Here is a 57,671-nt window from a genome sequence, read left to right as displayed (position 1 = left end):
ACCGATGAGCGAAGTGTCTGTGGTAGACATTATTCTCGCCGTGGATGAACCGATTGATGCAACCCAATGCGGAGGCAAGGAAAACTGTCACAATGATCAGCGCTGTATGACTCACGATTTGTGGGCCAGCCTTAATGTCAGAATACGCGATTACCTGGCGCTGGTCACGCTGGAGCAACTCGTGGCCAATCCTAAAGTAAAAGATATTGCGGTATTGCAGGATATGAGGGCGTGCAAGCAGTCCGAAGAAACAGTTCTGGCTTGATCAACGGATTCCAGAACCCGGACGCATTGGGATGCCGCTCGCTCCAGAGAGGTGAAAGAGGTGATGGACGTTTATTTCGATCATAATGCCACTACTGCGGTCGACGATGCCGTGCTGGATGCAATGTCGCCGTATTTTCGGGCAAAATTCGGCAACCCCTCCAGTCGCCATGCCCGTGGCGTGGAAGCCCGCCGAGCAGTTAATCAGGCACGCGAACAAGTAGCGGATTCGATCGGCGTGCAGCCTGCCCAAGTGATTTTTACCAGCGGCGGATCAGAAGCCAATAACCTGTTCATTCAAGGTGCGGCGGGCTACCTGAAACCCGCACGAATCATTGTCAGCGCGGTTGAACATCCATGCGTGATGCGGGCAGCTCGGGAGTTGACGCGAAGCGCAAATGCGAAATGGAACCTGCACCGGTTGGCTGTCGATAATCTGGGACGGGTGAGTCTGACTGATTTTGACAATGCCGTAAAGGAGCAGCAACCTGGCCTGGTGTCGGTGATGCTGGCGAACAATGAAACCGGTGTAATTCAGGATGTGGCGGCGATTTCGGAGAAAGCCAGGGCATGCGGCGCGTGGATGCACACTGACGCGGTACAGGCGTTTGGCAAAATTCCAGTGAATTTCGCGTCGCTCAACGTACATGCCATGACGTTATCCGCCCATAAGATTTATGGCCCCAAAGGGGCGGCGGCACTGGTTATCGACAAACGGGTATTGCTTAAGCCACTTATTTACGGGGGAGGGCACGAAAATGGATTGCGTTCAGGTACCGAGAATGTTCCTGCCATTGTCGGCTTTGGCGTAGCCTGCGGATTGGTTAAATCGAGGATAGCAGAGAGCGCCTCCCGCATTGCGGCCATGCGGACACAATTGGAACAGGGGTTGGCTGAAATGGGTGCCGTTATTTTTGGGTTGAGCGCATCACGTTTGCCTAACACGTGCTATTTTGCATTACCGGGTATTGAAGGCGATACGCTGGTTGTTCGTCTCGACAGGGCGGGTTTCGCGGTAGCCAGTGGTGCCGCCTGCTCCAGTGTAAATCCTGGCCAAAGTCATGTGCTTGAAGCAATGGGAGTGGAATCCATGCTGGCGCGTTGCGCGGTGCGAGTAAGTCTGGGCAGCGACAACACCCCGGCTCAGGTGGAAAATTTCCTTAAAGCACTGAGCGGCGTGGCGGATGAATTGAAACGGATGAGCATGGTTACGCTTTAAGTGTCAGATGAGTATGGCGAGTCGTTTTCCTGGTTTCACATTTGATTCGATAATCTCCATGCTATAGGCATGCTTTAAAGTATCCTTCTGGTGAACGGCCTAAACCTTGATAATTCATTAGGCGGCTCTGCGAGCCTATCCGGGTGAGCGGACTCTCCCCAACCGGCAAAACCCTCTCGCACCTGCCTCGCCGTCATCTCGCATCCTAACGGATTATCAGGGTTGAGAATAGTGGGGTATTTCCGCGAGTACGTTGCAAGTCTTTCAAAAGAATGAAACTGAATCCAAAGTGCCTGTTGTTTTAGGGTCTGCTTTCTATTTTGTTTGGGCGGAAGATCTGGCTTATGTATAGAATCACCTGAGAAGAATCGATTTCTCCAATTTTTATAGCAATATATCTCTAAAGGGGTAATAAGTTGGCACAACCCAATTTTCAGTATGAGAAACGCCAAAGGGATTTAATCAAGAAGAAGAAGCAGGACGAAAAAAGGCGGCGTAAACTGGATAAGAGTAAGGGGCAGCCCGGCAATACTCCGGACCAGGCTCTGGATGGGTCGAATACGGAAGATCCTGAAAAAACTTAACGCGGGTGGTTCATAATTGACGTGTGTCCTTGCTGGCCTGCGCAATTTATGAAATATCCGGGACTAAGGAATCATTGAACCATTCACGAGATACAACGCCATGACCGACAGTCATCTACGTGTATCAGTTGTTCCTGAGGACGGTCTTGTCCGGTTGACCCATATTATTTATCTGCTGCACGGTTTTAGCGTTCTGATGGGCATTCTCGGGCCAGCGCTTATCATTACGACTTTTCTCACCGGCTGGCCTTCCATAATCGCGGTAATTATCAACTATGCAAAGCGTAATGACGTGCGCGGAACTTATCTCGATTCGCATTTTGGCTGGCAAATACGCACCTTCTGGTATACGTTGCTTTGGGTGGTAGCCGCAGCATTGCTGTTCATCACAGTGATTGGTATCGTCCTCGCATATATTGTGGCCGTAGGCGCTGGTGTCTGGGTACTTTACCGCATAGTCCGCGGCTGGATTGCACTCAATGACGGTAGACCCATGCCGGTCTGAACCAGAATCCCTTCTCTACTCGTTTCTGCTCACTTCCATTTTCCACCCCAAATCCGCTCCATTTAACTACCGGATTTAGGTTAATTTAATATCTTGTACTTCGCATCCCTGAGCAATGCGTCCTCCCCGGACGGATTAATCAGAGTTCTTATGTGTGTCGCCGTACAGTCCAAGGCCGTTCTGCTTATTAATATGCCATGATCTCGCACTTTTTTTAATGGTGGAGACAAGCCTCTGGAGGCATCGATGCGCAGGCCGTGACCAAGAGCAAGAGCGCCGAAGGAGAAACGGAAACTTAGATTTGCACGTCAGGAGGTAGGCATGAGTACAGACAAGAGTAAAAGCGATGGAGGGAAGTACAGCAAGCGGGGCTTTGCCTCCATGGACAAGAACAAACAACGGGAAATCGCCAGCAAGGGCGGAAAAGCTGCTCATGAAAAAGGGAGCGCACATCGATTCACCTCTGAAGAAGCTAGCCGGGCCGGCCAAAAAGGTGGGGCCGCGCATGGGAAAAATGCGGCGGCAGGCGAGGGCCGTCAGGCCAGGCCACAAAAATAGTCGAGGCGTGAAAAAAAGAGTCATGCACCGTCCCCTTCGATTTTTCGCCGATGGAAAGGGGCTTGTATGAGGGACTTCTCACATGGAAATTAGGATCTGCAGCATGGGTCCGCTGAATCGAGAGAACCATCATGCCGCTGATCCAAGGTCCTAAGCAGAATAGGATACTTGCGGAGCTGCCTTCTGCAAGTTACACGCGCTTGTTACCATTTCTTGAATTGGTGCGGTTGCCGGCAGGTTACATAATCCATGAGCCTGGGTTCCCTATCAGGCAGTTATATTTTCCCACGACTTGTCTTGTCGCACGCCGGTATGAGATGGAGAATGGCCTGTCTACGCAGATAGGGACTACCGGCAATCAGGGTTTGACCGGTATCTCTTTTCTCCTGGGGGCAGAAACCAATCCGGTGCGTGAAGTAGTGCAAAGTACAGGGAGTGCTTATCGCATCAATGCGAGCTTCCTTAAAAAGGAATTCGAATCGAGTGGAGACTTCCAGAATCTTCTCTTGCGTTTTGCGCAGGCACTAATTTTTGCAGATCAAGGCTTCTAACCGGCATCCGTCGGCCGGACTTAAATGGAATCGCTGTAAAAATCGAATGTAGAAGCGTGGGCAAGGTCTCTGCGGCTCATTGTCGGAATTCGGTATTCCGCCCTGTAGTGTGGGGTTTCGTACAGACCCCATTCTCATAGAACCCGATAATAAATACAGTTGCATGGCGAAAGTCCTTGATCTTAAGGGCTATGCAGTTGAATTAAGAAAAGAAAGAAATTATTGCGGGCCTTGCGTGAAATGATACGTATTTAGACGCAGTTTGCCCAGATGCTTCATAAATTGAGGCGCGTCTTCACTGGTCTCTTGTTTTGCATGGAAATTTAGTTCAGTCGAGTATATGAATAACCACGTACTCTTCACAAATCTCCTTGTAAAACAAAATCATGCGCAATCATCACGCGAATTTATGAAAATCGGGGTACATACTTGGAGATCTATCATGAAAATAGCAAATATCCTGATTCTGGGTTTAGGGCTCGCCGGCTTAAGCGCGGGAATGAATAGCGCGACGGGTCAGAGCGATAATGAAACGCGCCAGGGGAGCGCCCAAGCGCGGGATGCGATCACAAATGCCCAAACAGTCCGTGAAACGTCCATGGCGCGACCCGAACAGAAAAAAAGCGAACATGACCGCTCCAATATCTTTGCTGCTTCGAACTCAGCAGCTTCCTCGCCCGCTTTTGATAATCAACCTGATAAAGGAAAGATACTGGGGTTCGATTTTTATCGTGACCCCCTGAATGCCAAGAAGCCGATGCAAACATTTGAAGAGATCATGAAAGCCGATGTTGCTGATCGAGCGAAGGTCATGAAAACGCAGCATGAATTGCTTCTCCGGCGTTACGATTTGACCCCCCGGCTTGATCGGGAAGCTAAAATGTCACGCGGCAAGCCGCTCGCGGTGGGTCCGACAGCGCGATTGGCTGGAGGGATGAGCTGGCAAAAATTGGCTAGCATGTCTCCATCGGAAATACGTAGCCAGAACGTGTTTCCTTATCCCGCTTTGCCTCATCCCAAACAAACGCCGGGCGGGCAGGTTTTCCCTCAGGTTCAGGTCAATATGTTTCCGCGGCTGGAACGGTTTGACATCGAATTCGATTTACCCGAGGCCTTCCTGCCGGAATTTCCGCCAGCGATTTTTCTTCAGAACCGGCCTGAGCTGGGCGATGTCTCGCGGGGAGAAGTGGTTTCGATCAATAATTACTATCGACTGTTCAAGGATCTTCTGACACCCGTACAGCTTGATGGCCTGCGGATGCTGCTTACCCCGTTCCCGCAGGAGGAGTTTAACCCGACTGACGACCGCAAAAGCGCACAACCCAGCTTGGGAGTTACCTGTTTCGATTGCCATGTGAATGGCCACACCACCGGGCAATTTCATCTCACCCCCGATGTCAGGCCGCAGGAACGGCGTTTCCGGCTGGATACCGTCAGCTTGCGGGGCCTGTTTAATCAGCAGATTCATGGATCGAAACGGAGCCTGCGGTCGGTGGAGGATTTCACCGAATTCGAGTTTCGCACCGCTTACTTCAATGGTGACGCAATTCATTCGATGAAAAAGGGCCTTACGATTTTTGATCGCATTCACGTTAGCCATATGGCGCAGCTTCAGAACATGCTGGATTTTCCGCCCGCACCCAAGCTGGATAGCCAGGGACGGCTCGATCCAGCTAAAGCAAACGAGAAAGAGCTTCGTGGTGAAAAACTCTTTTACGGGAAAGGCCAGTGCGCCAGCTGCCATAAACCGCCCGCCTTCCTCGACCATCAGATGCACGACCTGAAACTTGAACGCTTTGTCAATGAGCCAGGCGACGGGCCGATGAAGACCTTTACCTTGCGTGGCATCAAAGACAGCCCCCCTTATCTGCATGACGGACGTTTGTTAACGCTCGAAGACACGGTTGAATTCTTCAATTTGGTGTTACAACTCAAACTTACGGACGAGGAAAAATCGGATCTTGTGGCTTACATGCGGCAGTTGTGAGAATGATTCTGCCCCGGATGGACGCTAATAGTCGGGTGGTCTGTTCGACCGCCGACTTGGGATTAGCGAGTGGGCGCGTTTAACGAAAAGATAAGCGGTCAATTGCCGGGGGCGACTCCTATCCGACGAGTGTAGCGCGCCCAACGTCTACCTCGCTCACATCCGGGCATGATTAATACGTTGAATGGCTTGATGGGTTCGCTACGCTTCCCCATGTCCTACCGAATCTCGCCAGATTCCGTTCCCATCATTTCCCCGAAGCGAACGGCTCGGCCGGGCGTCCATAGCGGATTAAACACTATTCTGTTTTTGGGGAATAACATTACCACCGTTGAGCCGAGGAGAAATCGGCCCATTTCATCGCCTTTTTCGAACATCCGGGCCTGTACATCATATCGCCAGTCACGAAGTTGGCCGGCACGCCGGGGATTCACGACACCATGCCACACTGTGGATATACTTCCCACGATTGTTGCACCCACCAATACCAGTACAAACGGTCCGCGTTCCGATTCAAATACGCACACGACACGTTCGTTACGTGCAAACAGGCTGGGTACGCCCCGAACCGTACCCGGATTTACCGAGAATAGAGTGCCAGGAATATAGATCATGCGAGTCAATCGGCCACTGCATGGCATATGCACCCGATGATAATCCTTCGGACTTAAATACAAGGTTGCGAAGTTGCCGTCATGAAATTTTTCAGCCAACTCACTATCGCCGCCCATTAGCGCAGTAGCCGAGTAATTACGTCCCTTAGCCTGAATTATTTGATTGTCGCGGATGATTCCTAACTGGCTGATGGCACCATCGACCGGACAAATATATCTTGTCTGAGCTATGGGGCGCTTTTCTGTCAGTAGCGCACGGGTAAAAAAATCATTGAAGGTTCGGTAACTATGGATATCAGGATTAATCGCTTCGCTCATATCTACCGCGTAATGCTGAATGAATCGCTGAATGGCAAACGTGGTAAGTCCACCGGCATTGGCTTTGGCAAACTTGCCCGCCAATTCGGTGAGCGCCTGCTTTGGCAGCAGATATTGAGGAAATACTGATAAAGCAGTAAACACTTGGAGTACCTATGGAGGCAAAAAATAGTGGAGGATTATAATGGTTTGAGTTAATTTAGTCTCGGCATGATCGTTCAAGATGGGCGCTTACCGTTTATCGAATATGAAACTGATCGATCCGCAAGCAAGCTACTTGTGATCTGACAGCTCCAAGTTAGGGGTATTCACATTTACAAGTGCTACACTTGAACTATAAATTGTTGTCGCATCCTTTTTATGACACAGGCTGACGACAAAAAATCCGGGTCCGATACAACAGTCCCGAATAATTCTCCATTTACGGAAAAGGTTGAGGCTAGGGACCTAATGTTGATTGCAACAGCGGCTATGGGCAGGAATGCCGGGTTCGCACACCATTTGATAAGCTGGTCGACCCGGATGCGATCCATAAACTGATAAAGTCGATAATGTTGAAGGGTAAGTGAGTATTAACCGGGTATGGGTATGGCATCCGGCTTTTGCGCCCTGTTGCTTACCTCTTGCCGCGTCTGTTCTTCCTGTTGCTGGAGTTCCCACATCTGGGCATAGGCACCGTTTGCCGCGAGCAGTTCCCGGTGAGTGCCACGCTCGATAATACTGCCTTTGCTCATAACCAGGATCTGATCCGCATCAGCAATAGTGGATAGACGGTGGGCAATGGTCAGCGTGGTGCGATTGACGGCAACACGCTTCAATTCCGCCTGTATGGCCTTTTCCGAGTTTGAGTCCAGTGCCGAGGTGGCCTCGTCAAAGATCAATATCGCAGGTTTTTTCAGAATCGCGCGAGCGATCGCAACACGTTGCTTTTCCCCTCCGGATAACTTTAATCCGCGTTCGCCCACGGTGGTTTCGTACTTATCCGGCAGGCTCTCGATGAAATCATGAATATGTGCTGACCGGGCAGCTTCGAATACCTCCTCGCGGCTTGCCTCAGGGCGTCCGTAGGCGATGTTGTAATAGATGCTGTCGTTGAACAGGACAGTGTCCTGCGGGACGATACCCACGGCCTTGCGCAGGCTTCGCTGTGTCACGTGACTGATATCCTGACCATTTATCAGAATCCGGCCGGCGGTGATATCGTAAAAGCGGAACAGCAGCCGGGCCAGTGTTGATTTACCCGAACCGCTGTGTCCGACCACGGCTATGTTGCGGCCCGCGGGGATATCGAAACTTACGTCGAACAGAATCTGGCGATTGGCCTCATAGTAGAAATCCACCCGCTCGAAGCGAACCGCCGCATTTCCCGGGGTGAGGCCGGTTGCGCCCGGCTTGTCTTTGATCTCCTCACTCTCCGCCAGTAAATTGAACATTTTTTCCATGTCCGCCAGTGAATGCTTGATTTCACGGTAGACAAATCCGAGAAAATGCAGCGGCATGGATAGTTGCAGCATGAAAGCATTGATCAGTACCAGGTCGCCCAGGGTCATGCTGCCTTTGATTACCCCATCGGCTGCCAGCCACAACAGCAAGGTGACGCCTACCGCGATAATGGCGCTTTGCGCGGAATTGAGTGCGGCGAGCGAAGTCTGGTTACGCACCGCCGCGGCTTCCCATTTCTGCATGTGCTCGTCGTAGCGCCGCGCTTCCCAGGACTCATTGCTGAAATACTTGACCGTTTCGTAGTTCAGCAAACTATCAATCGCTTGGGTATTGGCTTTCGAATCCATATCGTTCATGGTCCGGCGGAAAATCATACGCCATTCCGTAACAATCAGCGTGAGCGCAATGTAGGCGACGAGCGTCACAAAGGTGATCACCGAGAACCAGATGTCATATCTGGAAAGGAGAATGGCTGCCACCAAACCGATTTCGAGCAATGTCGGCAGGATATTGAACAGCATGAAATTGAGCAGAAAGGAAATGCCGCGTGTTCCGCGCTCGATGTCGCGCGATACGCCGCCGGTTTGCCGCTGCAGGTGGAAGCGCAGGGACAATGCGTGCAGGTGGCCAAACACCTTGATTGCCACCCGCCGGATCGCGCGCTGTGTCACCTTGGCAAATATCGCATCGCGCAACTCGCCGAACAGCGTACTGCACAGGCGCAGGACACCGTAACCGGCCAGCAGCAGAACCGGCAAGACCAACAGCGTTTGCGGGCCATCGAGCGCATCGACAATTTCTTTAAGAACCAGTGGCACGGCGACATTGGCAAGCTTGGCCATCAGGAGGAGTATCAACGCCACAACTACCCGGCCTTTAAATTCCCACAGATAGGGCAGCAAGGAACGAATGGTTTGCCAATCGTTACGATTAGCCGATGGCTTTTCCAAGCGAGTGGGACGCATTACTCAGCCAGCTCTGCCGGATTCAACCTAAACCCGGCAGTTGGACGGGATGGAGTGCGTAGCTTTTCCGGCACAGAGCAGGTCGCAGCATACCTTGTAATGAATCCACCACAAAGATAAAGGTCAAGTAGCATAAAAAGTCTTTGTGAATCATCCCACTGAACTGGAAAATGAGCGGTCGACGCCTGGACTAGGATTCAAGGATAAGCCGCTGCAGGGGCGCCTGTGGTGCCATATTTCGCCGCTTACCTGGCTAATAGGGCAACTATTGGCCTTCAAGATACTCTAAATCTGTTATCACCCGGTCTTTTTGATTCTTTCAAATCGGGGAGGCGCCAGGAAGAATTCAAATGGCTCATGGAACACAGTATATCGTGATTTCGTATCAGCATCGGCTGGCTATGTGAGATTCAGAGGTCGCTTGCATTTACATCCGAGTACATAAAGAATAGACAAAGTCGTCATCAGAATACGTTTTCAGGTTTCCCAACTTCCAGGAGAGATATCAAAAATGGAAATCACCTGCTATCGCGATAATGAAGTAGGACATGATTCCCGCTATCTGCCCGCAGCCACTTACAATCTTGCGATTACGCTGCTTGCCCGTTGCCCCAACGGACATTTATTCGTTCCTATTCGTTCCATGCAGTACTTGGCTATTCTGGATGCGGAGGAATTCGTTTTTCTGGATGGTGAGCGTAGATGCTGGGTCGACATTGCATGGCGCAACTTTCGATCCCGGGCGCGAACTTCCCTTGATCAACCAGTGGAGTACGATGCGGTTTATTATCGTTCTGACCCGGCGGATATCATGTCACGCTTGCAGACAGAATTTCCCCGTGCATTGCAAGCCCTGGCCGGCAAGGAGAAGCTCGATGGCCCGGCGAAGGTGATCAAGTTTCCTGCATCCAGGGTTTAATCGCCGTTTCCCGGATCAGGATCGCCCTCGAAGTGTCCTGATTGGATCAGAAAAGTAATGCAGCAGGTGACGATAGCGAAAAACCTATTTCCGTCGCAACTTAGCCGATGGAGGCATATTGCCCGTTTCCCAGCGGCTAATCGTCGTCCTTTAGCTCCGCATCCCAGCCTTTACTCTTCGCATTGTTGACCGCCTGGGCATAGATGTGCGCATGCCGCTGCCGCAGATCATCGGGTAACCGGCTGGGCAGGTGGGCGTAGGGCTCCCATGCGGCATAAACTTTCTCGTAAAGATTTTGTATTTGCGCCGCATCCCATCCGGCACATTTTTCCGAGTCTGGCAGAATGCCGAACACCCAGGCATCGAATATCATGCGTCCGATATGAGTCAATCCCCCATCCTGGTCCTGGTCAACGCCCACATAATGTTGTTTCATCATCGCGTCAGTCCTGCATAAAGTACCGGCAGCTTCTCCGGCAATCGTTCCACATGATCGACGACCATATAGTTTTTCGCCCCAAAAATACGTGACACATATTGGTCGGCGCGAGGATCCAGACTCATGCAATAAGTGACGATGCCCGAGCGGCCGGCCTCTTCCACGGCTTTCCTGGTGTCATAACGCAAATATTGCGGGTCGCGTACATCCACATCCGCCGGTTCACCATCCGTGATCACCAGCAATAGTTTCTTGGATGATTTTTGCAGTTTGAGATAATGGGCGGCGTGACGGATCGCCGCGCCCATGCGAGTGGAAAGTTGTCCGGTCATGCCCGCCAGTCTTGCCTTAGGCACTTCATTATAAGCCTGTTCGAAATCCTTATAGCGATAATACTCGATGTTATGCCGTCCATCCGAACAAAAGCCATGAATGGCAAAAGGGTCTCCGATTTTTGCAATCGCGTCCGATAGCAGCACGGTGGCCTGACGAGTAAGTTCGAGCACGGTATAATCCTGCCCCGCCACCTTTTCATTGGTGGACTCTGACAGGTCCAGCAATACCAGTACCGAGATGTCGCGAACTTTTCTGACGGAGCGCATCATGATGCGCGGATCGGGATGCAGTCCCATGCGGATGTCCAGCACCGAACCAATGGCGGCATTGATATCAATCTCATCGCCATCTTCCAGCTTACGGATACGGCGCACTCCCTGTGGCTGCATGGCATCGAGTAAAAATTTCATGCGTGAAATTTCGCGCTTGTATCGTGCCGCAATGTCGTCAATGAGTCGCGTGTCGCCCGATTTAGCGCGCTTTTCCTGTACCGTTGCCCAGGCGGGGCGCTCAAGCTGAATCTGATAGTCCCATTCGGAATAATGGTAAGGCTGGGAAATCGGTTCCCTGCCTTCCGATTCGTTGTAAGAAATGCCATTGTCTTCATAGGGGAAGAATTCCGTGCCCATCACCCAGATTTCCTGGGCGTCATCCCCCGCGCTTTCCACTTCCACTTCATTGGCAAATTCCATGACGCTAACATATTTCCGGATTTGCCTCGGCTCTTCGTAGCCGGCTGTGAGCGATTTCTCGAAATCGAATTCCTCGAATTCCCAGAAATAGCGGTTGTCATCGAGATAAGGTGCGGTCAACAGATCCGTGCGTGGATGGAAGGCGATGCCCTTGTCTTTAATCCCGTGGGCAAGCTGCACACCAATTTCCCAGGACGTCCGGCTGGTATCGAGTCTGTCCTGCGCCTGAGCAAAGAGCATGCGGCCTTCAGCTATCCAGGCATCGTTATCTTGATAGCCAGGATCGAGTAATGCCCGAGCCAAGCGATTCAGATAATCGCCAATACTTGTATTCATTTCCGGTGTGGCCTGATGCAACATCGACCAGATCTGGCGCAGACCAGGAAAGCGCCTAATCGAAAGTGCTTCGACACGCGCATCTTCGATCACCGAAATGAGTGCCATCTGCAAGGGATTCAGCGCTTCCGCTGAGATAGGTTTTTTGGTTTCCACCAAATGCGCGGCTGCGTGAGCAGCCGCGGCGCGATAAACTTCGCTGGCAGCGACATCCCCAAACGCGTCGTAAGCATCCGGCAGGTGTATCAAATAATTTTCGATAAAAGGTTTATAGCCTTCGCGTGTTTCGAAGTCACCGGAAGTGGGCTTCATGAAAAAATCCCGCGCCCACAGGGCACGTAAATACATGTTGATACGGCGCTGCACATCGACAAACAGGGTGCCCTTGCGCTCTTTCTGCATCACAGCCAGTGATTCCTTGGAATCGAGGCTGAAATATCTGATCTGCTCTTCGTAATTGGTGCGGTGCGCGTGAGCACCCCACAATGCCCAGCGGCGCAGACCGCCCAAAGTCAGTTGTTGGAACAATACATCCAGGTTGTCGAGCATGGGACGCACACCGCGCGGTGCCTGGGCGATCAAGGTATTGAGGAATTGAAGATAGCTCTGGAACAGATGGGCATCGCCCAAACGTTTGGCTGCTGTCGGTGCGGTGGCAAGCATGAGTTCTATCACCGCGCCGGAAGTTTTGGAGGCCAGCATCAGGGCTGAGGTTGCCAGATCCGATACCACGTCCTCACCTATCTCTTTTGCTACCTGCGGGGCTTCATCGATCCAGGTATCCACCACTCCCCGCCCACGCCCCAAACCTCGCAGCGCTGCAGCGCCTTTCAGATAATTATCCAGCCCGCGCGGGGAAAAAATCTTGACCGCATCGGGCCAAGCGCTATGCAACAAGGCCGTGGACCCGGGTTCCAGGTTCTCCAGCAGTTCTTTATAGTCGTCGAGATGAATGCTCATACACGTCTCATTCCCTATTTGCTATCCGAATTCTGGGTGAACGTGTTTAAACGATCGCTGAAGAAGACCCTTCTGATATAAGTTCTGAGGTTCATTCGGATGTTCCTTGCAGCCTGTTCTCAAAAGAAGGTTGCGACAGCCGCATCCAGCGCATCGCGCATGTCGGGATCGTCGGTGATCGGACGCACCAAGGCGACCCGGCAAGCAGCATGCGCGTTTACTCCTTTGACAATAAGGCTGCCTGCATAAATCAGCATGCGGGTGGAAATGCCTTCATCCAGACCATGCCCCTTGAGGTTACGTGCACGTTCAGCGATCGAGACCAGTTTTTCCGCAATGTCTTTCGTCACACCGGTTTCATGCGTGACGATTTCGGTTTCAATCGCATGCTCGGGATAATTGAAATCCAGGCCACCGAAACGCTGCTTGGTGGATTGTTTCAAATCCTTCATTAGACTCTGGTAGCCGGGGTTGTAGGAAATCACGATCTGAAAGTCGGGATGGGCATGTACGAGCTCACCCTTCTTCTCGAGCGGCAATACGCGGCGATTATCGGTCAGCGGATGAATCACCACAGTGGTGTCCTGGCGAGCTTCCACGACTTCGTCAAGATAACAGATGGCGCCATAGCGGGCAGCAATAGCCAGCGGTCCATCCTGCCAGCGTGTGCCGTGCGCATCGAGCAGGAATCGGCCCACCAGATCGGAAGCCGTCATGTCCTCATTACATGCTACGGTAATCAATGGCTTTCCGAGTTTCCATGCCATGTATTCGACGAAACGGGTCTTGCCGCAACCGGTAGGACCTTTGAGCATCATGGGCATGCGCACGGAATAGGCAGCCTCAAATAACTCGACTTCGTCGGCGACAGGACGGTAGTAGGGCTCTTTGGTGATATGGTATTGTTCGATGGTATTGGACATGTTTTCACATTCTCCGGCAATGCGCACAAATGAACCCACCGCGCAAATGAGGCAGCGAGTGCTTGACTTTTTAGACGAACAAAAGCCCCCGCACCTTCCGGCGACGGGGGCTGTAGATTTCCCGCCGCCGTTTAAACGGTCTTGCCGCGGTAGATCACCATAGAGGTACCTTGGGACTGGGCAAAGTTGTCATAGCCCACCAGGCGCACATGGTTGTTGGGATTGGCTTTATGACAAGCATCGGCCTCCGCCAGAATGCGGTCGACATCGGTCTCGCCAAACATCGGCAGCTTCCACATATACCAGTAATTATCCATCAGATACTCGGGCTCGGTGTGCTCGACGGCAGGATTCCACCCCTTTTTCACGATGTATTCGACTTGCTTGCGAATATTTGCTTCATCCATCGCAGGCAGATACGAGAAGGTTTCAAATTTGCGGCTGGAAGGATCGTTCAGACGGCTTTTGTAATCTATCATCTCAGACATTATTAACTCCTGTGTTATTCGATTTGAATCACGGCGCACATTTAGTGCGCACGTGAATGTGCGCTTTACTTGTGAGCGACGTCCAGTTTGTCCACGGTATCGAATTCGAATTTGATTTCTTTCCACGTTTCCATGGCGATCTTCAGTTCGGGGCTGGAAGCCGCAGCTTTGGTCAGAATAGCTTTGGCTTCCTTCTCGATCGGCACACCCTGGTTACGGGCTTCGACGCAGGCTTCCAGCGCCACGCGGTTGGCAGCCGCGCCGGCGGCGTTGCCCCATGGGTGGCCCAGGGTGCCGCCGCCAAACTGCAGGCAGGCATCATCGCCAAAGATAGCGACCAGTGCAGGCATGTGCCAAACGTGGATACCGCCGGAAGCAACCGGGAACACGCCAGGCATGGAACCCCAGTCCTGATCAAACATGATGCCACGAGCGCGATCTTCCTTGATGAAACTGTCGCGCATCAGGTCGATCCAGCCCAGCGTGGCGGCACGGTCTCCTTCCAGCTTGCCAACCACCGTACCGGAATGGAGATGATCGCCACCGGATAGACGCAGAATCTTGGCAAGTACGCGGAAATGAATACCGTGGTGCGGGTTACGATCGATCACGGCATGCATGGCGCGGTGGATGTGCAGCAGGATGCCGTTGTTGCGGCACCAGTTGGCCAGGCCCGTGTTTGCGCAGAAGCCGCCAGTGATATAGTCGTGCATGATGATGGGCGCGCCAATTTCCTTTGCATACTCGGCACGCTTGTACATTTCTTCCGGGGTGGGCGCGGTTACGTTCAGATAGTGACCTTTGCGTTCACCGGTTTCACGTTCAGCCTTGTGGATGGCTTCCATGACAAAGTCGAAACGCTGACGCCAGCGCATGAAAGGCTGGCTGTTAACATTTTCGTCATCCTTCGTCAGATCCAGGCCGCCGCGCAGACACTCATACACAGCCCGGCCGTAGTTCTTGGCGGACAAGCCCAGCTTGGGTTTGATGGTGCAGCCCAGCAAAGCGCGGCCATATTTGTTGAGCATGTCCCGCTCAACCTGGATGCCGTGGGGGGGGCCACCGCAGGTTTTCACGTAAGCGATGGGAAAGCGGACATCTTCCAGTCGGAGGCCACGGATGGCCTTGAAGCCGAACACGTTGCCAACCAGGGAAGTGAACACGTTGACCACGGAGCCTTCTTCGAACAGGTCGATTGGATATGCAACGAAAGCATAGAAACAGGTATCATCACCGGGTACGTCTTCAATGCGGTAAGCACGGCCCTTGTAGTAATCCAAATCGGTCAGAAGATCGGTCCAGACCGTGGTCCAGGTGCCTGTGGAGGATTCTGCGGCGACTGCTGCAGCGGCTTCTTCACGGTCGACCCCGGGCTGGGGGGTAATCTTGAAACATGCCAGAATGTCGGTATCCAGCGGCGTGTAATCCGGCATCCAGTAGGTTTGCCGGTACTCTTTCACGCCGGCGTTGTATGTTTTCCCTGCCATAGTATTTTCTCCAGTTGAATTCCACTCATTTCCATTGGAACGAGGGAGCGTTACAGACATTACCACTTGCATAAGTGCTTGAAATTCTGGCGCTCACTATATCGATAATCAACCATAAGAACAAATTAATAATTTTAATGATTATGATAAGATAAAGCTTATTATTTGTAATATATCCACTCATGCTACATCTCACCCTCAGGCAACTAAAAGTTTTCGAATCGGTCGCCCACAATCTAAGTTTTTCGCGTGCCGCGGAAGATCTCTTCCTCACCCAGCCGGCGGTTTCGATGCAAATCAAGCAATTAGAGGACAATGTCGGTCTGCCCCTATTTGAACAACTGGGTAAGAAAATTTATCTGACTGATGCCGGGCGCGAGCTGTATCACTATAGTCGCGCAATTTCGCAGCAACTGGCCGATATGGAACTTGCGCTGGACGAATTGAAAGGTCTCGAACGAGGCAAGCTCCATATCTCGGTGGTGAGCACCGCCAAATATTTTGCCCCACACCTGCTGGCCAGGTTTTGCCAGCGTTACAGCGGCATTACCGTAAACCTCAATGTTTCCAATCGGGAAACGGTGCTGAAGCAATTGTCCGACAATGTGATCGATCTCGCCATTATGGGTCAACCGCCGGATGGCCTGGATATCACCACTGACTCATTCATGGAAAATCCCCTCGTCATCATTGCTCCACCGAATCATCCTCTATGTAATGTTCGCCGCATTCCGGTAAAAAGATTGGAGCAGGAAACGTTCCTGGTGCGCGAACCCGGCTCCGGTACACGGGGAGCAATGGAGCGCTTTTTTATGAAGCATCATATTTCCATTAATCGGGGCATGGAAACTGATACCAGCGAGGCGATCAAACAGGCGGTGCAAGCGGGAATGGGACTTGGGATCATGTCATTGCACATCGTCGAGCTGGAACTCGAAACCAAGCGGCTGAAGATTCTGGATGTGCAGGGCTTTCCTATCATGCGCCACTGGTACGTGGTGCACCTGAAAAATAAACGCCTTTCAAGCGTGGCGCAGGCATTCAGAAAATTCTTGTTGAAGGAAGCGCCCGAGTTGATGCCGGATATAACAGGCGTGGCAAAATGGATGCCGGACGGGGAAAAAAGCTAAAAAATGGCGCGTGATTATTCTTAAGTTGGCGACCAACCTCCACCCAAAGCCCTGTAGAGCTGAATAATGGATACCAGATGCAGACGGTGTGTTGCCGCGAGGGCGTATTCGGCATTGAACAGATTACGCTTGGCAAGGAGCACATCCACATAGCTCGTGACGCCTCCGCGATAGCGGAGATCGGCCACATGCAATGCCGAGCCCAGCGCCTCGACCTGCTCGTGCTGCGCCTTGCGCTGATCATTGACTTTACGAACCGCCACCAGCGCATCTTCCACTTCCTTGAATGCCACCAGGATGGTTTGTTTGTATTGCGCCAATACCTGTCTCGCCTGGGCTTCCGCGGCCCGCTGTTCGAAACCCAGGCCTTGCGCATTCAGCAATGGGCCGGCCAGCCCGAGCCCGCCCACTCCAAACTCGCTTCCCGAGAGCAGCAGATTGGATAAAGCCGGACTGGCTACCCCCAGAAAGCCCGTAATCGTGAGCTTGGGAAACCGCGCCGCTTTGGCCATGCCGATTCTGGCGGTGGCCGCCGCCAAGGTTTGCTCAGCCTGGAGAATATCGGGGCGCCGTTGCAATAATTCGGAAGGCAGGCCGGCTGGCACTTCCGGCGGCATCAGTTGTTCTGTCAGCGAGGGGCCTCGCGCAATCGGCATGGGATTTTTTCCAAGCAATACACTCAGCTCATTTTCCTTCTGAACCTTTTGCCGTTCAAGTTCCGCCACTCTGGTAGCGGCGTTGGCACGTTCCGCTTCAAACTGATCCAGATCGAGACGGGAAATTACTCCGCCTTGCAGTTGCGCCCGGGCAATGGCAACCGATTCTTCCCATGATGACAGGGCACGCCGGGCAATATTCTGCTGCATATCGAATTGCAAAAGGTCGAAATAGGACTGCGCCACCGAACTTACCAGTGTAAGCACGATTGCCCGGCGATTCTCCTCGCGCGCCATCAGGTCGGCACGGGCAGCCTCATTGGAACGGCGCAGCCTGCCCCAGATATCCAGTTCCCAGTTCAGGGTCGTCTGTCCGAAATAATTGAAGGGTGTCGGAAAGCCGGGGATAAGGAAGCCGCCAAGCGTGCCCATCGCCGGTGCATTGGCGTTGATATCCATTTTGGGGAGAAAATCCATGCGTGCTATCCCCAGGCGGGCCTGGAGTTCCTCGACGCTCGCGATCGCTTGTTTGAGATCCTTATTTTCCAGCAGAGCCTGGTTGATGAGCCGTTGCAGTTCCTCATCCCGAAGAAGCTCCCACCAAGGCAGATTGGCGATGGATTGCCCTTCCGTTTCTGTCATGCGAAACTTCTCGGCGGTGTCGATAGCGGGCCGGAAATAGTCCGGTCCCATGGCGCACGCTGTCAGAAGCAGGCCCGGGATAAGCAATAATATCCGTCCCCACGAGTGACTATTTTTCTTCCGTAAAGGCGAGATTATCATTTGTTTAGTTTGTATGATGATTGCGCTGCACTTCCTGTTGTCACTGCACTTATACGAGTGAGGAGGGAGTCGGGAAAAGATTAGCTTGGGACCTCATCGAATTTGCTCCCTCGTATCGCAGAACTTCCAATCTTTTCCGCCGAGACCTATCATCTGGCACCCCTATCCTGGCGACCATCCTCCACCCAAAGCCTTATAGAGCTGAACGACGGACACCAGATGCAAGCGGCGCGTAGCCGTAAGGGCAAATTCGGCATCGAAGAGAGTGCGTTTGACAAGGAGTACATCCACATAGCTCGTAATGCCCCCCCGGTAGCGTGCATCGGATACGCGTAAAGCTGAGCGCAGCGCTTCGATCTGAACTTGCTGCGCCTTGCGCTGATCATTGACTTTACGAACTGCCACCAGCGCGTCTTCCACTTCCTTGAATGCCACCAGGATGGTTTGCTCATATTGCGCCAACACCTGTCTTGCCTGAGCTTCCACGGCCCGCTGTTCGAAACCCAGGCTTTGCGCATTCAGCAGTGGGCCGGCCAAGCCGAGCCCGCCCACTCCAAACTCGCTTCCCGAGAGCAGCAGATTGGATAAAGCCGGACTGGCTACCCCCAGAATGCCCGTAATCGTGAGCTTGGGAAACCGCGCCGCTTTGGCCATGCCGATTCTGGCGGTGGCCGCCGCCAGGGTTTGTTCAGCCTGGAGAATATCGGGGCGTCGTTGCAACAGCTCGGAAGGCAGGCCGGCGGGCACTTCCGGCGGCGTCAACTGATCTGTCAGCTTGCGTCTCCGCTGAATCGCCATGGGGTTTTTTCCAAGCAATACGCTCAGTTCATTCTCTTTCTGGACCATTTGCCGGCCAAGTTCCGCCACTCTGGTCTCCGCATTGGCATGCTCCGCCTCGAACTGATTCAGATCGAGACGGGAAATCAGCCCGCCTCGCAGTTGCGCGCGGGCAATGGCAACCGAGTCCGCCCAGGAGGATAGCGCGCGCTGGGCAATATCGAGCTGCATATCAAATTGCAAAAGGTCGAAATAAGACTGCGCCACCGAACTTACCAGTGTAAGCACGATTGCCCGGCGATTCTCCTCACGCGCCAGCAGATCGGCACGGGCTGCTTCACTGGAACGGCGCAGCCTGCCCCAGATATCCAGTTCCCAGTTCAGGGTCGTCTGTCCGAAATAATTGAAGGGCGTGGGAAATCCGGGAAGAAGGAAGCCGCCGAGGGTGCCCATCGCCGGTGCATTGGCGTTGATATCCATTTTAGGGAGGAAATCCATGCGTGCTATTCCCAGGCGGGCCTGGAGTTCCTCGACGCTCGCGACCGCCCGCTTGAGATCCTTATTTTCCAGTAGAGCCTGGTTGATGAGCCGTTGCAGTTCCTCATCCCGAAGAAGCTCCCACCAGGGCAGATTGGCGATGGATTGCCCTTCCGTTTCTGTCATGCGAAACTTCTCGGCGGTGTCGATAGGGGGCCGGAAATAGTCCGGTCCCATAGCGCAGGAGGCCAGGAACAAGCTGGAGAATAATAGAATACCGACTCTGTTAATGTATTGCGTCATGCCGTTCCTGTTGGGTCCACATTTATTATTCTTCTTTGGCTGAGGAGGAATCATCAGTTGCAGTTCGCTGAGTTTCAGCCGTCGCATGCTTACCTCGGTGCGTGATTTTCCCAATCATTACAAAAAAAAGCGGCACGAAAAAGATAGCCAGAAACGTGGCAGCCAACATGCCCCCGAATACGCCCGTCCCAATGGAATTCCGGCTGGCCGCGCCGGCTCCGGACGCTATCACGAGGGGAAATACACCGAGAATAAAGGCCAGGGAAGTCATGATGATAGGCCGGAAACGGAGGCGTGCCGCTTCGAGTGCGGCGTCAGTCAGTGATAAGCCCGCTACGTATCGTTGATTGGCAAACTCGACGATCAGGATGGCATTTTTTGCGGCCAGACCGATCAGTGTCACCAATCCGATCTGAAAATAGATATCATTGGTCAGGCCCCGCGTCCAGATGGCTAGCAACGCGCCCAAAATTCCAAAGGGTATGGCGAGAATGACCGCCAGCGGAATGGACCAGCTTTCGTACAAAGCGGCCAGAACGAGAAAGACCATAAGTAGGGCGAAGGCGAATACCAGGACGGATTGTCCTCCCGCTTTATGCTCCTGGAACGATATCCCGCTCCAATCGATCGCATAACCCCGGGGCGTCAGGACTTCATCGGCTACCTGCTCCAGCGCCGCAAGGGCTTGGCCTGAGCTGTATCCCGGCGCGGCGCCTCCCAGCACCAGTGCGGTGTTGAATCCGTTGAAATGCGTGACCGGATCCGGGCCGCTGGTAAATTCGGTGGTGACGACCGAGTCCAGAGGAATCATGGTGCGTCCCTCGTTATTCTGGGCGCGCACGTAGACCTTGCTGATATCGTTCGGATTGGACCGATATTCCGGCAGCGCTTCCGTTTGCACGCGATAAATACGGCCGAATTTTACGAAATCGTTGATGTATAGATTCCCGAAATAAGCTTGCATGGTATCAAAGACCTCGGAAATGGGCACGCCCAGCGCTTTTGCCCGCTCCCGGTCCACCTGCGCATAGAGGCGGGGTGCGCTCACCCGAAAATTCGTGCTGGCAGCCGCAATCGCCGGATGTTCCATTGCCTTGGCTACAAATTCCTGCGCAACGGCGGCAAATTCGGCAAAATCGCCCCCGCTGGGGTCTTGCAATTGCAGGGAAAAGCCTCCCGTGGAACCAAGACCCCGGATCGAGGGCGCATTGAAGGCCAGGATCAAAGCTTCGGGAATCTTGGCAAATTCCTGAAAAGCCGCCGCAATAAGGCCGGGAACCTGCTCTTCAGCATTCCTGCGTGTATCCCAATGATGCAGCGGGACGAACATCGTCGCCTGATTTGTTCCGCGCGTCCCGAAAACAAAATTCTGTCCGGCCAGCGTATCTGTCGAGTGAACGGCCGGAACCGACTGGAAATAACTCTCGATTTTACTCAGAACCTCTATTGTCCGTGTCTTGGAGGCGCCATCCGGCAGTTGGACGATGGTGATAAAATAGCCCTGATCTTCTTCCGGAAGGAAACTGCCCGGGATGGTTCTGAATAGGCCGAAGATGACCGCTATCAGCGTCCCGAAGACTACCAGAGCTATCACCGATCGTTTCAGGATGACTCCAACAACCCCGGTGTAGTGCGTCTGCATCCAGTCAAACGACCGGTTGAAGGTTTTCCAGACTCCCCTGGGCTGGCTGTGGCTTGGCTTGAGAACCAGGGCGCAGAGGGCAGGGCTCAGGGTCAGTGCCACGAACCCGGAAATGGCTACCGACAGGGCGATGGTAATCGCGAACTGCTTGTACAGCTCGCCGGTGATTCCTCCCAGAAAGGCGACCGGCACAAACACGGCAGCCAGCACCAGGACAATCGCAATAACTGGCCCGGTCACTTCGTCCATCGCCTTTTTAGCGGCATCCTTGGGCGATAGACCCCCTTGTGTCATGTGCCGCTCGACATTCTCCACCACCACGATCGCATCATCCACCACGATGCCGATAGCCAGCACCATGCCGAACAGGGTCAGGGTATTGATTGAAAATCCCAGCGCCGCCATACCGGCAAGGGTTCCAATGAGCGAAATAGGGACAGCGATGGCCGGAATGAGCGTCGCGCGCCAGCTCTGCAAAAAAATAAAGACGACCAGGATGACCAGGAGCGTCGCTTCAACAAGCGTCTTTACGACCTCCTTGATGGAAACGTCAATGAACGTGGTGGTGTCGTAGGGAATATCATAGGACACCCCCACCGGAAAACTCTTGGAAAGTTTATCCATCTCCTCACGGACCCGCTGGACGGTATCGAGCGCATTGGCTCCGGGCGCGAGAAAGGTCAAGAGAAACGTGTTGGGCTTGCCGTTCCACCGCCCTTCAAGGTCATAGGATTGAGCGCCCAGTTCCACCCGCGCGATATCCCGCAGCCGCACCATGGAACCATCGGGGTAGGCCCGCACGATCATGTCTTCAAATTCGTTTACCTCGCTCATGCGTCCGCGCGTGATGACCGGGATGGTGAGTTCTGTGCCTTGAGATGTGGGTTCACGGCCTATCCTTCCAGCCGGGAAATCCCGATTCTGTTCCCGGACAACTGCCGCGACCTCAGTGGGCGTGAGATCGAGTTGCGCCATCCGGACAGGATCGAGAATTAACCGCATGGAATAGTTCTGGCCGCCAAAGATAGTCGCATCCCCGACACCAGGAAGCCGTTTGACGTTATCGAGAATGCGGAGCAGGGCATAATTTGAGAGAAAAACAGTGTCATGCCTGGGATCGGTTGAGCTCAGCGCGATGACTGCCAGCAGATCCGGCGACGTCTTTTTAACGGTTACGCCCTGGCGAACGACTTCATCAGGCAATTGCGGTTCGGCAAGTCGCTGCCGGTTCTGTGTCTGGACTTGCGCGATATCCACGTCAGTCCCGATTTCGAACGTGAGCCTCATTGTCATATGCCCATCATTCGTGCTGGTGGAATCGTAGTACAGAAGATTATCGATACCGGGAAGCTGTACCTCGATCGGACGCGCCACAGCCTCCGCGACAACTTCCGCGCTGGCACCGGGATAGTCCGCGTCGATCTGCACCATGGGCGGCGTGATTTGCGGAAACTGGGCAATGGGCAGCGTCTTTAACGCGACCAGGCCGACCACCACAATAATGATGGACAGAACCGACGCAAAAATTGGACGATCGATAAAAAAATGGGGAGTCATGGGGTCTTTTGCGTAGCTTCTTGTCCTTCGGAATGGTCATTCGAAGCATTCTCTCCATTCCGGTATGGAATTACGCTTACTTGGACGCCTGGCCGCACGCGATGAAAACCTTCCACCACCACCCGTTCCCCTGGATGTAGACCTTTTTCGATCAGCCATTCATTCCCATGCCATGTACTAGCCTGGATCGGGCGCAGTTCCGCTTTGTCTTCCGCATCGATCACATAAACAAACGATCCTTTGGGTCCCTGCTGAACCGCACGCTGCGGGATAAGCATGGCGCCGGTACGGATGTAACCCTTGAGGCGAATCTTGACGAACTGTCCAGGGTAAAAATAGGATTGCCCGGGAGAAAATCCCCCTTCCGGGTTGGGAAACATAAACCGCGCTTGCAGCATACCCGTCTCGGACCGCAAGGTAACATCCGCAAAATCCAATATCCCTTCCCCCGGATACACACTCCCATCCGAAAAGGTCATTACGCCGCGTAATTGAAAAATATCCGGCCGCTGCACTTTATGTTCAGCGAGTTCGCGGCGCCGCCGGAGGAGATAGCTTTCCGGAACGCTCACATTTACATACATGGGGTCCAGTTGATCGATGGTGGTCAGAAGCGTCGTCTGAGCGGAAACCAATCGTCCTTCGTAGAAATGGCTGCGGCCGACGCGGCCGCTCACGGGCGCGGTGATCAGTGTGTTGTCGAGATCAAATTTCGCTTTTATCAGGTCGCTTTGGGCAGCCTCCAGCGCAGCTTTGGCTTCCAGCGTTCCCGCCACGGCATCGTCGACGTTTTTTTTGCTGACAGCTTGTTGCTCGAGAAGGGGTTTTACACGGGCCAGATCCTGTTCCATCTGGACCAGCCGGGCCTGAGCCTGAGCCACTCTCGCTTTGCCACTGAGATAAAGGGCCTGGAATGGCACCGGATCGATCAGGTATAACTGATCATCCTTTTTGACATTTCGGCCTTCGGTAAAAAAGACTTTTTTGATGATCCCGGTCACTTGCGGTCGAATTTCCACCGGGCGAAAGGCTTCCGTTTGCCCGATAAACTCCGGTTCATCCGGGACTGTTTGAGTGGTCACGGTAATGATTTCCACTTGCGGAGTGGGCGGAGGGGGAGCAGGCGCCTTCTCTGAGCAGCCGGCAAGCAGAATCAGGAATAGCCCGGCATTCATACGAATAATGCCAGTCCTGTTCAGGATGACTCGCCTTATCAACCATTGGATTGTCGAGTTCATATGTCCTGGGTCTTGGATTATCCTGAAAAAAAGAATCTGATGAAGATGCAGCAATCAGGATGTTATCGGAAATTTCGGTTTCCGGAAGATCAGATCTCGGTGGAAATCCAAAGAAACTTCAATTCGATGCCCGTGACGCGGCATCGATCGTTATCCCGGCGACCATCCCCCGCCTAGCGCTTTGTAGAGCTGAACAACGGATACCATATGAAAGCGGCGCGTGGCCGTGAGGGCAAATTCGGCATCGAACAGGGCGCGTTTGGCAAGGAGTACATCCACATAGCTTGTAATGCCTCCCTTGTAGCGAAGATCAGCTACACGCAAAGCTGAGCGCAGCGCTTCGACCTGTTCCTGCTGTGCCGTGCGCTGGTCATTGACTGTGCGAATAGCCACCAGCGCGTCTTCCACCTCCCTGAATGCCACGAGGATGGTTTGCTCGTATTGTGCCAATACCTGCCTCGCCTGGGCTTCCGCGGCCCGCTGTTCGAAACCCAGGCTTTGCGCATTCAGTAAGGGCCCAGCCAGCCCGAGCCCCCCCGCCCCAAACTCGCTTCCCGAGAGCAACAGATTGGACAGGGCGGGGCTGGCAACCCCGAGAAAACCGGTGATCGAAATTTTGGGGAATCGCGCCGCTTTGGCCACTCCGATTCGGGCGGTCGCCGCAGCCAGCGTTTGTTCCGCCTGGAGAATATCGGGACGCCGCTGCAACAATTCGGAAGGCAAGCCAGCCGGTACTTCCGGGGGCATCAACTGATCTGTCAGCACTTGGCCGCGCTCGATTGGCACCGGATTTCTCCCCAGCAATACACTCAGCTCATTTTCCTTCTGAACCATCTGCCGTTCAAGTTCCGCCACTCTGGTAGCGGCGTTGGCGCGCTCCGCTTCAAACTGGTCCAGATCGAGCCGGGAAATCACGCCTCCCCGCAATTGGGCCTGGGAAATGGCCACAGATTCTTCCCACGATGACAGGGCGCGCCGGGCAATATCGAGCTGCATGTCAAATTGCAAAAGGTCGAAATAGGACTGTGCCACCGAACTTACCAGTGTAAGCACGATTGCCCGGCGATTCTCCTCGCGCGCTATCAAGTCGGCGCGGGCTGCTTCATTGGAACGGCGGAGCCTGCCCCAGACATCCAGTTCCCAGTTCAGGGTTGTCTGTCCGAAATAATTATACGGTGTCGGAAATCCCGGACGAAGAAATCCACCCATGGTGCCGAACGCCGGGGCATTGGCATTCACTTCCATCTTGGGAAGAAAATCCATGCGCGCTATATTCAGGCGGGCCTGAAGCTCTTCAATGCTTGCCACCGCCTGCTGAAGATCCTTATTCTCGAGTAAGGCCTGATTGATGAGCCGTTGAAGCGTTTCGTCGTGAAGAAGCTCCCACCAGGGAAGATTGGCGATGGATTGCCCTTCTGTCTGTGCCATGCGAAACTTTTCCGCGGTGTCGATAGGGGGCCGGAAATAGTCGGGTCCCATGGCGCAGGCTCCCAGCAGAAGGCTTGGAAGTAACAGCAGTATACGAATCTGCCGGGGATATCCTTTCTTCAATGAAAGAATCGCCACTGTTAATTTGAGTGTAGCGGAAGACGCGGCGACCGCAACGATCGATTTAATGTCGCTGACCAAGCTAGCCGCTGCTGGATGGAGTAATCTTGGATGTGGCGTCATGTCATTTCTGCCTGCGCATCTTCCACCCGCTTCTCCGTTTTCTTACCCGTAAGCCAGGTAAAGAACAATGGAATGAATATGGTGGCGACAAAGGTGGCAAGCATCATTCCGCCAAACACACCGGTACCCATGGAACGGCGGGCAGCGGCTCCCGCTCCCGTCGCGATTACCAGCGGCACGATTCCCAGCACGAAGGCCATGGATGTCATGACAATCGGGCGAAAACGCAAACGCGCGGCTTCAATCGCGGCTTGCGCCACCGGCATCCCTTCCTTCATTTTCTGGCTGGCAAACTCCACAATCAGGATGGCATTCTTGGCCGCCAGCCCTATCAGGGTGATCAGGCCCACCTGAAAGTAGATATCATTGGGCATCCCGCGAATTAAAACCGCGAGCAGTGCACCCGCCAGGGCAAATGGCACCGCCATGATAACGGCAAGCGGCAGGGCCCAGGTTTCGAACTGTGCGGCCAGGATGAGGAACACCATGATGATGGCGAAGCTGAAAGCAAGGATCGCGGCCGAACCGGTACGTTTTTCCTGATAAGCCTGCGCTGTCCAGGCAATCTGATAATTATCCGGCAAATTTTTTGCCGCAATTTCTTCCACCAGTTTGATGGCGTCACCTGAGCTTACACCCGGTGCACCGCTTCCCATTACCTTGGCGGAAAGCAGACCGTTGTATCGTTCCAGTTGCTCCGCACCCACAATGGTGCTGATTTTGCTGAGTGCCGACATAGGCACCATCTCTCCGGATTGGGACCGCACGTATACTCTGCCGAGATCTTCCGGTTTCATGCGATATTGGGGTTCGGCCTGCAATTGCACGCGATAAGTTCGCCCGGACTTATTAAAATCATTGATATAGAGCGAACCCATAGTGCTTTGCAGGGTGGCGTACAGGTCCGCAATCGACACTCCTTGCGAGATTGCCTTGGCTTCATCCACTTCAATAAAGAATTGAGGTACCGTGGGTCTGAAAAAGGTGGCGATTCCAGCGAGGCGAGGCTCCTGGTGGAGCGCGTCAATGAAGTTGTTCACGACGCCCGCCAAGCGCACAGGATCCGAACCACCCCGGCTTTGCACATAGACCTCAAAGCCGCCGGCGGTACCCAGGCCACGAATAGCCGGCGGGTTAAACGCTATCGCTATGCCATCCGGCTGCTGCATGCCGATACCGGATAACTTGTTGACAATATCCTCGGCTGTAGTGGTGCGCTCTGACCAGTCCTTAAACGCAACGAACATGGTTGCTGAACTCGTTTTATTTCCTCCGCCGATAAGATCAAAACCGTTGACCACAAATTGGTGAGCAACCGCCGGGTCTTCCGCGATAGCGGCGCGCACCGCTTCAGCGGTTTTGGTTGTGCGAGCTAGTGTAGCACCGTCCGGCAAAATTGTTGCGGTCACTACATAGCCCTGATCTTCAGGCGGCACAAAACTGTCGGGAACTGTTTTAATCAGGTAGATTGCAACGGCGATGATACCCGTGAAAACGAATGTTCCGATGATTTTGTGTTTCAAGGTCGTGCTGACCATATGGATGTAGAAATTGGTCAGGCGGCTGAAGCCATTGTTAAAGGTGCGAAAGAATGCGGAGTCCCCATGCGTATGTTTCAGCAGGATGGCGCATAATGCGGGCGTGAGCGTCAACGCCACCACACCGGATATGGTGACCGCAACCGCGACTGTCACTGCAAACTGGCGATATAGTTCGCCGGCAATGCCCCCCATAAAAGCCACAGGTACAAACACCGCGCACAGCACCAATACAATAGCCACGACGGCGCGTGCGACCTGCTCCATGGACCGGATAGCGGCTTTCATCGGCGAAAGTTTTTCTTCGTCCATCAAACGCTCGATGTTTTCCAGGACGACAATGGCGTCATCCACCACGATCCCGATAGACAGCACCATGGCAAATAACGTGAGCGTATTGATGGAGAAGCCGAACAGCCACAAACCGGCAAAGGTGCCAACCAGGGAAATGGGTACGGCGATGATGGGGATCAGCGTGGCACGCCAGCTTTGCAGGAAGATATACACAACCAGAACAACCAGGATCATTGCCTCGCCGAGCGTTTTGACGACTTCCCACATGGAGGCTTTAACAAATTTGCTGGTATCGTAAGGGATGACATAATCCATTCCTTCCGGGAAATATTGTTTCAGCTCATCCATTTTGGCCACGAGCGCGTTCGCGGTATCCAGGGCGTTTGCGCCGGGCTGCAGAAAGATGGGGATACCCGCGCCGGGTTGACCATTCAGCGCCGTGCGCACGTCGTAGCTGAGTGCGCCGAGTTCGATCCGGGCGACATCCTTGAGATAGAGAACCCCGCGGGGGCCATCAGCCCGCAAGATGATATTGCCGAATTGTTCGGGTTCCAGCAACCGGCCCTTGGCGTTAACGGTATAAACCAGTTGCTGATCTGCCGGCGCCGGTTCCTGGCCTATCTTGCCCGCAGCATACTGTGCATTTTGTGACCTGATAGCCGCAGCGACATCCGTGGTGGTCACGCCGAGTTGCGCCATGCGATCAGGGCGCAGCCAGATGCGCATGGAATAGTCCTGACCGCCGAATACCATTGCGTCACCCACACCTTGAGTGCGTTTGAGCTCATCCAGAATGTTGAGCGTGGCGTAATTACTGAGATACAGCGGGTCGTACTTTCCCTTCTCCTTCGAGATCAGCATGAACACCAGAAGGATGTCATTGGACCGTTTCTCTATTTTCAGGCCTGTTCGCCGGACCTCATCGGGCAAGCGCGGCAAAGCGATATTGACGCGATTGCTGGTGTTGAAAGTCGCCTGGTCGATATCCGTGCCGACCTCGAAAGTTGCGGTAATGGTGAGCGTACCGCTGGAGTCGGCGCTGGAACTGAAATACAGCAGGTTATCGACGCCGCTCAACTGTTCTTCAATCGGTGCGGCAACCGTTTTAGACAAGGTTTCGGCACTTGCGCCAGGAAAGGTCGCGGTTATCAACACGGTAGGAGGCGCAATTTGCGGATACTGTGCAATGGGCAGTTGCATCGCGGCCGCCAGCCCTGCCAGCACGATGATGATGGACAATACCGATGCAAAAATGGGCCGCGTAATAAAGAATCGGGTCATGAGATTCCCGCTTACGTCTGTTTATCGGGGTCGGACTGGGCAGGGGACTTGACGGGAGCTTCAACCAAAGGCGCCGTGGGCGCCCCTCCCGGTGCATGAGTTGATACAAGCGTGCCCGGACGGAGCTTGATGATGTTATCGACGATGACTTTATCGCCTGCTTTCAGCCCTTCCAGAATCACCCAATCCTTGCCTATCCAGTGACCCGTCTCCACTGGCCGTATCGTAGCTTCATTTTTTTCGTTGATGACATATACACTTTTGCCCAGATCAGATGTTTGCACCGCAACCTGGGGTACGAGAAAAACTCCATCGCGCTCGCCAGTGATGACACGTGCGCGAACAAACTGTCCAGGAAGTAGACGCTGGTCCGGGTTCTCAAACGTGGCGCGCAGTTGTTGCGTGCCCAGTGATGGATCGATGCGGCTGGCGGCGAAATTCAATTCCCCTTTCCTTTCGTACTCCGTACCGTCGGGTAATACCAATGTGACCTGTTTCACCCTCTGCTCGGTAAGGGGTCCGCCAAGCTGCGCCAGTTCGCTATCGGAAAGACTGAAGCGTACCCATATGGGTGATACTTGGACTAGCGTGGTCAACAGGCTGGCGTTGGCTTCCACCAGTGCCCCTTCGGAGAATTGGAAGCGGCCCGATATGCCGTTTACCGGCGCTGTCACCGTGGTATAGGAAAGATTGAGCTCGGCATCACGTACGCGTGCCTCGGCATGCTGCAGAGCGGCGCTCACGATTGCACTGTCAGAGACGGCATTGTCGTATTCACGCTGGCTGATAGCTTGCGTATCGAGCAGTTCGCGCAAACGGTTTTCTTCCCGTTCGGCTTGTTTGATACGGGCTTTCTGCTCAGCGAGCTGCGCTCTCGCCTGCGCCAGCGCATTTTGATACGGCACGGGATCAATCTGAAACATCGGCTGGCCAGCTTTTACCGCGTTGCCTTCTTCGTACAGACGTTTGAGCAGGATGCCGCCGACACGCGGCCGTATTTCGACTTCCTTGGCCCCTTCGGTTTGCGCAACGGCTTCGGCAGCGATCGGCACGCTGGCAGGTTGTACTTCGATTACGCTGACAGGAAGCGCCATTCCGGCAGGGGGCTGATTGGCCGCCTGGTCGTTTTTCCCGCATGCGCTCAATGCAATGCCCATTACCAGCGTAATGATCAATTTTGAATGCATTGCCGTTAACGAAGTACGAAATTTATTCTTATAATAGCTGGCGGCTGCCATTTTTAACTCCATGCCGGATAAACGAAACAGCTTAAAATTATGCGGTTAAACGAAATAACTTGCATACATTCGTGGTTGTATGTAAATTATATACAAAAATCTCTTAGTGTAAATAGAAAAATTAGCAAGGACCCCACATAGATGGTTCGAAAAACCAAGGAGAATGCGGAATTAACCCGGCAGCATCTTATTCAGGCGGCACGGGAAGTATTTCTGACGCGCGGTGTCAGTCGCACCACGATGGAGCATATTGCCATTCAGGCCGGTGTTACGCGGGGGGCCATCTACTGGCACTTCAGCAATAAAATCGCCCTATTTCAGGCGATGCGCGAACAGGTATTTTTGCCCTTGATTGATCGCATGGATGATACCTTGCTGGTGGAACGCTCTGAAGATCCGCTTGCGTGCATAGAAAATTTTTTGTGCGGCACAATCCAGGTTTTGATGGACAGTATCGAGACACGGCAGATTTACGAAATCATGATGATCAAGTGTGAGTATGTGGACGAATTTGCTACCGTGTTGCAGCAGATTTTATCAAACTGCTCCGGTATCGAGGAAAAGCTTAAACTGGTATATGAGCGCGCCAGGGCTCGCGAGCAATTACATGCTTCCCATGACCCCTCTCAATTAGCGACGGATACGCATCTATTTTTTATCGGCCTGCTGCATATGTGGGTAAAAGATACGGACGGCAATCGATTCCGCTACCAGGCAATAGAACTGGTCAAATCTCATATGAGACTCCGCCGCCGCTAGACGGGTTATCTCGTCGGGTCGCGGATGATGGCCAGGTTGCGTTAAAGAAAAATCCCCCGGTTCAAATTGAAACTGTCCTCGATCCCCCATAGATGCGATGAAGTCATTGCCGAGCCGCACTGCAGCCTTGACACCACGGTCGGCGCCACTTCCCTCATCAATGAGTCGGACGAGAAAGATAAACTAGAATGGTGTTCTTGATCTGATTAACTATGCGCTGTGGATACCAAAAATTGGATGATCACGTAGCCGCTCTGCGTGCTTGTTTCAGCTTTCATACTCAGTTTCTTGATTTAGTCATGCGTGACGTCCGCGGTCAGGTGGAGTCTTCGCCGCCAGATGACTGCCCTGCTACCCCATCCTGTTTTCAATAACCACAGCTGAACTTAGCGTTCCAAATCCGGACGAACAAAGCATCGGCGTTCATTATTTTTCCGGTAGAGATAGTTGACTAAATCAATCAAGTATCTTATAGTTGACCAAATCAGTCGTGTATTGATGAAGGTACTACGAGGTACTGGCTGAACCGATTGTATTTAATATCTCTATTGATTGAATTTACGAGAGTAAAGAGGAGAGGAGCTTATCATGAGGCTAACAACCAAAGGACGGTTTGCGGTAACGGCATTGCTGGATCTTGCGATGCAGCGTAGCACGCATCCCGTGACACTCGCTGAAATCAGCCAGCGTCAACAAATCTCGCTATCTTACCTTGAACAATTGTTTGCCAAGCTGCGGCAACGTGCACTTGTCGACAGTGTACGCGGCCCGGGTGGTGGCTATTGCCTTGCCAAGGACATGGCGCAAGTATCGATTGCCGAGATTATCCTTGCAGTGGACGAGCCGATGGATTCGACTCAATGCAGCGGAAAGGAAAATTGCCACAATGACAAAAAATGCATGACACATGACTTGTGGATAAAACTTAACGATCTGATTTTCGATCACCTGGGCGCGATAACGCTGAAACAACTGGTTGATGATCAGAGAGTGAGGCAAGCGAGACAGAGTGGCGTGGTGCAAATGCTGGATATGCGTAAGGTCGTGCCCGAGCGTGAACGGGGTGTGATGCCCGAACGTGAGCGTTCCGTATATCCGGCTTAGTCATACATTTATTTCGATCATCATCATCATTCATGAATGCGGGGAATAGTGATGGCGATAACATTAACTGAAAATGCCGCGAAACAGATCCGGAAGCAGCTGGCGAAGCGCGGCAAGGGATTGGCCTTGCGCATCGGCATAAAGAAAGTGGGCTGCTCTGGTTTTGCCTACACATTTGATTATGCGGACGAAGTTCGTGAGGATGATCGGATGTTCGAATCTTGCAACGCCAACGTGGTGGTGGATGCTGGCAGTTTCCCGTTTCTCGATGGCTCGCGTATTGATTTCGTCAAGGAGGGTCTTAATGATTCATTCAGATTTGACAACCCTAATGTCGATAATATGTGCGGTTGCGGCGAAAGCTTCAGTCTGAAGGAACCCGCCAAGGTCTAGCCTGTCGGTAAAAGACACCAAGATGGCGAAAAGGATGCAAAAGAATTTCGAGTAACGGGTGGATACGAAGAATTTTCTTCGACGTAAACGATATTGGAGCAGTCTAATGAGCGCAGTATTACAAAATCTGGTCAACCAGCCCTATAAGCACGGTTTTGTGACCGATATCGAATCCGATATCGCGCCACGGGGGCTTAGCGAGGACACCATCAAGCTGATTTCGGCCAAGAAGGATGAGCCCGAATGGTTGCTCGAATTTCGGCTGAAGGCGTATCAGCAATGGCTCAAGATGGAAGAGCCAAAGTGGCCGAACGTTAAGTACCCGAAGATCGATTTTCAGGCAATCAGCTACTACTCCGCACCCAAGCCGAAGAAGAAGTTGAGCAGCATGGACGAGGTTGATCCTGAGTTGTTGCGTACTTTCGAGAAGCTTGGCGTACCGATGCATGAGCGCGCGGCGCTTGCCGGCGTCGCCGTCGATGTAATTTTCGACAGCGTGTCGGTGGCAACCACATATAAGCAGAAGCTTGCCGAAGTGGGTATTATTTTCTGCTCGATTTCGGAAGCCGTTCATATGCATCCGGAGCTGGTGAAGCAATACCTTGGCACCGTGGTGCCGGTGGGCGACAACTACTACGCCGCGCTCAATTCGGCGGTCTTCACCGACGGCACATTCTGTTTTCTTCCCAAAGGCGTCAAATGCCCGATGGATCTGTCAACCTACTTTCGTATCAACACGGAGGAGTCGGGGCAGTTCGAGCGTACCTTGATCATCGCCGAGGAGGGAGCATCAGTTTCTTATCTGGAAGGTTGCACCGCGCCCAAGTTTGATACCAATCAATTGCATGCGGCGGTCGTCGAACTGGTGGCGCTCGACAATGCCGACATCAAGTACTCGACGGTACAGAACTGGTACGCTGGGGACGAAAATGGCCTGGGCGGCATCTACAATTTTGTCACCAAACGTGGCTTGGCCAAAGGAGTCAATTCACGCATTTCCTGGACCCAGGTTGAAACGGGCTCGGCAATTACCTGGAAGTATCCTTCCTGTGTATTGCAGGGCGATAATTCGGTCGGCGAGTTCTATTCCGTCGCGGTCACCAATAATTATCAGCAAGCCGATACCGGCACCAAGATGGTTCATCTGGGAAAAAACACGCGCAGCACCATCGTCAGCAAGGGTATTTCGGCCGGTCATTCCAATAATAGCTACCGTGGCTTGGTCAGAATTGCGCCCACCGCTGCCGGAGCCCGTAATTATTCACAATGCGACTCGATGCTGATCGGCGGCGAGTGCAGCGCCAATACTTTTCCCTACATTCAGGTTCGTAATCATACTGCCAAAGTCGAGCACGAAGCATCAACGTCAAAGATCGGCGAGGATCAATTGTTCTATTTTGCGCAACGCGGTATCGGCAACGAGGAGGCGGTATCGATGATTATTAATGGATTCTGCAAGGACGTATTTCAACAGTTGCCGATGGAGTTTGCGGTCGAAGCGACCAAACTGCTCGGCTTCAAGCTCGAAGGGAGTGTCGGATGATTTATCAGGACAGCAAAACGCTGCTTGAGGTACGCGGATTGCGGGCGACCGTCAATGGCATCGAGATCCTCAAAGGCATTGATCTGACGGTTAGAAGTGGTGAAATCCACGCAATCATGGGAACGAATGGCTCAGGTAAAAGCACCTTGGCAAAGGTGCTTGCCGGTCATAACGCTTATAAAGTCACCGGGGGTTCGGTGACGTTTGAAGGTGGCAATTTGTTCGACCTCGAACCTGAGGAACGCGCGCGTGCCGGTTTATTCCTTGCCTTCCAGTACCCGATCGAGATACCCGGCGTTGCCAACAGCCATTTTCTGCGCCTTGCTTACAATACCGTGCAAGCGCAACGTGGCAAGGAGGAGCTTGATCCACTCGAATTCGAGGATTTTGTGCGTGAGAAAATGAAGTTGCTTGAAATGAACCCGGATTTTCTCGATCGTGGCGTCAATGAAGGTTTCTCCGGCGGAGAAAAGAAAAGAAACGAGATATTACAGATGGCGCTACTTGAACCCCGCCTGGCGATTCTCGACGAGACGGACTCCGGCCTTGATATCGATGCGCTCAAGAGCGTTACCAATGGCGTGAATCAGCTTACGAACAAGGACAATGCAACCATATTGGTGACGCATTATCAGCGTCTGCTCAACTATATCGTGCCGGACTACGTGCACGTGATGGAGTCGGGCCGTATCATCAAGACGGGTGGAAAAGAGCTTGCGCTGGAACTCGAGACGCGTGGTTACGATTGGGTCAGCGTCGAGCAACGTACCGCGGCCAGAGTATGAGCCTGAGCATGGTTACCGGTAGCAGCTATCTTGAAAGCCTGCTTCAAGGGCAGCCGCAATTGCCATCAAGCCCGCTGGCATGGCTTAATCAGTTACGGGCCGATGCCGTCGAGCGTGCCAGTACACTGAAAGTACCCACTACGCGCGATGAGGAATGGCGTTTTACCGATATTTCGCCGCTGTCCAACCTGTCGTTCCAACCGGTGCGTGCCGAATCGTCGTTGAGCATCGCCGACGCCGAAAAATTTTATCTCGAGGAAGCGGCTATCCGGCTTGTGTTCGTCGATGGCGTATATGCGCCTCAGTTGTCAGGACAGCCACATGGCACCAAGGACGTGGGCTTGGTCGTTACGAATCTATCGGAGGCAGTGGCGGCACATGCAGCGGCGATAGAGCCGCATCTTGGCCGCTACGCCGGGTTTCAGGACAACGTGTTTGCCGCGCTCAATACCGCATTCCTGCATGATGGAGCGCTGATTCTCGTACCTCGCAGCGTAGTGGTCGAAAAACCGGTGCATCTTTTGTTTATCGCGACGCAAAAAGAGGTGGCAAGTCATCCGCGCTGCCTGTTGATAGCCGAATCCGGTAGCGCGGTAACGATCGTCGAGGACTATGTTTCCTTACAGGAAGATGCTTACGTAACTAATGCGGTGACCGAGATCGCGCTTGCCGATAATGCCCAGGTTGACCATATCCGGGTTCAGCGCGACAGTAACGAGGCATTTCATATTGCGAATTGCGCGGTGTCTCTCGCGCATGCAAGCCGCTATCGATCAGTCAGTGTCGCGCTTGGCGCACGCATCTCGCGCTACAACCTGAACACGCTGCTTGCGGCCGAAGGAGCGGAGTGCGCCATTGACGGGCTGGCGTTGATCACCGGACGGCAGCTTGCCGATACGCATACCTGCATCGACCATGCGAAACCTCATGGTACGAGTACCCAGTCACATAAATGCATCGTGGATGGTGCCGCGCATGCAGTATTCAACGGTAAAATCGTGGTTCGTCCGGATGCGCAGCGTACCGATTCCTCGCAGTCGAGCCGTAACCTGTTGCTGAATGCGAAAGCGCGCGTGGATACCAAGCCGCAGCTGGAAATTTTTGCGGATGACGTAAAGTGCGCGCACGGGGCAACTGTTGGTCAACTCGATAATGAGGAAGTATTTTATCTCAAGAGCCGCGGGCTCTCCGAGATCACGGCACGCAACTTGCTGACATATGCGTTTGGCGCCGAAATCATCGATCGCATATCGATTGCGTCGCTGAAACACCGGCTTGAGCAGACGGTGCTCGAGCAAACTCAGAGAAACTGAATTATGCAGCTTATCGAATCCGCTTTGGAATCACAATTTGCCTCGATGCTTGATATCGAAAAAATTCGCGCTGACTTTCCGATTCTGAAGCTTCAGGTCGACGGCAAACCTCTGGTCTATTTCGACAACGCGGCATCCAGCCAGATGCCGCAGCCGGTCATCGACCGTCTGGTGCGTTATCAGACCACGCAACACGCCAACATCAATCGTGGAGTGCATTACCTGTCAGAAACGGCAACCGCGGAATATGAGGAATCACGCCGCAAGCTACAGCGCTTTATTAACGCCCGCGAAGACCGGGAAGTCATCTTCACCAGTGGCACCACGGATGCGATCAACCTGGTGATGCACGGCTACGGCCGCAAATTCATCGGGGCCGGCGACGAAATCATTTTGACCACGTTGGAGCACCATTCGAATATCGTTCCCTGGCAGATGCTGGCGGAAGAGAAGGGGGCAAAAATCCGTGTTGTGCCCATCACCGATGCAGGTGAGCTTATCATTGACGAGTACGAGAAGCTTTTTAACGAGCGCACGAAATTCGTCGGCGTGATGCACGTGTCGAACGCGCTGGGTACGATCAATCCCGTCAAATCCATGATCGCGTTCGCGCATGCGCGTGGGGTACCGGTACTGGTCGACGGGGCGCAGGCGGTGCCGCACATGAAAGTCGATGTGCAGGACCTCGACTGCGATTTCTATGCGTTTTCAGGTCATAAGATGTGCGGTCCGACGGGTATCGGCATTCTTTACGGTAAGGCTGAGTTGCTTGAGCGCATGCAGCCATTCAAGGGCGGCGGCGATATGATTTTATCGGTGACGTTCGAAAAAACCACCTACAATACCATCCCGCACAAGTTTGAGGCGGGTACGCCCCCGATTGCATCCGCGATCGGACTGGGTGCGGCGGTTGATTATTTATTGTCAATCGGCATGGATGCTATTGCTTCGCAGGAACTTGACCTGCTTATCTATGCGACTGAACAGATAAGCCGTGTGCCGGGGGTACGTATTATTGGCACTGCCGCAATGAAAACCGCAGTGCTCTCATTTGAAGTCAAGGGTGTGCATCCGCATGATATCGGTACGCTCCTTAATCAGGATGGAGTCGCAGTGCGTACGGGCCACCATTGCGTGCAGCCGGTGATGCTGCGCCTCAAGGTGCCGGCCACGACACGCGCTTCTTTTGCCTTTTACAACACACTGGCCGAGGTGGACACATTTATCGCGAGTCTTCGCACCGTACAGAAGATTTTTACGTAATGAACACGAAATCACTTTATCAAGAAGTTATTCTCGACCACAACAAGAAGCCGCGCAATTACGGTACGCTCGATCACGCAAGTCATCATGCCGTCGGTCATAATCCGCTGTGCGGTGATCATCTTGATATTGCACTCAATCTTGACGGTGAGCGCATCGATCGTATTGCTTTCCATGGTGAGTCATGCGCGATTTGCAAGGCATCGGCCTCAATGATGACCACCGTCGTAAAAGGCAAGACACGGGCGGATGCTGAGACATTGATTCAGGAATTTCGTGATATGGCAATCGGCAAGCTGGACCTTGAGGGTGGTCATCACCTCGGGCGGCTTACCGTCTTTGCGGGAGTGCGCGATCTTCCGACACGTGTCAAATGCGCAATTCTGCCGTGGCATACATTGCAGGCGGCGCTCAACTCCGTCACCACTACATCGACTGAGGCTGAAGAGGATCCGATGCATGCCGCGATCGGCGACGCCTAATGGGAGAGGAACATGCCAAAGATATCTGAAATAGAGGGTACGCCAAACCGGAATGCGTTGAAATTCATTCTAAAGGAGCCATTGACCTGGGGCGTGACGCACTCATACGACAATGCCGAGCAGGCGAAGGACGATCCTCTCGCCGCCGCGCTGTTCGATATCGATCATGTGACCAATGTATTTTATGTCGATCGCTGGATCACGATTACGCAGGATGGTGGTGCCGATTGGCAGGATCTGGCGCGCGAAGTCGCCGATCCGATCCGTGCCGCGCCCGCGGCAACTTCGCAATCAGCCGCTACTGTTGCGGCGGCAACCAGCGCCATTGCCGGTTTGAGTCCCGAGGACCAGCAGCGTCTTGAAACGATCAATACGCTGCTCGATGAAGAGATACGACCCTACTTGCAAAACGACGGCGGCGATCTTCATGTGCTCGGCCTCGACGGCAATAAACTCAGCGTACACTACCAGGGCGCATGCGGCACTTGCCCGAGCTCAATTTCGGGCACGCTCAGAGGCATCCAGAATATGTTGAGGTCGATAGAGCCTGATTTGGAAGTAGTCGCGATTTAGCAGCGTATCCGGCGGTAAGCGGCCATAAAAAAGTAAGGAAAGCGGTTTACCGCAATGTTTCCAGGTACTCCTTCAACACGACGGCGTTATTGTGGTGGAGCTCCTTGGAGCCAAAAAGAAGCGTGCCGTTTCCGTTTCCAAGTTTTGCGATGAGCTCCTTTACGGCCGCATCATTGTGTTTAAGCTCATCCCGGTATCTGCGCCGGAATTCGGGCCACTTCTTCACCTCATGTTGATACCAGTCGCGCAACTCGGTCGAGGGCGCTACTTCCTTGGCCCAGAAATCGATCCTGGCCTTAGCCTTCGAAAGACCGCGTGGCCACAGGCGGTCGACGAGGATGCGCAGCCCGTCTGGGTGCGCGGGTAGCTCGTATACTCGTTCAAGTCTGAGTTTCATCGTCATCGCAAGGCATATCGCCTACCGTCAGTCAGTTATAATTCGACCTATATCCCAGGAACTTGTTCCTTGCTTCGGAGGGGTTTGAGTACAACTATTTCCGAGGGACATCTAATTCATCCGATGGTGCTGAGGACTATACTGTTATCCTCCGGCGGTCGGTCTCATGTGAACTCGCCAAGGGTAAAATCAAGTAAGGCGAAAAGCTATTGCGTGGATCATGGGCATGCAATCGACCAGTGAACTGAAGACGAGCGATCAACTGCTGAATTTAAGTTAAAGAAATCAAATGCTCTGGATAAAATCGCTACATATCATTTTCATGGTGACCTGGTTTGCCGGGTTGTTTTATTTGCCGCGCCTGTTTGTCTATCATGCGATGAGCGATGACGCGTCCGGCATTGCCCGTTTCAAGGTGATGGAACGCAAGCTTTATTATGGCATCATGACTCCCGGTGCGGTATTGACGATTCTTTTTGGCCTGTGGCTTTGGCTGGGTTATGGTATTTCCGGCGGATGGTTGCATGCCAAGCTTGCATTGGTGATCGGACTGGTTGGATATCACCTCCATTGCGGCAGGCTGCTTGCCGATTTCAAGTATGATCGGAACCGTCACAGCCATATTTATTACCGCTGGTTTAATGAAATTCCGGTGGTAATTCTGTTTGCGGTGGTGATACTGGTGGTGGTGAAACCATTTTAAGAGTTACCCTCTCCTCACCATCTTTTTACATAGTTCTCCAGATGCAACACCTTCGGAACCCATCAATGTCTTTGAAATCCCCTAATCCATGAAAACCATTATGGTTGATCTTGCCGCGACACCGAGCGCGCGCAGTTATCCAATACATATCGGTAGCGGCATTTTGGGCCAGACTGAACTTATTCTGAGCCATATGCCACAGAAACGGGTGGCAATCGTGACCAATACCACGGTGGCGCCACTTTATCTGGAAAGGCTGCGCAGCGCGTTGGAAGACCAGGGTGCGGCATCGGTTCCCATCATCCTTCCTGACGGGGAAGAGCACAAGAATTGGCAAACGCTCAATCTGATTTTTGATTCGCTGCTAACAAAACGCTGTGAACGCGGCACTCCGGTTATCGCGCTTGGCGGAGGCGTGGTCGGCGATCTGGCTGGCTTCGCCGCCGCCACCTATTTGCGTGGCGTGCCGTTTATTCAATTTCCGACCACATTGCTGGCGCAGGTTGACTCTTCGGTGGGTGGCAAGACAGGTATTAACCATCCGCTTGGCAAGAACATGATTGGTGCATTTTACCAACCCCGGGTGGTGGTGGCTGACAGCACCACACTGGAAACCTTGCCCGAAAGAGAATTACGTGCAGGTATTGCTGAAGTCATCAAATATGGCCTGATCCGGGATCCTGCTTTTCTCGTGTGGATCGAGCGGAATATGATAAAGCTTCTGGCACGTGATCCTGAGGTACTGATCGAGGCCATTCACCGTAGTTGCATGAACAAAGCCGAAGTTGTCGAGGCCGATGAGCATGAGAGCGGTATGCGCGCATTGCTCAACTTGGGGCATACCTTCGGTCATGCCATTGAAAACGCGCTGGGTTATGGCACGTGGCTGCATGGCGAAGCTGTCGCTGCGGGTACGGTACTGGCGGCGGAATTGTCACGGCGCATGGATATGATCACCCAGACCGACGTGGAACGTATCCGCAACATCTATGTACAAGCTGGACTTCCTGTCGCCGCTCCCGACCTGGGTCCGGAGAAATACCTGCATTTGATGGGGCTGGACAAGAAAGTGGCAGGGGGGAAAATGCGTTTTGTTCTGCTTCACCGAATTGGTGAAGCCGCCGTCCATTCCGATGTGCCTGCGGGAATTCTCACAGAAATGCTCCAGGAATGTACCGCTAATGCATGAATTGGCACCTTACGCGGTATCTCCGATAAACTCGCGCGGCCGCCGTATCGGCGAGGAGTCGTCACCCGGCCGCACGGAATTTCAGCGTGATCGTGATCGCATCATTCATTCTACGGCGTTTCGCCGACTTGAATACAAGACCCAGGTTTTTGTTAATCATGAAGGCGATCTTTTCCGCACGCGCCTGACACACAGTCTGGAAGTGGCGCAAATCGGCCGCTCTGTAGCCCGGAACTTGCGTCTTAATGAAGACCTGGTGGAGGCGATCGCCCTGGCACATGATTTGGGCCATACTCCATTTGGACATGCGGGGCAGGATGCATTGAATGCCTGTATGAAAGACTATGGCGGCTTCGAACACAATTTACAATCCCTGCGAGTGGTGGATGTGCTGGAAGAGCGCTACGGGGCATTTGATGGTTTGAATCTGTGCTTTGAAACGCGTGAAGGCATACTCAAGCATTGCGCCAGGAAAAATGCCCGAAGACTGGGCGATGTGGGCGAACGTTTTCTCACGGACCAGCGGCCATCGCTGGAAGCGCAGCTTGCCAATCTCGCCGATGAAATTGCCTATAATAATCATGATGTAGACGACGGCTTGCGTTCAGGTTTCATTACGCAGAAGCAACTTGAGGAGGTCGAACTTTTCTCCCGGCACCTCATGTTGGCTAAAAAGCAGCATCCCGGAATCTCGGGGCGACGGCTGATCCATGAAACTGTGCGGCGCATGATCAATACGCTGGTGGCGGATCTGATCAGGCAAAGCGCGATCAATATCGCCGATGCGCATCCGGATGATTTGTCTGCAGTGCGGATGGCACCCGCGCTGATTGGTTTCAGCAATAAAATTCAGCGGGAGCAGCAGGAATTGAAAAAGTTCCTGCGCGACAACCTTTATCGGCACTTCCAGGTCGCGCGCATGAGTACAAAAGCGCGTCATACCATCGAAATGTTGTTTAACGCATTTCATTCCGATATCCGATTGCTCCCACCCAAATATCAAGCTAAATATTCCCAGAATGAGCACCACGCTATTGCCGACTACATAGCAGGTATGACCGATCGTTATGCCATTAGGGAATACCGGCGATTGTTCGCTATCGACGAGACCTAGTCCGGACTTAGGGTAACCCACTGCAGAAGCCCTGTGCAAGTCTCCGGGGCCGATCCTGTTTTGCCGTTTTTCGCCAGCAGAATAACCATTGGCCTTTAAAATCATCAAATCTATCCTGGCCCAGCCACTTTTGCTTCCATTTCTTCAAGCCCGGCGGGTTGCTGGCCGAGATTCTTCCATCATACTCATCAGGGATAATGTACCCGAAGGCCAATCGCTGGTAATATCGGGAACTGGAAGTTGCAGTTCGTCCAACTACCGGTTTTAGGTTAAATAGATTCCGATGACAAAATTAAAAAACGATACCCTGCTACGAGCCCTGCTGCGGCAACCTACCGAGTACACACCTGTGTGGCTGATGCGCCAGGCAGGCCGTTATTTGGCTGAATACAACCAGACCCGCGCCCGCGCCGGTAATTTTCTTGCGCTGTGCAAGAATCCCGATTTTGCCACCGAAGTCACCATGCAACCCTTGGCACGATTTCCGCTGGATGCCGCGATATTATTCTCGGACATTCTTACTATTCCCGATGCAATGGGGCTGGGGCTCTATTTCTCCGAAGGCGAGGGCCCCAAGTTTGAGCGTCCGTTGCGCGAGGAATGGGAAATTCGTGCGCTCACGGTACCTGAGCCAGCGGTGCATTTGCGTTACGTGATGGATGCTGTTTCACAAATTCGCAGGACGCTGGATAACCAGGTTCCGCTGATCGGTTTTTCAGGCAGTCCCTTTACGCTCGCCTGCTACATGGTGGAGGGATGCGGCGGCACTGATTTCCGGCAAATCAAGACCATGTTGTACCAGCGGCCGGATTTGCTGCATCACATACTCAACATCAACGCCCAGGCGGTCACCGCCTATCTGAATGCGCAGATCGAGTCCGGCGCTCAGGCGGTGATGATTTTTGATACCTGGGGTGGCGCATTGTCGCACGCCGCATATCAGGAATTTTCTTTGCGTTATATGAGCCAGATATTGGCTGGAATCAAGCGCGAGCACGACGGTGTGCGCATTCCCAACATTATTTTTACCAAGGGTGGCGGATTATGGCTAGAGAGTATCGCCGATAGTGGTTGCGATGCGGTGGGTCTGGATTGGACCGTCGATATCGGTGAAGCACGCCGGCGCATTGGTCATAAAGTAGCGCTGCAAGGTAATCTCGACCCCGCGGTCTTGTTTGCCACGCCGGAAATCATTACCGCCGAGGTGGAAAAAATTCTCGCCGCCTATGGCGCCGGCGACGGCCACGTATTCAATCTCGGGCACGGTATTTCCCAGTTTACGCCACCGGAGAGTGCCTTGACGCTAGTGGAAGCCGTCCACAGCATCAGTCGGAGATATCGTCAGCACTAGCACAGTATGAGGACTGAAACGGATCGGGGCGGAAAATAATCGAGCAGGACAAATTTTGATATTTTCGAAAACCAATTGTTGCTCCCTCTGTCGGTCGAAAAAGGGGTGGAATATGAGCCGGTCAGTTTTGCAGCCGGTATTCTTTAAGTCCGACAGGTTTCCAGTAAAAGGGTATAAACTACAAAAATATATTGCTTAGAATTTCGTAATTGTAATAAGTGGGCATGATGATTGGTTCCATAAGCCCTCGGTGGTTCACGCAGCAAATTGGAGAATTTCCTGTGAGGTTGGGGAAAGCAGGATGTATCAGTTTTCTGGTCTAGTGTTTGTCAGTTCGGTTGAACCTTCGTTATCTTATATTTTCGATAGGATCTTTCGTGCATATACTTATTATTGAAGACGATCCCGCGATTGCCACCAATCTCTATGATTTTCTGGAAGCTCGCGGCCATAGTGTCGATGCCGCCGCGGACGGCATCACGGGTCTGCATCTCGCGGTTACACAGCGATTTGACGGCATTTTGCTCGACCTCGGCTTGCCCGGCATGGATGGCATTACTCTGTGTCGAAAGCTTCGCCAAGAGGCGGATCTCGACACGCCTGTGCTGATGCTGACAGCGCGCGATACACTGGCGGACAAGCTGAAAGGTTTTGATTGTGGAGCGGACGACTATCTGGTGAAGCCATTCGCGCTGAAGGAGGTCGAGGCGCGTCTAGCCGCGATGCATAAACGGCACGGAGGTAAAGTTACCAGCCGTATACTGGAAAGCGATGATCTATCGTTCGATCCAAAAACGTTGTCGGTCCGTTTTGCCGGTGCAGCCGTCAAACTGCCGCCAAAATGTATCCGCTTGCTCGCGCTCATGATGGGCGAACCCGGCCGCGTATTCAGCCGGAGAGAGTTGGAGTCGGAGGTCTGGGGCGATGCGCAGGGAACCAGCGATACCTTGCGCAGCCACATGCATGAATTGCGTCGTGCATTGACCCGGGCGGGCGGCTACGATCCAATTGAGACAGTTCATGGCCTTGGCTACCGCCTCATTTCCCGTGCCGGGGTTTAAGCGCGGCCTCCGCCTGCGTGTTGCGCTGGCATTTGCGGTATTCTGCATAGTTGTCGTTGGAACGCTCGGTATCAGTCTTTATATCGCTTCGGACGATATCGAAGAGGCACATATCGAGCAGATCATTGAAACCGAGATGGATTATCTGCTCCAGCGCTATCGTGAGCGCGCTGATTTTGTACCGCAGGTCGGATCCAATCTCGAAAAATACATTGTCCATGATTCCATCGAGGAATCTCATCTCCCTCCCTATTTGCAGGGTCTCAATTATCGGCGTCACAAGGTGTTCCGGGGTCCGGAAGAGGTTCGCGTCGCGGTAAGGCACGTCGATGGCGTGAAATTTCTCGTTGCCTACGAAATCGGCCTCCACGACCAGCGGCAGCAGGAACTCAGGCTTCTTATCGTGCTATCTCTTCTGTCGGTGGTGGGCGTCGCCCTCGTGGTAGGGTATTTGCTTGCAGGATTGCTGGTCAAACAAGTCACCGACCTCGCCGAGCGTGTGAGGCATCTTGCGCCCGGTGACGTACAGGGCGCGACCATGATACAGCCGGGACAGGATGAAGAGGTGGCTCAGCTTGCCCATGCGCTGGACGACTATCAGAACCGTATCACACGCATGCTGCGGCGTGAGCAGGAGTTTACCGCCAATGTCAGTCATGAATTGCGCACCCCGATCACCACGATCCTGACGAGTTGCGAGCTGCTGGTTACGGAGCCTAATCTTTCCGAACGCACGCGCTCCCGCATCGGGATGATCGAAGCCGCGGCGACGCGCATGGGCGAGCAATTGCAGGCTCTGCTATTTCTTGCCCGTGAGCAGGCTCTGGGCATTATGGAACCTGTCGCGCTCGCCGAATGTGTTTATGACGCGGTGGAGCCCGTATGCACGGAAATCTACCGCAAGCGCCTTATTTTCGAAGTAGCGATAGCGCCAAAGGCTGTCCTCACTTTGAACCGCCAGGCGCTTCATACCGCGCTTGTCAACCTGCTTCGCAATGCGGTGCAATATACCGAACGTGGTTTTATCCGGGTAAATTTCAGTCGGAACCGGCTCTCGATTGCCGATTCCGGCATCGGCATCGAGCCTTTTTATATGCCTCTTCTGTATGAGCGCTTCTTCCGTGGATCAAGCCAGGGGGAGGGCTTGGGGATCGGCCTGGCCATCGTAAAGCGTATTTGCGACCATTACGGTTGGATCATCGAGGTTGAAAGTACGCCAGGAAAAGGAGCGACCTTCCACATAACATTTCCCTGACCCTCACAGGCAGGTTTTCACAAATTCCTGATATTTCATATGTTAGTATGCTCAATGTTTTATGTCCTTAAATAACCAAACGATGGAGCCTGAAGAATGCCTAATGAAGTTATTCGCCTGCCTATAGAAAAGCGCATAGACTGGTTATTCGATCTCGCCGACCGCCATGGCGCAGCATTTCGCAGCCCGGAAGCATGGGTGGCCCGCGAGCGTTATCTCGCAGAACATCCCACAGCTATTGCCGTGCTGAAGTGTATGGATGGTCGTATCAATATTCCGGTGATGACCAACACCCCCCCAGGTATTCTCATGCCATTTCGCAATCTTGGCGGCGCATTTGATCTGGGATGGCCTCATCTGGGCGAGGTGCTTGCTCACCACGTGCAAAATTGGGTAAGCACCGGCCGACGAGTGCTCTTTCTGGTTACCTACCATTTTTCCAAAGGCGATCCGCATCGTGGATGCGCCGGATTCAACTATGATACTGCAGCGGCATATGCTCATACACAAGTCATCCGGCGCCAGATGGAACAGATCTTCGGTACGGGGCACTCCACCATTTATCCCCTTATCTGTGGTATTGAAACCGACGAAGACACAATAATCGTTCATGGCTCCAAAGGTGAGAAGCTTGATCTATCAACGCTTGGGGCAGATGGTCGAGCCACGCTGGAACCTCGTCTTGCCGCTCTGCTGCCTGATATGCCGCCTCAGATGCGTGCCGATCTGTTGCCGCTGTTGCTGGGTAATCTTGATACTATCGCGCGGGTTCGCGAACAGACAGAGCGTCACGAGCGGCAGCTGGACATAGAGCACTGTGAGTGGATGATTTGCCTCGGTCGTGGCTTCGACTTTCTGCACACGCCCAATCTGGCCCTGATTATCGGTCCCTATAGCCCGAATCTGGATGTACCGATCGGCAAGGCCGGCGGCATCATTCAAGGCAACATGCGAAGTGGCCGTATTCCGGATGATGGTTTTCTTTTACTGGCGTCGGTACCCTACATGGAGATCGGCATGGATCGGGCACGCGCCGAACTAAAATCGATTTTCCTGGCGCGTTTCGGGGCCGAGGTGATTCGACAGCAATACCCTCAACTCGCCGAAAAGATGTTTGTCCGCACTGCTGTACTTGATTGGCACTCACGTACCCTGGAGAGGGTTGTCGAAAGTTCAGCAGATAGTGCCCGTAGCGAGATTGCCGCATCATTCTGATATGTAGATAAGATGAAGATGGGTCTTCCGGGATTGCAGATTGAGAGTTTCAGAAGACCCCATCGAGAATCAAGCAACGCTTTTTTAAGGCTCCGGTCAATTCACCAGGCGGTTTAGCCATGACTCAGCCGCCGCCCGATTGATGTCGAGAACTAAATCGGGAAAGAATCCAAAGAACAATATCAGGAATGCAGGTACACATAAGAGAGCGAATTCACGGGAACGCAGATCCTGTACCTGGTTTAATCTCAAATGCATGATTGGTCCAAAAAAGGTGCGTCGCACATACGACAGCATATAGGCCGCACCAAGAATGGCCCCGAGTAGCGCAGCAATGCCCAACCCTGGATGAGAATTAAGCGCACCGATGATCAATAGCAATTCTGCCGGGAATCCGCTGGTTCCCGGTAAACCCATGCTGGCCAAGGCAAATATGAAGAAAAATGTTGTCAGTCGGGGCATTACCTTCGCCAAACCACCCAGATGAAGAATTTCCGTACTTCCCAGGCGATGCTGGATAAAACCGGCGATTAACATTAGGCAGCTTGCCACCACGGTGAAATTGAGCAACTGAAAAATTGCACCTTGTATTCCCTGCATATTGAGAGACGCGATGCCTACTACCACCAAGCCAACATGACTAATACTGGCGTAGGCCAGCAAGCGCCGCAAATTGGTCTGTTGCAAGGCAATCATGGCAGCGTAGATAAAAGTGATGGCCCCCAGGATGCCAAGCACCCAGGCATATTCTGCGGAAGCATGGGGTGTTAGCGGCATCGCGAATCGTAGTATGCCAAATGCACCCAATTTCAGACCCACCAGCAATGCTGTCAACTGTGTGGGTGCTTCTACGGCGGTTGTCGGCAACCAGGTATGAAACGGCGCCAGCGGGGCCTTCACCGCGAACCCCGCGAGTAACAGCAGAAAAATGATAACCTGCAAATCATCTGATATAGGAGTTTGTAGCAGCTCAGGAAAACTAAAGGATAAATTCAACGGGACATTCCCACCCGTTTGCATGGCATGGTTGACTCCCAGCATGATGAATGCAAAGAGCACCGGCACACCGCTAAAGAGCATATACAGTATGTACTTCATCGCGGCGGCGCGTCTCTCGGGCCCGCCTCCCCAAAGACTGATCAGGAAGAAAATGGGAGGCAATATCAATTCCCAGAACAAGAAAAACAGCATTAAATCCAGCGCGACAAATATGCCCATGGTGCCGCCTTCCATAGCCAGCAACAGGGCAAAATGAAAACGGGTTAAATGCTGTACAGAATTCCACGAAGCGATAATGGCGACCAGCGTCAACAGTGCTGACATCGGCAGGAATAATACTGAAATTCCGTCGATCCCAATTAAGAACAAAATATTCAGACTTGGTATCCATGTATGCTGTTCAACCAGCTGAAAGCTATCGCCTTTAGTGGCGTCAAACAATTGAACAACAACTAGCGTTGCAACTAACTCAGCGCTGGCAATCAACAGCGCCATTCTTTTCGCCAGGTTAATATCGGAGGTGAGGCCAACCGCAATGCCACCCAATAAAGGCAGCAGAATTACAAAGCTTAATATGGGGAAATTTGCTTCAATCATGTTGACTATCCTTCGAGGGGCCGCCATCGACAGGTTTAGTCTGCATGTCTTTGGGATGTTTTTCGCCGGGCTTGTGATAATAGGCGCTCATCCCCGTTGGATCCCTTTCGATATAATTCAGCCAGGGGGCCGTGTTAAAACCGGTACCGATAAGCAATGAACAAATCGTCACAGCGATGACAGGTTCCATTCTTACCGCATAATGATCAGTCCCGTGTGGTTGTACCGCCCGCTTGGGAGGGGCCATAAATATCTGCTGAAAGGCCAAAAGTAGGAATGCAGCCGCTAGCACGTTGCCCACGAGAATTGCGATGGCAACCACCCAGCCATATTCTTCGATGGTGCCTTCGATAAGCAAATGAGCCGCATCGAATCCCGGAGTCCCGGGCATGACCATGGTACTCAGTGCGCCAATGAAAAAAAGTAACGCCACGCTGATATTGGTATCAAAAAGACCACCCAGTCGTGGGGTAAAAGCGGTGTGCGTGCGCTCATACACCAAGCCGATACTGAACAGCATTCCTGCTGATGCCAGGCCCCATGCCAGCGACAGGAAGACCCCGCCATTCAGTCCATGCTCGTTGAAACAGAAAATACCGATAACCAGCATGCCGACATGGCTGATGACGGAAAAGGCCAGTAACCGGCGAATGTTGATTTGCATCAGTGCTAGCAGCGCACCATAGAAAATGCTAATCAGACCCAGCGTAACCACAAATCCGGCCCATTGTTCAGCGGCTTCTGTCACTACGGGCAAAATGAAGCGTGCGGTTGCATACACTCCTAACTTCAAGCCCACCAGGAAAATGGTGACGCTGGCCACAGAGCTCTGCTGCGCCAGGATTGGCAGCCAGCCATGAAACGGAAATAGCGGCATACGAATGGCAAAGCCACAAAATAGTAGAATAAAGATCAATGTTTCATTTTTTAATAGGGTCTTATTTTGCTTCAGCGTCATCCAGTCGAAACTCAAGGCGTGGCCCGAATCCATCAATCCAAAACCGAGCAGCAGAAAGCCTGCCAGGGTCATCAGCAAGCCCCAGCCCCAGTATTGCACCAGTCGGGTGATTACCCATCGTTTTTTATGTCCTGTCCCACCGTGAACTGTCAATAAAATTACCGGCGCCAACTCAAGCAAGGTCCAGAACCAAAACTGCATAACATTCAGTGCGGAAAATGCACCGATCAAGATAGCTTCATAGCCAAGCAGGCACGCAATGAATTGCCAGTCTAATGTACGTTGAGTAGTGATTTTATAAACAAGAACCAGTAACGCTAAAATAGCCGTGAGCGGAATAAACAGAATATTAAGTCCGTCAACCCCGACGCTATAATATGTATAGTCAAAGAAACGTTCCTGTTCGGCTAGCTGCGTTCCGGCTTTCTCGGGATCGAAGACAGATAACAGGTAGAAACTCAAGGCCACGTTAAGTAGCGTGCCGGCAAAGCCAAAGCCTATGGCAAGCCGGAAGGAACGCGAAAACAGAACGGCAAACATGGCGGTCAGAGGAACGAGTGTCAGCGTGGACACCAATGGAAACGCCAAAGATTCTGACCAGAAGGAAACATTGGTAATCATGGTGGTGCTCACAGCGCAACCAATAATATTGTTAATACGAACAGCGCGAGATAGCCGGGATTGAGCAACAGCTGCTCGATTTTGTTGGCGGCAAATCCTAGTTGACGTCCGTAATTAATCATGTCCTCGCCAATGCCACGTATCACCAGACGATCCTCGAACCAGTACAAAACTGCAGTAATCCGTCGGGTAAAATTACCGGTGAACCCACTGCCCCGAGCGAAATCACCCTGCTTTTCCTGTTGCATGGCAATTTTCTGTTTTTCCAGCGGAGTCAGGCTTCCGGCCACACCCAAGGAAGAATAAAGGGACTGCCGTGTGGCGATCTTTTGTTTTTCCAATTGTGCCAGGGTAGATATCGAGCGAAGTGACGGAAGCGGGGTTCCCATGGCGCGATCGACGAGAGCATCAAAATAAGCCAGATCGTGGGCCAGTTTCCGGACCGGTTTTACTAGCGCCCAATCGGTAATCTGATCAATCCAGAAACGTTGTAAGGAGGCAACATACACCCAGCGCAATCCCGCTATTTCCCGGTCAACCGGTTTGATGGGATTGCCTACGATAAAATGCATGAGCGACGGTGCGGTGAGAACCTGATAACCGCGAACCACGGCATGGGCGCAGAGATGCCAGCTTGCCAGTTGCCAGAAACCCAGCCCGCATTCCAAAAACATCAGGCCCAATTGCCCCGACGTTGAGAAGAAGAGAGAGCTTTTTACATCGGTCTGGGTTAGTCCGACGACAAAGCCATAAATAGCCGTCGCCAATCCCACCGCTGCCACCAGAGCCATGACCAGCGGTGCTCTTTCAAAAATGGGTTGCAGCAACACCAAGAGGTAAACGCCCGAGTGAACCATGATGGCGCCATAAAATCCCGCACTGGATGGCGTAGGTCCTTCCGCCGCCCGCGCGAGCCATGGTGCAAAAGGCAGTTGCGCGGACTTTGCAAATGCCGCGATAGCGAAACAAAGTGCAATTGCACTAGCTTGCCCTCCCGACAGTTGTGCCGATAGCACATTAAGCTGGGTCCAATCGAGCGTTTTAGTCCAGGCATAGCAGAGACCAATGCCCAAAATAAACCCGATGTCGCCGGCACGAACCGTGACAAATACACGGGTCGCGTTTTGAGCGGCGACCGGACGGTCATAAGCATAGGCAATCAGCAAATAAGAGCAGAGTCCGGCAACCTCCCAACCTATAAAGGTTCCTACCGCGTTGCCGGACAATACCAGTAATAGCATTGCTGAAGCGTACAGGCTTAATAAGAAAAAGAAGCGGTGAAACCCTGCTTCTCGATGCAAGTAATTGACCGAAAATCGGATAATGACGAATAAGAGGATTGCAAATAGGGCGGCCAATATCACACTGAAGCCAGTGGTGATAAAATTAACATTAACAATCAATGTATTGCTGCCTAACCACTGGCCTATCCGGAATGAGCCCACGTTTGCACCCATCAAGGCGCCCCCGAGCAGCGCCAACGCCAGCAGGCACGACAGTACGATAGCCCAGCTGGCAATAGCCGCCGTCGTAGTTTCGCTGTTTTCGCCCTCGAGCTTCCCGAACAGGTGTCCTATACCGATAACTGCCGCAGCAATCAGTGGAAAAATGGGAATTAGCCCAGCGAGGACGTCCATGATCCTATATCTCCAATAATGCGGGTTGCCTGATCAATACAGGAGATAATGGCTGACTGTGATCGCGGTAATATTCTGGCGAATTTCTGAATATGGGTATTTTTGCTGCTTCAGCTTGCCAGAGAACAAATCCGATACCGCGCTCAAAGATAAATATCTCACTGCTATCAGGATCTTTCGCGCTGAGAAGTATCCATCCTCCTGCTATCAATTCGCGCAGGCTCTCCTGGCGGGCGTAAATTTGCTCAAGAACGGATGTTTTGGCTTCGACCATGATTTGCAAGCGCATCGCTTCATGAATCTCGATCATCTGGCGCGGGAGGCCGGTACGCAAATCGCTGGATGCCCCTTCCATGACTCCAAACATTCCAGCCACGTTGTGCGGTACCTTTGTCCCGCAACCAAATCGTTCATTATTCGCGGTAGAGAAGTAGTATTCCAGATTAATGCCGGCACCTACGGGTCCTACAGCCAGCAGGATGCCTTCCAGCACCTTCCCCTCTGGATCCTGGGTTGGATCATAGGAAATGAGGAAGACACGGCGATCGAAGAATACGCCTTGTGTCACCGATCTGCGTCCCACCACTGCAGCTGCGTTGGTGGCATGTCCCAATTCAGGCCTGGCTTGGGAAAAATCGGTAGCACGCTCTTCAATATGTTTCAGAGCTTTTACCGGTGTAGGTTTACGCGGTGCTGATGCCAGCCGCCGGCAACGTTCATGCGCGGACATCTGTTGCCCATGACGCAATTGGCCAAGTAATTCGGTGAGTCCATCTCGCCGTTCCTCAGGTACATCGCCCAGGTCATACCAGATAATTTCCTCATTGCAGGTGTTATGTTCGGCGCCAATGAACCAGGTATCGGATGGAATATCAATGCCCCGTTCCACTAACAGCTTGCGTATTACCGGGCGATTGGCCATTGCCGCAAACAGCCTTGCGTTCGGTCCCCCATGACGGCCGCTGCATGCCCCACAGTCATAGGCCGCCAAATGAGGGTTGTTCTGGCTGATAGAGCCATGCCCCATCAACACTACTAGTTGCGAGAATCCGTAGGTCAACCCGGCATTCCGTAAAAAACCGGCAACTTTGTCGGCCTGCTCCTTGTCCGTAAAGCCCAGCTTGGGTTGGGCCGGCGTGGCAATCGTTTCATTATCCGTTGACGTAAACATCAGTTCTGTGTCGACTGCAGGAGATACCAACTGGCGCACCTCTGCCACCAGTTTTTGCTGGCTTCTAGGTATTATTGATTTGGCCAATAATCCAAGGAGAGTGACCGGCGCAATTGCATCAATAAACGGATGGGACAATACGAGGTTGCGACGTATACTTTGATGCAGCAGGTTAACGCCTGCCTGTAACCATTTGCGCCCGTTGGTATGCCGGATCATCGCTTGTTCGCGCCCGGATCGCGGTATTTCCCTTACTTCATGGGCAGGTGTTACCACTACCGGACATAAGGGCGTTACCCTGGTGTCATCGAGACCCTTATAGTTCATCGGTACGCCAAAGAATCCTGCCGCACCCAGCGTTTCAATATCAGGGTTGAGTTCTTCCAGATGTCTGCGAAAGCTTTCTTCGCGATCATCTATACAGAAAATAATTTGTGAGCTGGGACGGGTATTGCGCTTCGCCCAGGTTCCCCGATTGTGATTAGCGCTTATCGCCTGAAAGATGCTGTCGCGATAGTGTCGCTCATAAGCGTAAAGCCAGACTTTGCCACGTTCCGTTATGGAAAATTGATCCAGCAATGTGATTATTTGCAGCAAATCCCGTTTTTCGAGTGTCTGTAGGGATAAGGCACTCAGGCCTAAGTGCTGGCACAAGCGAAACAGGCGCCAGCCGCTACTATAAATGGTGTGGTTTTTACCTTGTTGTTCAGCCAGCGGACTCAATTCCCAGGTCTGAATCAGGTCGGCAAGGTGTTGCCAATCAGCACGTTTATGTCGTTCTGAAACTGCAAGCATTGTTAGCGATTCTGCCCGCTGGGTCAGATATTCCGGCAATTTTCCCTGATATAAATGGTGCCGAACCAAAAATTCTGATAAGTTTTTACGAAAATATGTCTGTAAACTGCTCAACTTCGCTTCGATCAGCCAAATTTCTCGGCAGACTTGATTTAACCAGAGCCGATCAAGCGTTAACCGTATTGCCAGATAATCGGCGAGATTGGGTTTTGCGTCCTCTACCGCATAATAGGAAGGATGGTGTTGGCGCCAGTTAATCAGGCCAGACCAGCCCGGCAATTCAAGTGTTAAGCGCTGGAGATATCCTTCCCATTTTGTTCGAGGTATTTCAAGCTGAGTTAGTTGAAGGATAATGGTGTCTAAAGCGTCGGAGGGCAATTCCGCTATAATCTGCTGCCAGTTGGGCAGATCCTGCAAGAAGGGATTGGCATCATATTGAACAATCGCCCGCCAGGCAGCATAAAGACCCAAGCGGCTTCGCTCCGGGGTATGCCAGGCAGCTATGCCTTCATCCATGCTCGATGCGCAGATCCGGATTAGCTGTGGGCGCACAGAGTCAAGAATATCGATTCCGCTCAACGTCATGACAAAGCCGCGGAGGGTAATATCATCGCCGAGCTGATCATCTAAATCGTCCATTATCTTTCTCGCCTGCAGTTGCATTTGCTGATGAACCGAGGCTCCATCGCTTCTTTCGCGAGCATAGTCCAGCCACTCTTCAGCTTGCTCGAGCGACAAATCAAGCAAATTCTCAGGGTGTAGTCCAGCCTGTTGCATTCCAAGCTTTGTCACAATGCTTTCCCACAGTTGCTTCACTACGCTGTCCGGGCGGGCACTGCCGGCAAGGAGTTCGTCACGAACTTGTTGAGGCACATCCGCCTGTACGGCATCCAGTGCGTTCAGCTCTTCTATTTGCCAATTCAGCTGACTTACGGTCAGGGGCTGCAAATCGAATAGCAGAGCGATCCGATACAATTCCTTTCGGCTGATGTTTCTGTCTTTTAATTTGCAGACGATCTGTTCTGCTTGTAAATGAGGGTCATGCGCGAGCGCCGCAAAAATATCGTCATCATTGATACGCCCTTGCTGATAAAACTCACGGCTGCGTGCTTCAGGAAGATAACCACAAATACCGGTTAATTTTTCGAAGTCCGCCAATGCTTCCTCAAATGGGAGATGCTGGAAGCCATGCAGGGTGTTGTGATGCACAAAATCAAGGATGGGCGCTTGACCGGGCAAGACATGATCCAGATGATTTAATGCCGTCGTGATCTGCTCGCGTAAATTACCTGCGGGATCGGTACCTAAGGATGCAGTATGCATGGCTAACCCTCCAGAACTCGTAGCCTGATCAGGCTGTTCATTTGTGAGACGGTTGCGGTTGACAAATCAATCAGTGAGGCTGGCAGCAAGCCGAATAACACAATGCCAGCGACCAAAACTCCCAGTGCTAATAGCTCAGCTGGTCTTAAATCTTCAATCTGCTTCATTTGCGGTTTTACCGGACCCGTGAATAGCAGACCAATGGTGCGGATCGCATAAGCGGTGCTGATTAAAATGGCCAGACTGAAAAACACCATGAGTTCGCCCCATTGCCGGAAACCGCCGATCATTGCATGGAGTTCAGCTACAGCTCCCACGGTTCCGGGCATACCCATTGCAGCCAACAGCGTGATGGTGGTAAAGAATGCAAAACGCGGCATCACCTGAACCAGAGAACTGTAATCCTGAATGTTGCGGGTATGGGTGCGGTCGTAAAGCAGGCCCACTACCAGAAATAACGCGCCCGCAATCAGGCCGTGCGCGCTCATCTGCAAGACCGCCCCAGTAAAGCCGGTCTCATTCAATGTTGAAATTCCCAATAAGACGATGCCCATGTGACTGATCGATGAATAGGCGACCATGGCTTTGAGGTCACTTTGCCGCCATGCCAGTAAACCGCCATAGATCATGCCGAATAGCGCCAGAAAAACCAGCAGCGATTGCATGGCTTGGGCAGCAATTGGCAGGATGACTACGACCCGGAGCAGACCATAAGCTCCCATTTTCAGTAAAACGCCGGATAGCAAAATGCTGACTGGACTGGGTGCTTCAACGTGAGCGAGAGGCAGCCATCCGTGGAGCGGGAATATCGGCATCTTCACACCAAACCCAATCATGAAACCCAGAAAGGCCCAGATCTGCTGATCCTTGGGCATTTCCTGCGAAACCTGGTTCATGGCGCTCATCAGGGAGACATGCTCTGGCACATATTGGTACACCGCAATCAGGCTGACGAGCATGAAAATCGAGCCGCCCATGGTATACAGCACAAAGTTAAGGCTTGCCGTTTGCCGACGTTTGCCACCCCATCGATCAATCAGAAAAAACATTGGGATCAGGGTGATCTCCCAGAAAATATAGAAGAGAGACCAATCCTGGGACAGGAACACTCCCAGCATGCCAAATTCTGTCAACAGAATGCAGATGTGGTAACCCTTAATACTGCTGGTGATGCTGGAAGAAACGAGGAGAGAGATCAGGGTAAGTAGTGTGGCCAGCGCCACCATGGGAAGTGACAGCCCATCAACGCCTAATGCGTAAGCGCTTCCGATCTTGGGGTTGATTGCGTAGTATTCGTTGAACTGCAGACCGGCATTGTGCGGGTCGTAATTAAAAAGCAGGTAGCAGGTAAGTAAAAGGGTGAAGCCGGCAAATAGATTCCCGAGATAACGGGCTATATCCGCGTCCCGGCCCGAGATCAGTGCCAGGATCAGGGCACCAATTGCGGGGGTCCAGAGAATTGCACTCAAAATCCCCATTTTTTTAGTTGTTAAAAACTCCCGTTTGCCACCCGTTAAAAGTTGCGATTTTCGGGTGGTTATTTGTTATTCATATTTGATAGTGTCGTGGATTCAACAAAAAACTGCAAATTTTTTTGAAAAATGCAGGTTACTTTGCGGCATTCACAAATTAATCACACTTCCAAAATGTTTTCTTCACAGTGGGTATGTTAATTTTCTTTCAAAATGTAATTCGCATCCCTTATAACGAAACCGCCTTCTCTGTAATGTTAATGAATTATTAATAATCAAATACTTAGTTCAACAAGGCTTGATAAGGCAGCTTGTAATGGTGATTTAATTCAAGATTTAATTTTCACTAAACTATAGCAAGAACAGAAGGAATCCGCTCGTTTAATGAGTGAAAAGACTTAAAGTGCCGGTACAAAATGATATATGCAGATTGGTTTAAGTACGTTCCGTTTCGTTCTAGAAATACTCATTCATCTTCGGAGAAAGATATGACGATCTTATATTTGGAGGATGCGAAGAAATTTCGCACTAAAATCGGGCCTGCGAAGGATACCGTCTCCGTCGGCGCCGCGGGAGGTTTGCGGGAATCGGAGCGGAAGGCATTGTGGTCAGACGTTTTCCGCTGTTTTCAGCTTCCGTTGAATAATGCCCGAAGATCGGTGAGATATTCTCCATCGAGTAAGTGGCTGCCCGAGCATACAAGCCAATGGCTCGAATCCGTTCGTGACGGCCGGTGAGAGCGGCGGCGATCATAAAAATGCGATCAGATTAATAATTAAATAAGAAGGGGTATATTAATGTCAATTTCCAGTCTTCTCGTACCGGCGATACTGTTTTTTGCCCTTGGCATGTTTGCGTGCATAGTTAAATCGGACCTGAAGTTCCCGCCCGATATGCACAAGATGATCGTTATCTATCTGCTGATCGGTATCGGGCTTCATGGCGGCAAGGCGTTGGCTACATCCAATATGGGTGACGCAATTCCTGCCGTCTGGGCGGCGCTTGCATTCGGCTTCGGCTTGCCTATCGTTGCTTATATCATCTTGCGAGCCATTGGAAAGATCGATCCGCTCAACGCCGCAGCCATTTCCGCGCACTACGGCTCGGTGAGCGCGGGAACCTATATGACGGCGGTCGCATTTCTGGGCGGTATCGGCGTGACCTATGAGGCCTATCCCGTGATCATGCTGGCGATCATGGAATCTCCCGCGATCATGATCGGCTTGGTGCTGGCAGGCTATTCCCGGAAAATCATGGGGGGAGCGGCCAAAGCCGATAAGGGTATGATGAAGCACCTGATGATCGAGGCCTTTACCAACGGCAGTATTTTGTTGCTGTTTGGCTCCATGGGCATCGGCGCGGTGGTATCGGAGGCAAGCTATCACAAGATCGAGCCGTTCTTCGAAACCATATTCATGGGCGCAT

At 52.6% G+C, this 57,671-nt stretch carries 45 protein-coding genes (2 of these 45 cut by a window edge); 25 read left to right on the top strand and 20 right to left on the bottom strand.

Going from position 1 to position 57,671, the window contains the following annotated elements:
* From iscR to SQ11_RS00445, 6 genes are all read left to right on the top strand, one after another.
* A protein-coding gene (gene iscR, locus SQ11_RS00470) for a Fe-S cluster assembly transcriptional regulator IscR (protein ID WP_041512171.1) crosses the window boundary here: on the top strand, positions 1-265 show its 3' portion. It extends 206 nt beyond the left edge of the window; only the last 265 of its 471 coding nucleotides appear in the window; the start codon falls outside the window, past its left edge; its stop codon occupies positions 263-265.
* Between the two features lie 63 nt (positions 266-328).
* Positions 329-1,483 (top strand): cysteine desulfurase family protein, encoded by a 1,155-nt coding sequence (locus tag SQ11_RS00465; RefSeq protein WP_041512170.1) that lies wholly within the window; start codon positions 329-331, stop codon positions 1,481-1,483.
* Positions 1,484-2,167: 684 nt separating this feature from the next.
* Positions 2,168-2,572, top strand: coding sequence for a membrane protein (locus SQ11_RS00460; protein ID WP_041512169.1), 405 nt, complete (start codon positions 2,168-2,170; stop codon positions 2,570-2,572).
* A gap of 321 nt (positions 2,573-2,893) precedes the next feature.
* Positions 2,894-3,130: a KGG domain-containing protein gene (locus SQ11_RS00455; RefSeq protein ID WP_041512168.1), complete on the top strand. Its 237-nt coding sequence runs from the start codon at positions 2,894-2,896 to the stop codon at positions 3,128-3,130.
* A gap of 131 nt (positions 3,131-3,261) precedes the next feature.
* Complete coding sequence (locus SQ11_RS00450) at positions 3,262-3,681, top strand: Crp/Fnr family transcriptional regulator (RefSeq protein ID WP_052493894.1); 420 nt, start codon at positions 3,262-3,264, stop codon at positions 3,679-3,681.
* Between the two features lie 442 nt (positions 3,682-4,123).
* The gene (locus SQ11_RS00445; RefSeq protein ID WP_041512167.1) at positions 4,124-5,668 is read left to right on the top strand and encodes a cytochrome b6; all 1,545 of its coding nucleotides are present in this window, start codon (positions 4,124-4,126) and stop codon (positions 5,666-5,668) included.
* A gap of 218 nt (positions 5,669-5,886) precedes the next feature.
* Here the strand turns inward: SQ11_RS00445 and asd are convergent, their stop codons facing one another.
* Together asd and SQ11_RS00435 are read right to left on the bottom strand one after the other, a co-directional pair.
* Complete coding sequence (asd, locus tag SQ11_RS00440; protein ID WP_041512166.1) at positions 5,887-6,744, bottom strand: archaetidylserine decarboxylase; 858 nt, start codon at positions 6,742-6,744, stop codon at positions 5,887-5,889.
* A 428-nt stretch (positions 6,745-7,172) separates the two neighbouring features.
* Positions 7,173-9,008 carry an ABC transporter ATP-binding protein/permease gene (locus SQ11_RS00435; RefSeq protein WP_041512165.1) on the bottom strand — a complete coding sequence of 612 codons (1,836 nt, stop codon included), beginning with the start codon at positions 9,006-9,008 and terminating at the stop codon, positions 7,173-7,175.
* Between the two features lie 511 nt (positions 9,009-9,519).
* Here SQ11_RS00435 and SQ11_RS00430 point away from each other — a divergent pair.
* A complete protein-coding gene (locus SQ11_RS00430) occupies positions 9,520-9,927 on the top strand; it encodes a hypothetical protein (protein WP_041512164.1) in 408 nt (135 codons plus the stop codon).
* A gap of 136 nt (positions 9,928-10,063) precedes the next feature.
* On the opposite strand, the gene SQ11_RS00425 is transcribed toward SQ11_RS00430, so the two are convergent.
* The 5 genes from SQ11_RS00425 to SQ11_RS00405 form a co-directional block, all read right to left on the bottom strand.
* A complete protein-coding gene (locus tag SQ11_RS00425; RefSeq protein ID WP_041512163.1) occupies positions 10,064-10,366 on the bottom strand; it encodes a hypothetical protein in 303 nt (100 codons plus the stop codon).
* Positions 10,363-12,690, bottom strand: a complete 2,328-nt coding sequence (locus SQ11_RS00420) for a nitric oxide reductase activation protein NorD (protein WP_041512162.1) — start codon at positions 12,688-12,690, stop codon at positions 10,363-10,365. Before SQ11_RS00420 ends, SQ11_RS00425 begins: the two co-directional genes overlap by 4 nt.
* Before the next feature lie 119 nt (positions 12,691-12,809).
* Entirely contained in the window at positions 12,810-13,613 is an 804-nt protein-coding gene (locus SQ11_RS00415) for a CbbQ/NirQ/NorQ/GpvN family protein (RefSeq protein ID WP_041512161.1), read from the bottom strand.
* 131 nt (positions 13,614-13,744) lie between these two features.
* A complete protein-coding gene (locus tag SQ11_RS00410) occupies positions 13,745-14,101 on the bottom strand; it encodes a ribulose bisphosphate carboxylase small subunit (protein WP_041512160.1) in 357 nt (118 codons plus the stop codon).
* A gap of 65 nt (positions 14,102-14,166) precedes the next feature.
* The gene (locus SQ11_RS00405) at positions 14,167-15,588 is read right to left on the bottom strand and encodes a form I ribulose bisphosphate carboxylase large subunit (RefSeq protein ID WP_041512159.1); all 1,422 of its coding nucleotides are present in this window, start codon (positions 15,586-15,588) and stop codon (positions 14,167-14,169) included.
* Positions 15,589-15,770: 182 nt separating this feature from the next.
* On the opposite strand from SQ11_RS00405, the gene SQ11_RS00400 reads away from it, so the two are divergent.
* Positions 15,771-16,718, top strand: coding sequence for a LysR family transcriptional regulator (locus tag SQ11_RS00400; RefSeq protein ID WP_041512158.1), 948 nt, complete (start codon positions 15,771-15,773; stop codon positions 16,716-16,718).
* Positions 16,719-16,738: 20 nt separating this feature from the next.
* On the opposite strand, the gene SQ11_RS00395 is transcribed toward SQ11_RS00400, so the two are convergent.
* The 7 genes from SQ11_RS00395 to SQ11_RS00365 form a co-directional block, all read right to left on the bottom strand.
* Positions 16,739-18,103: an efflux transporter outer membrane subunit gene (locus SQ11_RS00395; protein ID WP_232297837.1), complete on the bottom strand. Its 1,365-nt coding sequence runs from the start codon at positions 18,101-18,103 to the stop codon at positions 16,739-16,741.
* 216 nt (positions 18,104-18,319) lie between these two features.
* Positions 18,320-19,714 (bottom strand): efflux transporter outer membrane subunit, encoded by a 1,395-nt coding sequence (locus tag SQ11_RS00390; protein ID WP_041512455.1) that lies wholly within the window; start codon positions 19,712-19,714, stop codon positions 18,320-18,322.
* 25 nt (positions 19,715-19,739) lie between these two features.
* Positions 19,740-22,913 (bottom strand): multidrug efflux RND transporter permease subunit, encoded by a 3,174-nt coding sequence (locus tag SQ11_RS00385; protein ID WP_041512157.1) that lies wholly within the window; start codon positions 22,911-22,913, stop codon positions 19,740-19,742.
* Positions 22,910-24,151 carry an efflux RND transporter periplasmic adaptor subunit gene (locus SQ11_RS00380; protein WP_041512156.1) on the bottom strand — a complete coding sequence of 414 codons (1,242 nt, stop codon included), beginning with the start codon at positions 24,149-24,151 and terminating at the stop codon, positions 22,910-22,912. Before SQ11_RS00380 ends, SQ11_RS00385 begins: the two co-directional genes overlap by 4 nt.
* Positions 24,152-24,301: 150 nt before the next feature.
* Entirely contained in the window at positions 24,302-25,780 is a 1,479-nt protein-coding gene (locus SQ11_RS00375) for an efflux transporter outer membrane subunit (protein WP_232297836.1), read from the bottom strand.
* A 38-nt stretch (positions 25,781-25,818) separates the two neighbouring features.
* A complete protein-coding gene (locus SQ11_RS00370; protein ID WP_041512155.1) occupies positions 25,819-28,935 on the bottom strand; it encodes an efflux RND transporter permease subunit in 3,117 nt (1,038 codons plus the stop codon).
* Positions 28,936-28,946: 11 nt separating this feature from the next.
* Entirely contained in the window at positions 28,947-30,173 is a 1,227-nt protein-coding gene (locus tag SQ11_RS00365; RefSeq protein WP_052493892.1) for an efflux RND transporter periplasmic adaptor subunit, read from the bottom strand.
* Positions 30,174-30,314: 141 nt separating this feature from the next.
* On the opposite strand from SQ11_RS00365, the gene SQ11_RS00360 reads away from it, so the two are divergent.
* From SQ11_RS00360 to SQ11_RS00320, 9 genes are all read left to right on the top strand, one after another.
* Positions 30,315-30,932: a TetR family transcriptional regulator gene (locus SQ11_RS00360; protein ID WP_041512154.1), complete on the top strand. Its 618-nt coding sequence runs from the start codon at positions 30,315-30,317 to the stop codon at positions 30,930-30,932.
* 588 nt (positions 30,933-31,520) lie between these two features.
* Positions 31,521-32,036 (top strand): Rrf2 family transcriptional regulator, encoded by a 516-nt coding sequence (locus SQ11_RS00355; protein ID WP_041512153.1) that lies wholly within the window; start codon positions 31,521-31,523, stop codon positions 32,034-32,036.
* A 51-nt stretch (positions 32,037-32,087) separates the two neighbouring features.
* The gene (locus tag SQ11_RS00350) at positions 32,088-32,429 is read left to right on the top strand and encodes an iron-sulfur cluster assembly accessory protein (RefSeq protein ID WP_041512152.1); all 342 of its coding nucleotides are present in this window, start codon (positions 32,088-32,090) and stop codon (positions 32,427-32,429) included.
* Positions 32,430-32,535: 106 nt separating this feature from the next.
* The gene (sufB, locus tag SQ11_RS00345) at positions 32,536-33,972 is read left to right on the top strand and encodes a Fe-S cluster assembly protein SufB (protein ID WP_041512151.1); all 1,437 of its coding nucleotides are present in this window, start codon (positions 32,536-32,538) and stop codon (positions 33,970-33,972) included.
* Positions 33,969-34,757 (top strand): Fe-S cluster assembly ATPase SufC, encoded by a 789-nt coding sequence (gene sufC / locus SQ11_RS00340; protein WP_041512150.1) that lies wholly within the window; start codon positions 33,969-33,971, stop codon positions 34,755-34,757. Before sufB ends, sufC begins: the two co-directional genes overlap by 4 nt.
* An 8-nt stretch (positions 34,758-34,765) precedes the next feature.
* Positions 34,766-36,070, top strand: a complete 1,305-nt coding sequence (sufD, locus tag SQ11_RS00335; protein ID WP_041512452.1) for a Fe-S cluster assembly protein SufD — start codon at positions 34,766-34,768, stop codon at positions 36,068-36,070.
* Positions 36,071-36,073: 3 nt separating this feature from the next.
* Complete coding sequence (locus tag SQ11_RS00330) at positions 36,074-37,333, top strand: cysteine desulfurase (RefSeq protein ID WP_041512149.1); 1,260 nt, start codon at positions 36,074-36,076, stop codon at positions 37,331-37,333.
* Positions 37,333-37,815 carry a Fe-S cluster assembly sulfur transfer protein SufU gene (gene sufU, locus SQ11_RS00325; protein ID WP_041512148.1) on the top strand — a complete coding sequence of 161 codons (483 nt, stop codon included), beginning with the start codon at positions 37,333-37,335 and terminating at the stop codon, positions 37,813-37,815. Before SQ11_RS00330 ends, sufU begins: the two co-directional genes overlap by 1 nt.
* Before the next feature lie 12 nt (positions 37,816-37,827).
* Positions 37,828-38,388, top strand: a complete 561-nt coding sequence (locus SQ11_RS00320) for a NifU family protein (RefSeq protein WP_041512147.1) — start codon at positions 37,828-37,830, stop codon at positions 38,386-38,388.
* Positions 38,389-38,434: 46 nt separating this feature from the next.
* On the opposite strand, the gene SQ11_RS00315 is transcribed toward SQ11_RS00320, so the two are convergent.
* Complete coding sequence (locus SQ11_RS00315) at positions 38,435-38,785, bottom strand: DUF488 domain-containing protein (RefSeq protein WP_041512451.1); 351 nt, start codon at positions 38,783-38,785, stop codon at positions 38,435-38,437.
* A gap of 289 nt (positions 38,786-39,074) precedes the next feature.
* Here SQ11_RS00315 and hemJ point away from each other — a divergent pair, with 289 nt between their 5' ends.
* From hemJ to SQ11_RS00280, 7 genes are all read left to right on the top strand, one after another.
* Positions 39,075-39,488 (top strand): protoporphyrinogen oxidase HemJ, encoded by a 414-nt coding sequence (gene hemJ, locus SQ11_RS00310; protein WP_041512146.1) that lies wholly within the window; start codon positions 39,075-39,077, stop codon positions 39,486-39,488.
* Positions 39,489-39,576: 88 nt separating this feature from the next.
* Positions 39,577-40,677, top strand: coding sequence for a 3-dehydroquinate synthase (aroB, locus tag SQ11_RS00305; RefSeq protein WP_041512145.1), 1,101 nt, complete (start codon positions 39,577-39,579; stop codon positions 40,675-40,677).
* Positions 40,670-41,791 (top strand): deoxyguanosinetriphosphate triphosphohydrolase, encoded by a 1,122-nt coding sequence (locus tag SQ11_RS00300; protein ID WP_041512144.1) that lies wholly within the window; start codon positions 40,670-40,672, stop codon positions 41,789-41,791. The genes aroB and SQ11_RS00300 overlap by 8 nt, the downstream gene beginning before the upstream one ends.
* Before the next feature lie 283 nt (positions 41,792-42,074).
* The gene (hemE, locus tag SQ11_RS00295) at positions 42,075-43,142 is read left to right on the top strand and encodes a uroporphyrinogen decarboxylase (RefSeq protein ID WP_041512143.1); all 1,068 of its coding nucleotides are present in this window, start codon (positions 42,075-42,077) and stop codon (positions 43,140-43,142) included.
* A gap of 377 nt (positions 43,143-43,519) precedes the next feature.
* Positions 43,520-44,203, top strand: a complete 684-nt coding sequence (locus tag SQ11_RS00290; protein ID WP_041512142.1) for a response regulator transcription factor — start codon at positions 43,520-43,522, stop codon at positions 44,201-44,203.
* Complete coding sequence (locus SQ11_RS00285) at positions 44,163-45,458, top strand: HAMP domain-containing sensor histidine kinase (RefSeq protein WP_041512141.1); 1,296 nt, start codon at positions 44,163-44,165, stop codon at positions 45,456-45,458. The genes SQ11_RS00290 and SQ11_RS00285 overlap by 41 nt, the downstream gene beginning before the upstream one ends.
* Before the next feature lie 96 nt (positions 45,459-45,554).
* On the top strand, positions 45,555-46,673 hold the full coding sequence (locus SQ11_RS00280; RefSeq protein WP_041512140.1) for a carboxysome shell carbonic anhydrase domain-containg protein: 1,119 nt from the start codon (positions 45,555-45,557) through the stop codon (positions 46,671-46,673).
* Positions 46,674-46,769: 96 nt separating this feature from the next.
* On the opposite strand, the gene SQ11_RS00275 is transcribed toward SQ11_RS00280, so the two are convergent.
* From SQ11_RS00275 to SQ11_RS00255, 5 genes are read right to left on the bottom strand one after another with little or no spacing between them, the layout of a single operon-like run.
* Positions 46,770-48,269: a NuoM family protein gene (locus SQ11_RS00275; protein WP_041512139.1), complete on the bottom strand. Its 1,500-nt coding sequence runs from the start codon at positions 48,267-48,269 to the stop codon at positions 46,770-46,772.
* Positions 48,262-49,848 (bottom strand): NuoM family protein, encoded by a 1,587-nt coding sequence (locus SQ11_RS00270; RefSeq protein WP_084226668.1) that lies wholly within the window; start codon positions 49,846-49,848, stop codon positions 48,262-48,264. Before SQ11_RS00270 ends, SQ11_RS00275 begins: the two co-directional genes overlap by 8 nt.
* An 8-nt stretch (positions 49,849-49,856) precedes the next feature.
* Positions 49,857-51,485 (bottom strand): proton-conducting transporter membrane subunit, encoded by a 1,629-nt coding sequence (locus SQ11_RS00265; protein WP_041512138.1) that lies wholly within the window; start codon positions 51,483-51,485, stop codon positions 49,857-49,859.
* Positions 51,486-51,489: 4 nt separating this feature from the next.
* Positions 51,490-54,774 carry a DUF2309 domain-containing protein gene (locus SQ11_RS00260; RefSeq protein ID WP_041512137.1) on the bottom strand — a complete coding sequence of 1,095 codons (3,285 nt, stop codon included), beginning with the start codon at positions 54,772-54,774 and terminating at the stop codon, positions 51,490-51,492.
* 2 nt (positions 54,775-54,776) lie between these two features.
* Positions 54,777-56,252 carry a NuoM family protein gene (locus SQ11_RS00255; RefSeq protein WP_041512136.1) on the bottom strand — a complete coding sequence of 492 codons (1,476 nt, stop codon included), beginning with the start codon at positions 56,250-56,252 and terminating at the stop codon, positions 54,777-54,779.
* 791 nt (positions 56,253-57,043) lie between these two features.
* Between SQ11_RS00255 and SQ11_RS00245 the strand changes: the two genes are divergently transcribed.
* Positions 57,044-57,671, top strand: partial view of a sodium-dependent bicarbonate transport family permease gene (locus SQ11_RS00245; RefSeq protein WP_041512134.1) — the 5' portion only. 353 nt of this gene lie beyond the right edge of the window; the window shows 628 of its 981 coding nt (coding positions 1-628); the start codon lies at positions 57,044-57,046; its stop codon lies beyond the right edge, outside the window.

The sequence above is a fragment of the Nitrosospira sp. NpAV genome, from assembly GCF_000832065.1.
Classification (GTDB): Bacteria; Pseudomonadota; Gammaproteobacteria; order Burkholderiales; family Nitrosomonadaceae; genus Nitrosospira.
Note: the sequence above shows the minus strand (reverse complement) of the source record. Positions and strands in the feature narration are given on the sequence as shown.

Excerpts from the sequence above, each read along its gene's own strand:
- SQ11_RS00465 (WP_041512170.1), top strand. The coding sequence starts at position 329 with ATGGACGTTTATTTCGATCATAATGCCACTACTGCGGTCGACGATGCC.
- SQ11_RS00460 (WP_041512169.1), top strand. The coding sequence starts at position 2,168 with ATGACCGACAGTCATCTACGTGTATCAGTTGTTCCTGAGGACGGTCTT.
- SQ11_RS00455 (WP_041512168.1), top strand. The coding sequence starts at position 2,894 with ATGAGTACAGACAAGAGTAAAAGCGATGGAGGGAAGTACAGCAAGCGG.
- SQ11_RS00450 (WP_052493894.1), top strand. The coding sequence starts at position 3,262 with ATGCCGCTGATCCAAGGTCCTAAGCAGAATAGGATACTTGCGGAGCTG.
- SQ11_RS00445 (WP_041512167.1), top strand. The coding sequence starts at position 4,124 with ATGAAAATAGCAAATATCCTGATTCTGGGTTTAGGGCTCGCCGGCTTA.
- SQ11_RS00435 (WP_041512165.1), bottom strand. The coding sequence starts at position 9,008 with ATGCGTCCCACTCGCTTGGAAAAGCCATCGGCTAATCGTAACGATTGG.
- SQ11_RS00430 (WP_041512164.1), top strand. The coding sequence starts at position 9,520 with ATGGAAATCACCTGCTATCGCGATAATGAAGTAGGACATGATTCCCGC.
- SQ11_RS00425 (WP_041512163.1), bottom strand. The coding sequence starts at position 10,366 with ATGATGAAACAACATTATGTGGGCGTTGACCAGGACCAGGATGGGGGA.
- SQ11_RS00420 (WP_041512162.1), bottom strand. The coding sequence starts at position 12,690 with ATGAGCATTCATCTCGACGACTATAAAGAACTGCTGGAGAACCTGGAA.
- SQ11_RS00415 (WP_041512161.1), bottom strand. The coding sequence starts at position 13,613 with ATGTCCAATACCATCGAACAATACCATATCACCAAAGAGCCCTACTAC.
- SQ11_RS00410 (WP_041512160.1), bottom strand. The coding sequence starts at position 14,101 with ATGTCTGAGATGATAGATTACAAAAGCCGTCTGAACGATCCTTCCAGC.
- SQ11_RS00405 (WP_041512159.1), bottom strand. The coding sequence starts at position 15,588 with ATGGCAGGGAAAACATACAACGCCGGCGTGAAAGAGTACCGGCAAACC.
- SQ11_RS00400 (WP_041512158.1), top strand. The coding sequence starts at position 15,771 with ATGCTACATCTCACCCTCAGGCAACTAAAAGTTTTCGAATCGGTCGCC.
- SQ11_RS00390 (WP_041512455.1), bottom strand. The coding sequence starts at position 19,714 with ATGACGCAATACATTAACAGAGTCGGTATTCTATTATTCTCCAGCTTG.
- SQ11_RS00385 (WP_041512157.1), bottom strand. The coding sequence starts at position 22,913 with ATGACTCCCCATTTTTTTATCGATCGTCCAATTTTTGCGTCGGTTCTG.
- SQ11_RS00380 (WP_041512156.1), bottom strand. The coding sequence starts at position 24,151 with ATGAACTCGACAATCCAATGGTTGATAAGGCGAGTCATCCTGAACAGG.
- SQ11_RS00370 (WP_041512155.1), bottom strand. The coding sequence starts at position 28,935 with ATGACCCGATTCTTTATTACGCGGCCCATTTTTGCATCGGTATTGTCC.
- SQ11_RS00365 (WP_052493892.1), bottom strand. The coding sequence starts at position 30,173 with ATGGCAGCCGCCAGCTATTATAAGAATAAATTTCGTACTTCGTTAACG.
- SQ11_RS00360 (WP_041512154.1), top strand. The coding sequence starts at position 30,315 with ATGGTTCGAAAAACCAAGGAGAATGCGGAATTAACCCGGCAGCATCTT.
- SQ11_RS00355 (WP_041512153.1), top strand. The coding sequence starts at position 31,521 with ATGAGGCTAACAACCAAAGGACGGTTTGCGGTAACGGCATTGCTGGAT.
- SQ11_RS00350 (WP_041512152.1), top strand. The coding sequence starts at position 32,088 with ATGGCGATAACATTAACTGAAAATGCCGCGAAACAGATCCGGAAGCAG.
- sufB (WP_041512151.1), top strand. The coding sequence starts at position 32,536 with ATGAGCGCAGTATTACAAAATCTGGTCAACCAGCCCTATAAGCACGGT.
- sufC (WP_041512150.1), top strand. The coding sequence starts at position 33,969 with ATGATTTATCAGGACAGCAAAACGCTGCTTGAGGTACGCGGATTGCGG.
- sufD (WP_041512452.1), top strand. The coding sequence starts at position 34,766 with ATGGTTACCGGTAGCAGCTATCTTGAAAGCCTGCTTCAAGGGCAGCCG.
- SQ11_RS00330 (WP_041512149.1), top strand. The coding sequence starts at position 36,074 with ATGCAGCTTATCGAATCCGCTTTGGAATCACAATTTGCCTCGATGCTT.
- sufU (WP_041512148.1), top strand. The coding sequence starts at position 37,333 with ATGAACACGAAATCACTTTATCAAGAAGTTATTCTCGACCACAACAAG.
- SQ11_RS00320 (WP_041512147.1), top strand. The coding sequence starts at position 37,828 with ATGCCAAAGATATCTGAAATAGAGGGTACGCCAAACCGGAATGCGTTG.
- SQ11_RS00315 (WP_041512451.1), bottom strand. The coding sequence starts at position 38,785 with ATGAAACTCAGACTTGAACGAGTATACGAGCTACCCGCGCACCCAGAC.
- hemJ (WP_041512146.1), top strand. The coding sequence starts at position 39,075 with ATGCTCTGGATAAAATCGCTACATATCATTTTCATGGTGACCTGGTTT.
- aroB (WP_041512145.1), top strand. The coding sequence starts at position 39,577 with ATGAAAACCATTATGGTTGATCTTGCCGCGACACCGAGCGCGCGCAGT.
- SQ11_RS00300 (WP_041512144.1), top strand. The coding sequence starts at position 40,670 with ATGCATGAATTGGCACCTTACGCGGTATCTCCGATAAACTCGCGCGGC.
- hemE (WP_041512143.1), top strand. The coding sequence starts at position 42,075 with ATGACAAAATTAAAAAACGATACCCTGCTACGAGCCCTGCTGCGGCAA.
- SQ11_RS00285 (WP_041512141.1), top strand. The coding sequence starts at position 44,163 with ATGGCCTTGGCTACCGCCTCATTTCCCGTGCCGGGGTTTAAGCGCGGC.
- SQ11_RS00280 (WP_041512140.1), top strand. The coding sequence starts at position 45,555 with ATGCCTAATGAAGTTATTCGCCTGCCTATAGAAAAGCGCATAGACTGG.
- SQ11_RS00275 (WP_041512139.1), bottom strand. The coding sequence starts at position 48,269 with ATGATTGAAGCAAATTTCCCCATATTAAGCTTTGTAATTCTGCTGCCT.
- SQ11_RS00270 (WP_084226668.1), bottom strand. The coding sequence starts at position 49,848 with ATGATTACCAATGTTTCCTTCTGGTCAGAATCTTTGGCGTTTCCATTG.
- SQ11_RS00265 (WP_041512138.1), bottom strand. The coding sequence starts at position 51,485 with ATGGACGTCCTCGCTGGGCTAATTCCCATTTTTCCACTGATTGCTGCG.
- SQ11_RS00260 (WP_041512137.1), bottom strand. The coding sequence starts at position 54,774 with ATGCATACTGCATCCTTAGGTACCGATCCCGCAGGTAATTTACGCGAG.
- SQ11_RS00255 (WP_041512136.1), bottom strand. The coding sequence starts at position 56,252 with ATGGGGATTTTGAGTGCAATTCTCTGGACCCCCGCAATTGGTGCCCTG.